The sequence below is a fragment of the Mesorhizobium sp. BH1-1-5 genome, from assembly GCF_020165615.1.
GTDB lineage: Bacteria > Pseudomonadota > Alphaproteobacteria > Rhizobiales > Rhizobiaceae > Mesorhizobium.
This window is the reverse complement of sequence record NZ_JAIUIM010000009.1, coordinates 57,672-114,266: the sequence shown is the minus strand read 5'-3', so window position 1 is coordinate 114,266 and position 56,595 is coordinate 57,672. Positions and strand designations below refer to the sequence as shown.

54 protein-coding genes (2 of these 54 running past the window's edge) are annotated in these 56,595 nt (G+C 64.1%); 26 read left to right on the top strand and 28 right to left on the bottom strand.

Going from position 1 to position 56,595, the window contains the following annotated elements:
• Window positions 1–355, bottom strand: the beginning of a protein-coding gene (locus LB572_RS14240; RefSeq protein ID WP_224668156.1) for a Gfo/Idh/MocA family protein. The gene continues 833 nt to the left of window position 1, outside the view; 355 of the gene's 1,188 nt are visible here — the first part of the coding sequence; the start codon lies at window positions 353–355; the stop codon falls past the left edge of the window.
• Window positions 356–503: 148 nt separating this feature from the next.
• Window positions 504–1,559, bottom strand: a complete 1,056-nt coding sequence (locus LB572_RS14235) for a sugar phosphate isomerase/epimerase family protein (RefSeq protein ID WP_224668155.1) — start codon at window positions 1,557–1,559, stop codon at window positions 504–506.
• A gap of 399 nt (window positions 1,560–1,958) precedes the next feature.
• Between LB572_RS14235 and LB572_RS14230 the strand changes: the two genes are divergently transcribed.
• From LB572_RS14230 to LB572_RS14210, 5 genes are all read left to right on the top strand, one after another.
• Window positions 1,959–2,846 carry a sugar phosphate isomerase/epimerase family protein gene (locus LB572_RS14230; RefSeq protein WP_140644632.1) on the top strand — a complete coding sequence of 296 codons (888 nt, stop codon included), beginning with the start codon at window positions 1,959–1,961 and terminating at the stop codon, window positions 2,844–2,846.
• Window positions 2,847–2,900: 54 nt separating this feature from the next.
• On the top strand, window positions 2,901–4,070 hold the full coding sequence (locus tag LB572_RS14225) for a mandelate racemase/muconate lactonizing enzyme family protein (protein ID WP_224668154.1): 1,170 nt from the start codon (window positions 2,901–2,903) through the stop codon (window positions 4,068–4,070).
• Between the two features lie 2 nt (window positions 4,071–4,072).
• Window positions 4,073–4,789: a FadR/GntR family transcriptional regulator gene (locus LB572_RS14220; protein WP_224668153.1), complete on the top strand. Its 717-nt coding sequence runs from the start codon at window positions 4,073–4,075 to the stop codon at window positions 4,787–4,789.
• Between the two features lie 164 nt (window positions 4,790–4,953).
• Window positions 4,954–5,934: a hydroxyacid dehydrogenase gene (locus LB572_RS14215; RefSeq protein WP_224668152.1), complete on the top strand. Its 981-nt coding sequence runs from the start codon at window positions 4,954–4,956 to the stop codon at window positions 5,932–5,934.
• Window positions 5,935–5,975: 41 nt separating this feature from the next.
• Window positions 5,976–6,365, top strand: a complete 390-nt coding sequence (locus LB572_RS14210; protein ID WP_224668151.1) for a hypothetical protein — start codon at window positions 5,976–5,978, stop codon at window positions 6,363–6,365.
• Window position 6,366: 1 nt separating this feature from the next.
• Here the strand turns inward: LB572_RS14210 and LB572_RS14205 are convergent, their stop codons facing one another.
• Window positions 6,367–7,665, bottom strand: coding sequence for an amidase (locus LB572_RS14205; protein ID WP_224668150.1), 1,299 nt, complete (start codon window positions 7,663–7,665; stop codon window positions 6,367–6,369).
• A gap of 119 nt (window positions 7,666–7,784) precedes the next feature.
• On the opposite strand from LB572_RS14205, the gene LB572_RS14200 reads away from it, so the two are divergent.
• Window positions 7,785–8,132 (top strand): GFA family protein, encoded by a 348-nt coding sequence (locus LB572_RS14200; RefSeq protein ID WP_224668149.1) that lies wholly within the window; start codon window positions 7,785–7,787, stop codon window positions 8,130–8,132.
• Window positions 8,133–8,180: 48 nt separating this feature from the next.
• On the opposite strand, the gene LB572_RS14195 is transcribed toward LB572_RS14200, so the two are convergent.
• Window positions 8,181–9,089 (bottom strand): SDR family oxidoreductase, encoded by a 909-nt coding sequence (locus LB572_RS14195; protein ID WP_224668148.1) that lies wholly within the window; start codon window positions 9,087–9,089, stop codon window positions 8,181–8,183.
• A 94-nt stretch (window positions 9,090–9,183) separates the two neighbouring features.
• Between LB572_RS14195 and LB572_RS14190 the strand changes: the two genes are divergently transcribed.
• A complete protein-coding gene (locus tag LB572_RS14190) occupies window positions 9,184–9,765 on the top strand; it encodes a TetR/AcrR family transcriptional regulator (protein WP_224668147.1) in 582 nt (193 codons plus the stop codon).
• Window positions 9,766–9,802: 37 nt separating this feature from the next.
• Here LB572_RS14190 and LB572_RS14185 read toward each other — a convergent pair whose 3' ends face one another.
• Entirely contained in the window at window positions 9,803–11,020 is a 1,218-nt protein-coding gene (locus LB572_RS14185; RefSeq protein WP_224668146.1) for an MFS transporter, read from the bottom strand.
• A 171-nt stretch (window positions 11,021–11,191) separates the two neighbouring features.
• Here LB572_RS14185 and LB572_RS14180 point away from each other — a divergent pair, with 171 nt between their 5' ends.
• A complete protein-coding gene (locus tag LB572_RS14180) occupies window positions 11,192–12,160 on the top strand; it encodes an AraC family transcriptional regulator (RefSeq protein WP_224668145.1) in 969 nt (322 codons plus the stop codon).
• Between the two features lie 97 nt (window positions 12,161–12,257).
• The gene (locus tag LB572_RS14175; protein WP_224668144.1) at window positions 12,258–12,668 is read left to right on the top strand and encodes a DUF4437 domain-containing protein; all 411 of its coding nucleotides are present in this window, start codon (window positions 12,258–12,260) and stop codon (window positions 12,666–12,668) included.
• Between the two features lie 42 nt (window positions 12,669–12,710).
• On the opposite strand, the gene LB572_RS14170 is transcribed toward LB572_RS14175, so the two are convergent.
• From LB572_RS14170 to LB572_RS14140, 7 genes are all read right to left on the bottom strand, one after another.
• On the bottom strand, window positions 12,711–13,796 hold the full coding sequence (locus tag LB572_RS14170; protein WP_224668143.1) for an ABC transporter ATP-binding protein: 1,086 nt from the start codon (window positions 13,794–13,796) through the stop codon (window positions 12,711–12,713).
• Complete coding sequence (locus LB572_RS14165) at window positions 13,796–14,899, bottom strand: ABC transporter ATP-binding protein (protein WP_224668142.1); 1,104 nt, start codon at window positions 14,897–14,899, stop codon at window positions 13,796–13,798. The genes LB572_RS14170 and LB572_RS14165 overlap by 1 nt, the downstream gene beginning before the upstream one ends.
• Window positions 14,896–15,132 (bottom strand): hypothetical protein, encoded by a 237-nt coding sequence (locus LB572_RS14160; protein WP_140808014.1) that lies wholly within the window; start codon window positions 15,130–15,132, stop codon window positions 14,896–14,898. Before LB572_RS14160 ends, LB572_RS14165 begins: the two co-directional genes overlap by 4 nt.
• Window positions 15,129–16,088: a carbohydrate ABC transporter permease gene (locus LB572_RS14155; RefSeq protein WP_224668141.1), complete on the bottom strand. Its 960-nt coding sequence runs from the start codon at window positions 16,086–16,088 to the stop codon at window positions 15,129–15,131. The genes LB572_RS14160 and LB572_RS14155 overlap by 4 nt, the downstream gene beginning before the upstream one ends.
• Before the next feature lies 1 nt (window position 16,089).
• A complete protein-coding gene (locus LB572_RS14150; RefSeq protein WP_140808018.1) occupies window positions 16,090–16,995 on the bottom strand; it encodes a carbohydrate ABC transporter permease in 906 nt (301 codons plus the stop codon).
• A 70-nt stretch (window positions 16,996–17,065) separates the two neighbouring features.
• Entirely contained in the window at window positions 17,066–18,382 is a 1,317-nt protein-coding gene (locus LB572_RS14145) for an ABC transporter substrate-binding protein (RefSeq protein ID WP_140808020.1), read from the bottom strand.
• A 392-nt stretch (window positions 18,383–18,774) separates the two neighbouring features.
• Entirely contained in the window at window positions 18,775–19,431 is a 657-nt protein-coding gene (locus tag LB572_RS14140; protein ID WP_140808022.1) for a TetR/AcrR family transcriptional regulator, read from the bottom strand.
• A gap of 272 nt (window positions 19,432–19,703) precedes the next feature.
• Here LB572_RS14140 and LB572_RS14135 point away from each other — a divergent pair, with 272 nt between their 5' ends.
• Genes LB572_RS14135 through LB572_RS14125 form a run of 3 tightly spaced genes read left to right on the top strand, consistent with a single transcriptional unit; the run spans window position 19,704 to window position 22,179 of the window.
• Window positions 19,704–20,900 (top strand): Tm-1-like ATP-binding domain-containing protein, encoded by a 1,197-nt coding sequence (locus LB572_RS14135; protein ID WP_224668140.1) that lies wholly within the window; start codon window positions 19,704–19,706, stop codon window positions 20,898–20,900.
• Between the two features lie 12 nt (window positions 20,901–20,912).
• On the top strand, window positions 20,913–21,758 hold the full coding sequence (locus tag LB572_RS14130) for a phosphoenolpyruvate hydrolase family protein (protein WP_224668139.1): 846 nt from the start codon (window positions 20,913–20,915) through the stop codon (window positions 21,756–21,758).
• A 4-nt stretch (window positions 21,759–21,762) separates the two neighbouring features.
• Complete coding sequence (locus tag LB572_RS14125) at window positions 21,763–22,179, top strand: cupin domain-containing protein (RefSeq protein ID WP_224668138.1); 417 nt, start codon at window positions 21,763–21,765, stop codon at window positions 22,177–22,179.
• Between the two features lie 173 nt (window positions 22,180–22,352).
• On the opposite strand, the gene LB572_RS14120 is transcribed toward LB572_RS14125, so the two are convergent.
• Window positions 22,353–23,546: a M24 family metallopeptidase gene (locus LB572_RS14120; protein WP_224668137.1), complete on the bottom strand. Its 1,194-nt coding sequence runs from the start codon at window positions 23,544–23,546 to the stop codon at window positions 22,353–22,355.
• A gap of 333 nt (window positions 23,547–23,879) precedes the next feature.
• Between LB572_RS14120 and LB572_RS14115 the strand changes: the two genes are divergently transcribed.
• The 6 genes from LB572_RS14115 to LB572_RS14090 all read left to right on the top strand — a co-directional run bounded on the left by LB572_RS14115 (window position 23,880) and on the right by LB572_RS14090 (window position 29,712).
• Window positions 23,880–25,490, top strand: coding sequence for an ABC transporter substrate-binding protein (locus LB572_RS14115; protein ID WP_224668136.1), 1,611 nt, complete (start codon window positions 23,880–23,882; stop codon window positions 25,488–25,490).
• A gap of 273 nt (window positions 25,491–25,763) precedes the next feature.
• The gene (locus tag LB572_RS14110; RefSeq protein WP_224668135.1) at window positions 25,764–26,750 is read left to right on the top strand and encodes an ABC transporter permease; all 987 of its coding nucleotides are present in this window, start codon (window positions 25,764–25,766) and stop codon (window positions 26,748–26,750) included.
• Window positions 26,747–27,577, top strand: coding sequence for an ABC transporter permease (locus tag LB572_RS14105; RefSeq protein ID WP_224668134.1), 831 nt, complete (start codon window positions 26,747–26,749; stop codon window positions 27,575–27,577). The genes LB572_RS14110 and LB572_RS14105 overlap by 4 nt, the downstream gene beginning before the upstream one ends.
• Entirely contained in the window at window positions 27,574–28,371 is a 798-nt protein-coding gene (locus LB572_RS14100; RefSeq protein ID WP_224668133.1) for an ABC transporter ATP-binding protein, read from the top strand. The genes LB572_RS14105 and LB572_RS14100 overlap by 4 nt, the downstream gene beginning before the upstream one ends.
• Window positions 28,368–29,144 carry an ABC transporter ATP-binding protein gene (locus LB572_RS14095; RefSeq protein WP_224668132.1) on the top strand — a complete coding sequence of 259 codons (777 nt, stop codon included), beginning with the start codon at window positions 28,368–28,370 and terminating at the stop codon, window positions 29,142–29,144. Before LB572_RS14100 ends, LB572_RS14095 begins: the two co-directional genes overlap by 4 nt.
• Window positions 29,145–29,208: 64 nt before the next feature.
• Window positions 29,209–29,712 carry an L-2-amino-thiazoline-4-carboxylic acid hydrolase gene (locus LB572_RS14090; protein ID WP_224668131.1) on the top strand — a complete coding sequence of 168 codons (504 nt, stop codon included), beginning with the start codon at window positions 29,209–29,211 and terminating at the stop codon, window positions 29,710–29,712.
• A gap of 8 nt (window positions 29,713–29,720) precedes the next feature.
• Here the strand turns inward: LB572_RS14090 and LB572_RS14085 are convergent, their stop codons facing one another.
• The 8 genes from LB572_RS14085 to LB572_RS14050 form a co-directional block, all read right to left on the bottom strand.
• A complete protein-coding gene (locus tag LB572_RS14085) occupies window positions 29,721–30,506 on the bottom strand; it encodes a DeoR/GlpR family DNA-binding transcription regulator (RefSeq protein ID WP_224668130.1) in 786 nt (261 codons plus the stop codon).
• 232 nt (window positions 30,507–30,738) lie between these two features.
• Window positions 30,739–32,037, bottom strand: a complete 1,299-nt coding sequence (locus LB572_RS14080) for an NAD(P)/FAD-dependent oxidoreductase (protein ID WP_224668129.1) — start codon at window positions 32,035–32,037, stop codon at window positions 30,739–30,741.
• Between the two features lie 2 nt (window positions 32,038–32,039).
• Window positions 32,040–33,410, bottom strand: coding sequence for a glutamine synthetase family protein (locus tag LB572_RS14075; protein WP_224668128.1), 1,371 nt, complete (start codon window positions 33,408–33,410; stop codon window positions 32,040–32,042).
• A gap of 440 nt (window positions 33,411–33,850) precedes the next feature.
• The gene (locus tag LB572_RS14070; protein ID WP_224668127.1) at window positions 33,851–34,612 is read right to left on the bottom strand and encodes an SDR family NAD(P)-dependent oxidoreductase; all 762 of its coding nucleotides are present in this window, start codon (window positions 34,610–34,612) and stop codon (window positions 33,851–33,853) included.
• Between the two features lie 11 nt (window positions 34,613–34,623).
• Complete coding sequence (locus tag LB572_RS14065) at window positions 34,624–35,436, bottom strand: ABC transporter permease (RefSeq protein WP_224668126.1); 813 nt, start codon at window positions 35,434–35,436, stop codon at window positions 34,624–34,626.
• Entirely contained in the window at window positions 35,436–36,299 is an 864-nt protein-coding gene (locus tag LB572_RS14060; RefSeq protein WP_224668125.1) for an ABC transporter permease, read from the bottom strand. The genes LB572_RS14065 and LB572_RS14060 overlap by 1 nt, the downstream gene beginning before the upstream one ends.
• A 77-nt stretch (window positions 36,300–36,376) precedes the next feature.
• Entirely contained in the window at window positions 36,377–37,540 is a 1,164-nt protein-coding gene (locus LB572_RS14055) for an ABC transporter substrate-binding protein (protein ID WP_224668124.1), read from the bottom strand.
• Complete coding sequence (locus LB572_RS14050) at window positions 37,521–38,693, bottom strand: ABC transporter ATP-binding protein (RefSeq protein ID WP_181179451.1); 1,173 nt, start codon at window positions 38,691–38,693, stop codon at window positions 37,521–37,523. Before LB572_RS14050 ends, LB572_RS14055 begins: the two co-directional genes overlap by 20 nt.
• Before the next feature lie 82 nt (window positions 38,694–38,775).
• On the opposite strand from LB572_RS14050, the gene LB572_RS14045 reads away from it, so the two are divergent.
• Window positions 38,776–39,588: a helix-turn-helix transcriptional regulator gene (locus LB572_RS14045; protein ID WP_224668123.1), complete on the top strand. Its 813-nt coding sequence runs from the start codon at window positions 38,776–38,778 to the stop codon at window positions 39,586–39,588.
• A gap of 11 nt (window positions 39,589–39,599) precedes the next feature.
• Here LB572_RS14045 and uxuA read toward each other — a convergent pair whose 3' ends face one another.
• Window positions 39,600–40,784: a mannonate dehydratase gene (uxuA, locus tag LB572_RS14040; RefSeq protein ID WP_224668122.1), complete on the bottom strand. Its 1,185-nt coding sequence runs from the start codon at window positions 40,782–40,784 to the stop codon at window positions 39,600–39,602.
• 132 nt (window positions 40,785–40,916) lie between these two features.
• Window positions 40,917–41,585: a phosphatase PAP2 family protein gene (locus tag LB572_RS14035; protein WP_224668121.1), complete on the bottom strand. Its 669-nt coding sequence runs from the start codon at window positions 41,583–41,585 to the stop codon at window positions 40,917–40,919.
• A 264-nt stretch (window positions 41,586–41,849) separates the two neighbouring features.
• Here LB572_RS14035 and LB572_RS14030 point away from each other — a divergent pair, with 264 nt between their 5' ends.
• The 6 genes from LB572_RS14030 (at window position 41,850) to LB572_RS14005 (ending at window position 49,175) form a co-directional block, all read left to right on the top strand.
• On the top strand, window positions 41,850–42,548 hold the full coding sequence (locus LB572_RS14030) for a GntR family transcriptional regulator (protein WP_224668120.1): 699 nt from the start codon (window positions 41,850–41,852) through the stop codon (window positions 42,546–42,548).
• Window positions 42,549–42,781: 233 nt separating this feature from the next.
• A complete protein-coding gene (locus LB572_RS14025; RefSeq protein ID WP_224668119.1) occupies window positions 42,782–44,137 on the top strand; it encodes a glutamine synthetase family protein in 1,356 nt (451 codons plus the stop codon).
• A 495-nt stretch (window positions 44,138–44,632) separates the two neighbouring features.
• Complete coding sequence (locus LB572_RS14020; protein WP_140804607.1) at window positions 44,633–45,400, top strand: SDR family NAD(P)-dependent oxidoreductase; 768 nt, start codon at window positions 44,633–44,635, stop codon at window positions 45,398–45,400.
• 61 nt (window positions 45,401–45,461) lie between these two features.
• A complete protein-coding gene (locus LB572_RS14015; RefSeq protein ID WP_224668118.1) occupies window positions 45,462–46,532 on the top strand; it encodes a sugar ABC transporter substrate-binding protein in 1,071 nt (356 codons plus the stop codon).
• A gap of 70 nt (window positions 46,533–46,602) precedes the next feature.
• Window positions 46,603–48,144, top strand: a complete 1,542-nt coding sequence (locus LB572_RS14010; protein ID WP_140804603.1) for a sugar ABC transporter ATP-binding protein — start codon at window positions 46,603–46,605, stop codon at window positions 48,142–48,144.
• 65 nt (window positions 48,145–48,209) lie between these two features.
• Window positions 48,210–49,175 (top strand): ABC transporter permease, encoded by a 966-nt coding sequence (locus tag LB572_RS14005; RefSeq protein WP_181179449.1) that lies wholly within the window; start codon window positions 48,210–48,212, stop codon window positions 49,173–49,175.
• A gap of 39 nt (window positions 49,176–49,214) precedes the next feature.
• Here LB572_RS14005 and LB572_RS14000 read toward each other — a convergent pair whose 3' ends face one another.
• Window positions 49,215–50,243: a substrate-binding domain-containing protein gene (locus tag LB572_RS14000; RefSeq protein ID WP_224668117.1), complete on the bottom strand. Its 1,029-nt coding sequence runs from the start codon at window positions 50,241–50,243 to the stop codon at window positions 49,215–49,217.
• Between the two features lie 184 nt (window positions 50,244–50,427).
• Between LB572_RS14000 and LB572_RS13995 the strand changes: the two genes are divergently transcribed.
• The gene (locus LB572_RS13995) at window positions 50,428–51,549 is read left to right on the top strand and encodes a mandelate racemase/muconate lactonizing enzyme family protein (RefSeq protein WP_224668116.1); all 1,122 of its coding nucleotides are present in this window, start codon (window positions 50,428–50,430) and stop codon (window positions 51,547–51,549) included.
• Between the two features lie 111 nt (window positions 51,550–51,660).
• On the opposite strand, the gene LB572_RS13990 is transcribed toward LB572_RS13995, so the two are convergent.
• The 4 genes from LB572_RS13990 to LB572_RS13975 form a co-directional block, all read right to left on the bottom strand.
• Window positions 51,661–53,175, bottom strand: coding sequence for an ATP-binding cassette domain-containing protein (locus tag LB572_RS13990; RefSeq protein ID WP_224668115.1), 1,515 nt, complete (start codon window positions 53,173–53,175; stop codon window positions 51,661–51,663).
• Window positions 53,172–54,221: an ABC transporter permease gene (locus LB572_RS13985; protein WP_181179443.1), complete on the bottom strand. Its 1,050-nt coding sequence runs from the start codon at window positions 54,219–54,221 to the stop codon at window positions 53,172–53,174. The genes LB572_RS13990 and LB572_RS13985 overlap by 4 nt, the downstream gene beginning before the upstream one ends.
• 90 nt (window positions 54,222–54,311) lie before the next feature.
• Entirely contained in the window at window positions 54,312–55,430 is a 1,119-nt protein-coding gene (locus LB572_RS13980; RefSeq protein WP_181179440.1) for a sugar ABC transporter substrate-binding protein, read from the bottom strand.
• Between the two features lie 65 nt (window positions 55,431–55,495).
• Window positions 55,496–56,595, bottom strand: the 3' portion of a protein-coding gene (locus tag LB572_RS13975; RefSeq protein WP_140804590.1) for a mandelate racemase/muconate lactonizing enzyme family protein. It continues 40 nt past the right edge of the window; 1,100 of the gene's 1,140 nt are visible here — the last part of the coding sequence; the start codon falls outside the window, past its right edge — the gene reads right to left on this strand; the stop codon is at window positions 55,496–55,498.

Below are 56,595 nucleotides of genomic sequence, written 5' to 3'. Positions count from 1 at the left end.
GCGGCTTGTCGCAGATGACATGGATGCCGGCCTCGAGGAAGGCCCTGGCCGCCGGCACGTGCACATTGTTGGGCGTGACGATCGCCACCGCCTCGATGCCGTCGGGACGCCTGGCTTCGGCCTTCGCCATCTCGGCATAGGAGCCGTAGCTGCGCGCCGGATCGAGCCCGAGTTCCTCGGCCGAGGCCTTTGCCCGTTCCGGATTCGACGAAAGCGCTCCGGCCACCAGCACGAAATCATTGTCCATGCGCGCCGCGATGCGATGCACCGCGCCGATGAAGGCGCCCTGCCCGCCGCCGACCATGCCGTAGCGGATCGGGCCGCCTCTTGCTTCCGTCTTCGATGCGCCGACCATTTATTGTCCTCTCTCTTTGACTCCTCACCCTCCCCTTCGCGGGGAAGGTCGACGCATAGCGTCACGGTGGGATTATAAGAGTTCGCTGCGGCTTGCGATTCAACCCCACCCGACCAGTCGGCGAACCTCCTCAAGGGAAGTTCGCGAGCTAAATCCCCATCATCGCCCGCAGCAGCTTCTTGTCGCTCGTGCCGCCGGCGAAATCATCGAACGCCTTCTCGGTCACCCGGATGATGTGGTGCTGGATGAAGGGCGCGCCTTCGGCCGCCCCGTCCTCGGGATGCTTCAGGCAGCATTCCCACTCCAGCACCGCCCAGGAATCGTAATTGTACTGGGTGAGCTTGGAGAAGATGCCGCTGAAATCGACCTGGCCATCTCCCAGCGAACGGAAGCGGCCCGCCCGGTTCACCCAGCCCTGGTAGCCGGAATAGACGCCTTGCCGCCCGGTTGGGTTGAACTCGGCGTCCTTGACGTGGAACGCCTTGATCCGCTCGTGGTAGATGTCGATAAATTCGAGATAGTCGAGCTGCTGCAGCAGGAAATGCGACGGGTCGTAGTTGATGTTGCAGCGCTTGTGCCCGCCGACCGCGTCGAGGAACATCTCGAAGGTGGCGCCGTCGAACACGTCCTCGCCCGGATGGATTTCGTAGCCGACGTCGACGCCGTTCTCGTCATAGACGTCGAGGATCGGCTTCCAGCGTTTGCCGAGTTCGGCAAAGGCTTCCTCGATCAGGCCCGGCGGCCGCTGCGGCCACGGATAGAGGTAGGGGAAAGCGAGCGCGCCGCTGAAGGTCACCGAGGCCTTGAGCCCGAAATTGCGCGATGCCTTGGCGCCGAACTTCATCTGCTCGACCGCCCATTTCTGACGTGCCTTCGGGTTGTTGTGCACCTCGGCCGGCGCGAAGCCGTCGAACTGCGCGTCATAGGCCGGATGAACGGCGACCAACTGGCCCTGCAGATGCGTCGACAGTTCCGTGATCTCGACGCCGGCATCGGCGCAGATGCCTTTCACCTCGTCGCAATAGGCCTTCGACGACGCCGCTTTCTTGAGGTCGAACAGGCGTCCGTCCCAGGTCGGGATCTGCACGCCCTTGTAGCCCAGGCCGGCCGCCCATTTGGTGATCGAAGCCAGGGAATTGAACGGTGCGGCATCGCCCGCGAACTGCGCCAGAAACAGGCCGGGACCCTTCATCGTCGTCGGCATCGGCATCCTCCCTCATTGTTTTCGCGACCAAGCATAGCGCCGATTGAAGTGAGGGCCAGCCTGTTTGGTCAATACTGTCGGCGTCTATGCGTTGCGCCATTCTGGTATTACCAAATCCCGTAATTCGGTCAAGCGGCCGAAAACCGAGAAGATGGGGCGAACTTCCAAACAAACGAGCGAAATTATCTTATAAAATCAGTCTATTGCTTAACCGAAACGGCTTCCATCCCCCACTTCTTGCCGTGCATGAAAATTTGCTGTAGAGGTCATGGAAGGCCCAATTGGTCGAACCAGTTCCGAGGAAAATGCTGGTAACGCCTTGGGGAGGAATCGTGCGGCCGCCCCTATCGGAGGCGTCGCGGGGTAAATGTGACAGGCGAATTCTGGGAAGGATAGACCATGCATCTTTCGACGCACAATTGGATGCGGGCGGAGCCGCTGGAGGTGACGCTCAAGCGCATCAAGAAATTCGGCTACGAATCGATCGAGATTTCCGGCGAGCCGGAGCAGTACAAGACCAAGGAGACGCGCGCGCTCCTGAAGGAGCACGGCATCCGCTGCTGGGGCTCGGTGACGCTGATGCTGGGCGAGCGCAACCTCGCCGCCAAGGACCAGGGCCAGCGCGAGCGGTCCGTCCAATACGTCAAGGACGTGCTCACCATGGTGAGCGAGCTCGATGGCGAGATCATCACGCTGGTGCCCGCGACCGTCGGCAAGGTCGTGCCGGACGGCACCGAGGCGGAGGAATGGGGCTGGGTGGTCGATGCCACGCGCGAGTGCTTCACGCATGCCAAGAAGGTCGGCGTCAGGATCGCCGTCGAGCCGCTCAACCGTTTCGAGACCTATCTCTTCAACCGCGGCGCCCAGGCGCTGGCGCTTGCCGACGCGGTGAGCCCCGAATGCGGCGTCTGCCTCGACGCCTACCACATCCATATGGAGGAATTTAACGTCTACGACGCGATCCGTCAGGTCGGAAAGCGCCTGTTCGACTTCCATGTCGCCGACAACAACCGCTTCGCCGCCGGCCTCGGCCAGATCGACTGGCCGAAGATCGTGCGCACGCTGAAGGAAGTCGGCTATGACGGCGCGCTGACCAACGAGTTCGTCGCGCCCGTCGACCGCACGCCTGCCGCGCCCTATCCGGAGATGGTCGAGCGCAATCCGGTCGACATCTCACCCGAGCAGCTGAAATTCATCCAGGACCATGGCTCCAGCGTGCTCACGGAGAAATTCTACACCGACCAGATGCGCATCACCGCCGAAACGCTGCTGCCGCTGATCAAGTAGACCTCCGATCGAGGCTTATCCCTCCGCCCGGCGGGCGGAGGCCGAAAGGAAAACATGCGCATCAAAAGCGTCCAGGCCTGGTGGGTCCGTATCCCGATCGAAGTCGCGAAGCAACATCGCAGCGACTTCGGTCAGGTGACGACTTTCGACGCCGCCATCCTGCGCATCGAGACCGACGACGGCCTCGTCGGTTGGGGCGAAGGCAAGAACGCCGCCGGCAGCGCCGGCAGCTATGGCGCGCTCGTCCATATGCTCAACCACGAGATCGGCCCGCAGCTCATCGGCCGCGATCCGGCCGACATCGGCATCATCTGGGAAATGCTCTACAACGGCGTGCGGCACGAGACGGCGGCGCATGCCGGCCATGCCATGCCGCAGCTGGCGCGGCGCGGCATGAGCGTGGCGGCGATCAGCGCCGTCGACATCGCGCTCTGGGATATCCTCGGCAAGTCGCTGGGGCAGCCGGTGTGGCGGTTGCTCGGCGGCCGCAAGGTCGAGCGTATGCAGGCCTACGCCTCGGGCGGCTGGGCCTCAGCCGACGCCATCGGCGAGCAGTTGAAATCCTACATCGCCAAGGGCGGCTTCAAGGCGCTGAAGATGCGCGTCGGCGCCATGGACGGCGCCCCGCATGTTTCGGCCGCGCGCGTGCGCGCCGCAAGGCAGGCGATCGGGCCGGATGTCGAGCTGATGGTCGACGCGCACGGCACCTACACCGTCGCCGAGGCCAAGCGCTTCATCAAGCTCACCGCCGATCTCGACCTTGCCTGGTTCGAGGAACCGGTGATCGCCGACGACAAATCGGGCATGGCCGAAGTGCGCGCCTCGGGCTCGACGCCGATCGCCACCGGCGAAAGCGAGGCGACGCGTTACGCCTTCCGCGACCTGGCGGTGCTGAAATCGGCCGACATCTTCCAGCCGGATCCGGCGTTTTGCGGCGGCATCAGCGAGGCGATGAAGATCGGCACCATCGCCAGCGCCTTCAATCTGCGCTTCGCGCCGCATCTGTGGGCCGGCGCGCCCTGCTTCTTTGCCGGGCTGCATGTGTGTGCCGCCTCGCCCGCCAGCTTCATCATCGAATATTCGCTCGGCGCCAACCCGATGATCCACGACCTTGTCGAGGAGACTGTCGAAGCGAAGGACGGTATGATAGCGATCCCTGAAAAGCCTGGATTGGGATTCACCATCTCCGGGCGATTCCTGGAGGCGCACGCGCAACGTATTTGACGATGAAAGAAAAGAACCTTCTCGCGGAACTTGCCGCCTATCTCTTCGCCAACTCGGACAAGGAGTCCGGCCGCACGCCCTCGGAGCGCGAACTGGCGGAGCATTTCGGCGTCAGCCGCGGCCAGATCCGCGAGGCGCTCGCCATCCTCGAAGCCATGCGCATCGTGGAGCGGCGCGCCAAGTCCGGCATCTATATCGACACCAAGCAGGCAAGCGTGGAAGCGCTGGCGCTTTTCGCCCGCGCCGGCCTGCCGCTCGATCCGGTGCAGATCTACGAGACCGTCGAGCTGCGCAAGATCCACGAGATCAAGGCGGCCGAGCTTGCCTGCTCGCGCGCCACCGAGGAAAACTTCGAGCGCCTGCGCGAGATCCTGAAAGCCTCCGAAGAGCGCATCGCCGCCGGCGAAGGCCTCGCCAAGGAGGACCGCGAGTTCCACCTCGAGATCGTGCGCGCGACCAAGAACAGCGTCTTCCACAACATCTGCAGCGTCTATTACCTGATGGGCGAGCAGCGCCTGCCGATCTATTTCAACGACCCCGAGCGCAGCGTGCGCTCGCATGCCGAGCACATCCAGATCTACGAGTCGCTGCTGCGCCGCGACGGCAATCTCGCCCAGGCCTTGATGAACGCCCATTTGCAGGGTGCCGAGAGTTACTGGAAGGGGATCATCGAAGGTCGCGGGGCGGAGCCGGAAAGCGCGGCGCTCGAGAAAGCTTGAGCAATTCCAGGAAAAGCGTGAAACGGTTTTCCGCCCGGAATTGCGTGAAAATAGAGAGATAGGGCAGTTCGCCGTTTCCATGAAACGGTGAAATGCCGTTGAGCATTTTGCAGCCACGCGCTTTCGCTCGGCGTCGCGGAAATGCGGCCAAAAAAGGAACCTTGATGCGCAAGATCCTGTCGACGCATCCGCTGCACCCACGCGCCACGGCCATGCTGGCCGGCGCCGGCCGGCTTGCGATCGCTTCCGCGCTCGATCCCAGGACGCTGACCACGGAGGCTCGCGACGCCGACATCGTCATCGTGCGCGCGCCGCTGCCGCCGGAGCTGTTTGCGGGTGCTTCCAGCCTGCGCGCCGCGATCCGCCACGGCGCCGGGCTGGACATGATCCCGGTCGAGGCCGCGACCGCCGCCGGCGTGCTGGTCGCGAACGTGCCTGCCGTCAATGCCCGCTCGGTCGCCGAGCATGTGATGTTCACCGCGCTCGCCCTCTCGCGGCGCTTCCGCGTGATGGACCGCGACCTGCGCGCCAAGGGCTGGCTTGCCGGACGCGAGCACGCCAATTCGACCAGCGAGCTGGCCGGCAAGACGATCGGCATCGTCGGCCTCGGCGCCGTCGGCCAGGCCGTCGGCCATATTGCCGCGCACGGCTTCGATCTCAATGTCGTGGCAACGACGCGCAGCCTGCGGCCTGCGCCCGAACGTGTCGGCTTCCTGTCGATCGACGCGCTGATCGAGCAAAGCGACATCATCGTGCTCTGCTGCCCGCTGACGGAGGAAACCCGCGGCCTGATCAGCCGCGAGCGCATCGCCCGCATGAAGCCCAGCGCCCTGCTGATCAATGTCTCGCGCGGCCCGGTGGTGGACGACGAGGCGCTGATCGAAGCCCTGCAAAAGGGCCGCATCGGCGGCGCGGCTTTGGACGTCTTTTCCACCCAGCCGCTGCCGCCCAACCATCCCTATTTCGGCTTCGACAATGTCATCGTCACCCCGCATTTAGCCGGCATCACCGAGGAATCGATGATGCGCATGGGCGTCGGCGCCACCGGCGAGGCCCTGCTGGTGCTCGCCGGCAAGCTGCCGGTCAATCTGCGCAATCCGGAAGTCATCGAGCACTACCGCCGGCGCTTTCCGGCCGGAAGCTAGCGCATCGCTGTTTCGCCCCAATTGTTCGCGACGTTGGTGCTATGTTGAATGTTCGCCTGGCATTCACGGTTGTTGCCGTTTCCGTCATGCCCTCGGTCGCGGCGGCTGAAAGCAGCTACGTCTATTGCGACAACAGGCTACGCTGCTTCAAGGCGCCCTGCCCTTCGAACAGCGCGCTCGACCTTGCCAACGGCAAGATCATCAAGGGTGTGTCGATCGACACCAGTGAATTGCCGCGGGCGGACCGGGAGCGGCCCTACCTTTCCGATATGCTCCACTATGGCTCGGTCGTCGTGCGGGGCAGGATAGAAAGCCGCCCGGAAGCGCTGACAAGCGACGAGTATGTGCAAAAGGTGATTGTTGCCGGAGCCATCGAAAGAGAAACGATGATGAAGGAACGTCAGCATTGCTCGTCACGTGGGCTATACTGAGTTATCCTTCGCCAAGCAGCCGCTCTACAGCCGCGGAAATCTCCAGCAGATGGCGATCATGGCCATTACGCGCCACCAGCATTAAGCCGGCCGGCAGCTTGGTGCCGGGCATCGGCAGCGAGATCGCGCAGAGGTCGAACTGGTTGGCGGCCTGCGTGTTGCGCAAGAGCAGCCCTTCCGTCCTGTCGCGCAGTTCTTCGTCGCCGGCCATGGCGGCAATGGACGGTGCGACCATCGGCACGGTCGGCAAGGCCAGCACATCGACTGTCGCCAGCCGTTCCGCCATGGCCGCCGCAAGCTCGCCGCGACGGCGGATCGTGCGGATATAGGCGGAAGCGGGAACCGCCAGCGCGCGCGACAATGGCCCGGTGACGTGTGGATCGACCGGCACCGACGTGCCGCTCGCCAGCCAGTCGGCATGCACTTCGGCGCCTTCCATGGACGCAATGGTCCCGCGCCTGGTGGCTAGGCGCATCTCGGCGACGAGATCGTCGATCGACAAATCGGTGGCGCGGGCGCCGGCCTGCCCGATCCTGCCGATGCATCCCTCGAAAGCTGCCGCGACCTCGGCTTGCGTGTCGCCGAACAGCACGCCACGCGCAATGCCGATGCGCAGGCCGGCAAGTGGAACCGGCTGAAGCGCTGCCGGCTCTTCTCCCGCCATGATCGCATCGGCGATGGCGCAATCGGCGACGCTGCGGGCAAGCGGGCCGATCGAATCCAGCGTCATCGACAGCGGAAAGGCGCCGGTCAAAGGCACGCGCCCCGACGTCGGCTTGAAACCGACGACGCCGTTCAGCGAGGCCGGGATGCGCACCGAGCCTCCGGTGTCCGACCCGATGGATATTTCGCTCGTGCCCTCGCCGACCGCGACGCCGGCACCGGACGACGACCCGCCGGGGATCAGGCTGGCATCGACGGCATTGCCCGGCGTGCCGTAGTGAAGATTGTCGCCGACCGCGGTGAAGGCGAACTCGGTCATGTTGGTCTTGCCGAGGATGATGGCGCCCGCCTGGCGCAGCCTCCGCACGATCGCCGCGTCCCGCGTCGCCGGCGCCGCGCCGGCACGGATCAGCGACCCGGCCCTCGTCGGCTCGCCGGCGACGTCGAACAGGTCCTTGATCGAAACGATGCGACCGTCGAGCGGCCCGAGGCTGACGCCGGCCTTGCGGCGGGCATCGGACGCGTCTGCGGCTGCCAGCGCGGCCTCCGCATAGAGCTTCGTATAGACCTTCTCGTCGCCTGCGCGATTGGCAAGACGTGACAGGATGATTTCAAGACGGTCGCGGACGGATTGCATTTTTGATGTCGGGCCTTGCAAAGTTGCAGCGTCTTTTAGGCACGGCCTGATGTTGGGCCTGCGCGAGAGATAAACCGGCAGGCGTGCCTTTGCACCCTGCCAGCGATGGGAAGATGCTGATGCTGTACAAAGGCGGCTGCCACTGCGGCAAGGTGGCGTTCGAGGTCAAGGGCGAACTCGGCATGGCCGTGCGCTGCAATTGCTCGATCTGCCGGCGCAAGGGCGCGCTGTTGTGGGCCGTGCCGCATGAGACGCTCAATCTGGTCGCCTGGGGCGACGACCTCGGCCGCTATACCTTCGGCAAGGCTCAAATCGCGCATCGCTTCTGCCGCACCTGCGGCATGCATCCGTTCGCCGAGGACGTCAACGAAAGCGGCGAGCGGAGCGCCTATATCAATGTCAACTGCCTGGAAGATGTTGATCTCACCGCAATCGAAGTCTTCGAGTTCGACGGCCGCTCGGCCTGACGCGCAATTCCGGACGGAAAACCGCTACGCACTTTTCCTGGAATTGCTCTATCGGTAGCCGGTCGCATCGGCTGGCTTGCCGGCATCCTGAACTTCCGGGACGTAGCGCCAGGCGTCGGGACGCGAGCCGTCGAGATCGGTGAAGCCGTAGATCTGCGCCAGTCCGCCGCTGGAAAGCGACTGGCCGTTCCAGCGTGAACGATTGGGATCTGCGGCCAGCGCCACGACCGCGCGGCCGATGAAGCGCGGCGTCTCGGATATGACGAAATGCGGCACATTGGCGGTCGCGTCGCGCCAGTTTTCTTCCCGCACGTCAAACGCCTCCAGCATCATCTCCGAGCGCAGCCAGCCCGGCGTCAGCGAGACGGACGTCGCACCATGCTTTGCGAGGTCCTGGGCGTGCGCCCATGCCATGCGGTTCACAGCCACCTTGGCGAGATCGTAGAAGGGCGAGAGCCGGTAGTGGTCGGCATTGTATTCGGCCGTGCCGTCGGTGACTTCGACAAGCAACCCACCCGGCTGCTCGATCATCAACGGCAACGCGTGGTGCGCCGTAATGAGGTGCGTATCGATGCCGAGCCGAAGCAACCGCAGGCCATTCTCGAGATTATGATCCCAGACCGGCTTGTTCCATTCGAACAGCTTTTCGCCGCCCCACAGATCGTTGACCAGTATGTCGAGCCGGCCCTGTTCGGCACGTATCCGCTCGACCAGTCCGCGCACTTCTTCGGAGACCAGATGGTCGACCCGAACGGCAATGCCCTTGCCGCCTTGCGCGGTAACCAGCTCCGCTGTCTCCTCGATGGTTTCTGGGCGCTGATAATCCGATTGCCGGGTGCGCGTCGTGCGGCCGGTGACATAGACGGTGGCGCCGGCAGCGCCCAGTTCGACCGCAATTCCCCGGCCCGCGCCACGCGTTGCGCCGGCAACAAGCGCGACTTTCCCTTGAAGCGTCATTCAAACCTCCGAACTTGAACTCGGCACAATAAGAGCTGGCGCCCATCGCGCGTCTCATTTATAAATGATTGTTCGTTTATAAATGAGAGTCAAGATGACCAGGCCAAAAACCCAGTCCGACGAGCAGGTGCTGGAAGCCGCCTACCGGCTGATGCATGCCGACGGGCCGGAAGCGCTGACCTTCGAAAAGCTGGCGCGGGCCAGCGGCCTTTCAGGCTCGACGCTGGTGCAGCGCTTCAGGAACAAGACGCTGCTGAAGCAGCGCACCCTGCTCTATGCCTGGGATGGGCTCGACCGAAAAACCGAGCAGGCGGCAGCATCGGTCCCCAGAACCCCGGCCGGCGCCATTGGGCTGCTGGTCGCTCTCTCGAGCGGCTATGGCGACATCGAGTCCTATGCCGAAGGTCTGCTCGTCCTGCGCGAGGATCTTCGCGATCCGATGCTCAGGGCGCGTGGCGCGGCCTGGAAAACGGCGCTCGGCAGGATGCTCGCCGATTGCTTCGCCGGCGTCCCCGGCATGCCGGACGATATCGGCCTGCTGATGGCCGCTCACTGGCAGGGCTCGCTGCTGTGGTGGAGCTTCGATCCCTACGACATGGATCTTGCCGCCTATGTCGAGCATAGCCTGACGCGCTTCGTTTCGGCCGTCACAAAGACATCGGCCCGGCGCTCCTGAGAGCCGCCGGGCCGAAGCTTGAAAGGCGAGCCGGCGCCTACTGCGCAGCCTGCTTCGGCCCCATCAGGAAGGTCACCAGCGCCGCGAGCAAGGTCGCCACGCCGCCATAGGCGAAGGCGGTGGCGACACCGGCGTGATCCACCAGCAGGCCGCCGACGATGGCGCCCAGCGCGATCGCCACCTGGAAGGTCGCGACCATCAACCCGCCGGCGCTCTCGGCCTGGTCGGGCGCGGCGCGCACCAGCCAGGTCTGCAGGCCGACCGGCACGGCGCCGAAGGCAAAGCCCCAGGCAGTCACGGCGACAGCCGCACTTATCGGCGAGGCGCCAAGCACCAGCAGTGCAGCCGCCGACAGGGCGATCAGCAGCGGCGCCAGGCCCACGGCCATCTTCAAATTACGCTCGGCCAGGAACGCGCCGGCGAAATTGCCGAAGAAGCCGCCGATGCCGTAGGCGAGCAGCACCAGCGAGATGGTTTGGATCGGCATGGCCGGGACAGTCTCAAGGAACGGCCGCACATAGGTGAAGCCGGCGAACTGTCCGGACGCGACCAGCAGCACCACCAGCAGCGCGACGCGGATCATCGGCCGCTTCAGCACTTCGACCAGAGTGCGAAAACTCGCCACCGCCGTCGGTGGCAGGCTGGGCAGAGTGGCAAGCTGCACCAGCAGCGCCAGTCCGCCGACGACCGCCGCGATCATGAAGGCGGTGCGCCAGCCCCAGACGTCGCCGACATAGGCGCCGACCGGAGCAGCCGTGACCGTGGCTACCGAGACGCCGGTCAGGATGATCGACATGGCGCGCGGCATCAGCCGCATCGGCACCAGCCGCAGCGCCATCGCCGCCGACATCGACCAGAAGCCGCCGAGCGCCACGCCAAGGACGACGCGGGCGAGAAGCAGCATGGTGAGCGAGGACGCGAAGGCGGCGACGAGGTTGGAGACGATCAAAAGGACTGAGAGGATCCACATGACCAGCCGGCGGTCGAGCCGCTTGGTGATGATCGCCATGGTCGGCGCCGCAATGGCGCCGACGACGGCCGTCGCCGTCACCGCCTGGCCGGCGGCGCCTTCGCTGACGCCGAGGTCTTGCGCCAGCCGCGTCAACAGGCTGGCGGGCAGGAATTCGGCGGTCACCAGGCCGAAAACGCCAAGCGCCAGCGAGACCACCGCGCCCCATGCCGGCTCCGTTCGTTCCTCAGCTTCGCTTGTGTCGAGAATAGCGGCGTCGACGACGCCCGTGGCGGGTTCGGTCATGGTAAAATCTCCGGTCTGTTTGCGGCGCCACATAGGAGATGACCAGACCGGACTCCACCCGTTACGTGCCAGCGGGCGGCTCTGTCGGTTCGATCTGGTTGCGGCGCAACATTTGGCTGCAGTGCAACATAGGGAGTGACTGACTGGAGTTTCCATGCTAGAAACGCCGAAATGAATTACAATTCGTCCAAAACCATTGTGCAGACCTCCGGCGACCCGCTGACCGACATGTTGCGCGGCCTGCGGCTTGACGGCGTCGATTACGGCCGCTGCGTGCTGGGCGAGCCCTGGGCCGTTTCCTTCCCAGCGCAGAAGGCGGCGCGCTTCCATTTCATCGGACAGCAGGGCTGCTGGCTGTTCTCGCCGGCCAAGGAATGGATCGAGCTCTCGGTGGGCGACGCGCTGCTGGTCCCGCGCGGCGACGAGCATGTGCTGGCGAGTGCGCCCGGCGTGCCGCCGGTGCCGATCGGCCGCTACACGATCGAGCCGGTGTGCGAGAACATCTACGACGTCTCGAATGGCTGCGACGGCTGCAAGACCTTGCTGTTTTGCGGCTCGATGCATTTCAACCTCGACGGCTCGCATCCGCTGCTGGAGATGATGCCTGACCTGATGCAGGCGCATAAGCTGATGGCGAACGCGCCCGGCATCCAGCATCTGCTCGACGCTATGGCCGGCGAGGTGACGATGGACCGCGTCGGCTCCGGCGGCATTCTTGCGCGCCTGGCCGACGTGCTCGCCGCCACCATCATCCGCTCCTGGGTGGAGAATGGCTGCGGCGACGCCACCGGATGGATCGCCGCCGTGCGCAACCCGGATGTCGGCAAGGTGCTTGCCGCGATCCACCTGCAGCCGGAGCGCGACTGGACGGTCGAGGCACTGGCCAGGATGATGGGCGCCTCACGCTCCGCCTTTGCGCAACGCTTCGCCACCGTGGTCGGCGAGACGCCGGCTAAATATGTCCTGCGCGTGCGCATGCACCAGGCGCGGCAATGGCTCACCCGCGACGGCATGCGGGTTTCGGTGACGGCGTCGCGGCTAGGCTACGATTCGGAAGCCTCCTTCAGCCGCGCCTTCAAGCGGGTGATGGGCGTGGCGCCGAGTCATTTCCGCCACGCCGGCGCCGACGAACAATCCTGAGCTCGGGTCGCCGGGCTGGAGGAATTGCCAAGTCTTTTGGACGCCCCGCCATTCCCCGCCAGCCGAAGCCGCATAAGCTGGCTGCGGAGGAACCGCCATGCCCAATCATCTTCCGTCGCTTGCGCTTGTCGCGCTCGCCATCCTGCCGGGCCCGGCTTTCGCGCTCGAAGACAGCTACCTGCCCGCCGACAAGATCCCTTATGCCGTCGAAGCGCCGGGCCAGCCGCAGCGCCTCGGTCCGCTATGGGGCGAACGGGCGAAAGGACCGGCCGGCACGCTGCTGAAGGTCCCCGGCAACTGGCGCGCGCCCGTCCATGCCCACACCGCCGATTATCGCGCGATTGTCATCAAGGGCCTCTGGGCGCACTGGCAGATGCAGGGCGGCGAAGCCACCAAGGTCGAGTTGCCGCCCGGCTCCTACTGGACCCAGAAGGCCAACGAGATGCATGACGATGCCTGCCTGTCGGACACCGAATGCGTGATCCTGCTGATCAACGACACGCCTTAAGAGACCTATCTGCCGAAATAAGGCAGCAGCCAGGCCGGGCCGCTACCCCGCGTGCCGCAGGCTGACGCCGCTGCCCTTGTCGAACAGCACCACTTTGTCCGGGTTCCAGGCAAAGCGCACCGGCTGCTCGATCGCGACGGCGGTCCTCGCGGGCACGGTGGCCCGCAGCATCGTGTCGCCGACCCTGAGCGTGACAATTTTCTCGACGCCGTGGTTCTCGACATCGTGGACTTGCGCCTCGACCGGCGCGCCGCTTTCCAGATAGACGTCCTCGGGACGGATGCCGAAGACGAGCGGGCGACCGTCGGTCGCTCCGCCCGTCCTGGTCCCCCCTGAGAGCGGCAGCTCGAAATTCATCGGCGCCATTACCGCACGGTCGTTGACCAGCCTGCCGTCGATGAGGTTCATCGGCGGCGAGCCGACGAAGCTCGCGACATAGGTGTCGCGCGGATTGTTGTAGATCTCATGCGGGGTGCCCATCTGGACGATGCGGCCGTGGTTGAGCACCCCCACCTTGTCGCCCATCGACATCGCCTCGATCTGGTCATGCGTGACGAACAGGAATGTGGCGCCGAGCTGCATCTGCAGGTTCTTCAGCTCCGTGCGCAGCGCCTCGCGCAGCTTGGCGTCGAGCGCCGACAGCGGCTCGTCCATCAGAAACACCCGCGGCTTGCGCACGATGGCGCGGCCGATCGAGACGCGCTGCATCTCGCCGCCGGAAAGCCGGTCGGTCTTGCGGTCGAGCAGATGCTCGATCCTGAGCGTGCGCGCGGCGCGCGCGACGCGATCCTTGATCTCTGCCTCCGGCAGCCGGCGGATCTTCGGCTTCAGCGGAAATTCGAGATTCTGCCGCACCGTGTAGCGCGGATAAAGCGAATATTGCTGCAGCACCAGCGCCACGTCGCGCTCGGCCGCCCCCCAGTCGGCGACGTCGACGCCGTCGATGAACACCTGGCCCTCTGTCGGCTTTTCGAGACCGGCGACCATCCTCAGCGTCGTCGTCTTGCCGGCGCCCGTCTCGCCGAGCAGCACGAAGAATTCGCCGTCGGCGATGTCGAGATTGAGATTGGACAGCGCGGTGTGGTTGCCGAATGTCTTCGAGATGTTCTTCAGCTGGATATGGGCCATTACAATCTCACTCCGAGCGACTTGCCGCTCGCCGCGTCGAAGAAATGCGTCTGCGAAGGATCGATCCGCGCATAGACCTTTTCGCCCGGACCGCCGATGAAGCCGCTCTTCGTGCGGGCGCGCAGCATCTTGGAGCCGACCTTGAGGTCGACAATGTCGAAGGAGCCGAGCGGCTCGACGATCTGCGTTTCGACCGGCAGGAAACCGTCCGTCGCCTCGCGGCGCACCAGCACCCCTTCCGGCCTGATGCCCAGCGTCAGCTGGCCGCCGGCATGGCCGTTGAGCTTGGAAAGCAGCGCGCGTGGAAACTCGAAGCCGGCGGCCGCGCCGCCGACGGAGACAGAAGCGGCGGACGCATTCTCGGCCACGATTGCCTCCGCCACATTCATCACCGGACTGCCGACGAATTGCGCGACGAACAGATTGGCCGGATGCGAATAGACCTCATCCGGGGTGCCGACCTGCTGCAGCACGCCTTCATGCATGATGACGATGCGGTCGGCGAGGCTCATTGCCTCGATCTGGTCGTGCGTCACATAGATGCTGGTCGAGCCCTGCTTGATATGCAGCCGCTTGATCTCGGCGCGCATTTCCTCGCGCAGCTTGGCGTCGAGCGCGCCGATCGGCTCGTCCATCAGCATCGCCTTCGGGCGCCGCACCAGCGCGCGGCCGATGGCCACGCGCTGCATGTCGCCGCCCGACAGCGCCGAGGGCCTCTTGTTGATGAGATCGGTGATCTGCAGCGTCTTGGCGACCGAGCGCACCTCCGTGTCGATCTCGCTCCTGCTCTTGCGCGTCGCGCGCAGCGGGAAGGCGATGTTCTCGTAGACGTTCATATGCGGGTAGAGCGAGAAGGACTGGAACACCATGGCGATGTCGCGGTCGGCGGCCTTGAGGTGCTGCACCGGCTTGCCGTCGATCAATATGTCGCCCTGGTCGATGGTCTCCAGCCCGGCGATGGCGCGCAGCGTCGTCGTCTTGCCGCAGCCCGACTGCCCGAGCAGCACGATGAACTCGTTGTCGTCGATCTTGAGGTTCAGGTCCTTGATGACCTGGACGGCGCCAAAGAATTTCTGGACGCCGCGAAGCTCGATCTGGGTCAATGCTGTGCCCCCGCATTGCGCGCCTGCTGATCGGCTCCGTGACCGGTGCCGACCTGCTCCTCGCGTGGGATCTTGGAGGTGACGTTGAAGCCGATCAGTCCGATCAGGATGATCGTCACGCCATAGGTGTGGAGCAACATGTTCCACGGCTGGCAGAGCGCGACGATGCCCAGCACCATCAGGATCTGCGAGCCCGGTTCGAGATACTTCTCGTTGATCGCGCGGAAGCTCATTTGCGGATCGCTCCGAAGGACATGCCGCGCAACAGGTGGTTGCGGAGCAGGAAGGTGAAGATCGCGACCGGCAGCAGGAACAGGAACGTGCCCGCGGCGATCACCGTCCAGTCGGGCAGGCCGGAGCCCACCTGGCTCGGAATGAAGGGCGGCGCCGTCTGCGCGCGGCGGTTGGTCATGATCAGCGCGAAGGCGTATTCGTTCCACGCCGTGATGAAGCAGAACACGGCCGTGGCGGCGATGCCGGTCGCGGCCTCGGGCAGCACGATCTTGAAGAAGGCTTCCATGCGCGTGTAGCCGTCGACGAGCGCCGCCTCCTCATACTCCTTCGGGATCTCGTCGATGAAGCCCTTCATCAGCCAGACCGAGAAGGACAGGTTGAAGGCGGTGTAGAGAATGATCAGGCCGAGATGGGAATCGTTCAGTCCCACGGCCCGGTACATCAGGAACATCGGGATCGCGACCACCACCGGCGGCAGCATGCGCGTCGACAGGATGAAGAAGAGCAGGTCCGCCTCCCCCTTGACCCTGAAGCGCGAGAAGCCGTAGGCGGTGAACGTGCCCATGCCGACGGCCAGCACGGTCGAGGTGATCGCCACGATCAGCGAGTTCATGAACCGGCTCGGATAGCCCGACCACTGCACCTCACCCTTGCCGTCGCGCACGATCTTTTCGCCGCCATCGAAGACGACTCGCTCCCACCAAGGGGCGGCGGCATACTCTTCCGGCGTCGGCGGATTGCGCATCTGGGACCGCTTGGTGAACAGCTTCACGAAGGGCGAGATCTCCGGCTGGAAGACGACCGTCGGCGGGATGGTGGTGGCGAGGTTGCGCGGCTTGAATGCCGTCGAGGCGATCCAGTAGATCGGCGCCAGGAAAATGATCGTCACCAGCAGAACGGCGACGATCGCGATGCGGTTGAAGGTAATTTCGGAAGAGGTGCGGACGGCGGCCATCTCAGCGCTCCTTCACCTTGTTGAGGTACTTGACGTATATGTTGGTGATCGCCAGCACCATGATCAGCACGATGTAGGCCATGGCGCAGGAGCGCCCCGTCTGCCATTCCTGGAAAGCCATCTTGTAGAGCCGGATCGAGATCAGTTCGGCCGTCGGCTGGCTGGTCAGGATGTAGGCCAGGTCGAAGGTCTTGAACGCTTCCATGGTGCGGAAGATGACGGCGATCATCAGGATCGGCGCGACCAGCGGCAGCGTGATGCGGAAGAAGGTGTAGAACGGCCCAGCGCGGTCGATCGCGGCGGCCTCGTAGAGATGTTTCGGCACCGCCGAGAGGCCGGCCAGCGACAGCAGCATCACGAACGGCGACCACATCCAGATATCGGTCAAAGCGACCGCATAGAGCGCCATCCTCGGGTCTGCCAACCACTCGAAATTGCCGAGCCCGAGCGCATAGTTGATGACGCCCCATGACGGGTCATAAAGCAGTTTCCAGAACAAGCCGACGACGGCCATCGACAGCATCATCGGCAGCAGCAGCAGCGTGGTGATAAAGCCCTTGAGCGGAATATCCCGGTTGAGCAGCATCGCCACGCCGAAGCCGACAAACAGCTGTCCTGCGACCGAGATGATGACGTATTTCGCGGTGATGGCGAAATTCGACCACACATAAGGGTCGTTGAGCAGGTCGCGATAATTCTGCAGCCCGACGAAATTGGCCGGCGCATTGGTCGAGGCGCGGAAATCGGTGAAGGAGTAACCCAGCGAATAGATCAGCGGAAAGATGTTGAAGACGATCAGGAACAGGATCGTCGGGATGATGAAGAGATTGCGGATCGAAATGTCGCTGAGGCCGCGCGCCGCGGCCCGTGAGGACCTGTCGAGCGTGGTGATCATCGTGGTCGCCAAAACCCTGCTCCGGATGCTTGAAAAAACAAACGGAGGAGGCCTCTCAGGCCTCCTCCGCGAGGCATGTCGATTACTTCACGCGGCCGTATTTCTTGAAGGTCGCGTTCCAGTCGGCGGCAAGCGCGTCCAGCGTTTCCTTGGCGGTGCCCGAGCCGCCGATCATGTAGGGATAGATGCGCTGGTTGAGCTGCTGCAGCAGTTCGGCATATTCCGGCACCGCCCAGAAATCCTTCACCTTGAACATGGTCTCGTAGAAGGCCTTGTTGTATGGCGTGGCGCTCTGGAACTCAGGCGATTTCAGCACCGCGGCGCTGCAGGTATAGCCGCCAAGCGCCGCCCACTTCTTCTGGGTCTCGTCCTTGATGAACCATTCAAGGAACTTCATCGCCTCGTCCTGCTTCTGCGAGTAGGAGATAACCGAGATGCCCTGCCCGCCGAGTGCGGCGAACTGATCGCCGTTGGGGCCGGGAGGATTGGCGAAGAAGCCGGTGTTCTTGGCGTTGGGGTTGGATGCCTCGTTGATCAGCGAGGGGAAGAACGCGAAGAAATTCATGCTCATCGCAGCCAGGTTTTCGGTGATCGCCTGGTTGTCCTCGACGAAGAACGACTTGGCCCAGCCCGGAGGCGTGAACTTGTATAGTTCCTTATAAGCATCGAGAGCGGCGACCGCCTTGTCCGAGTTTATGTGGCCGTCAACCTGGTAGGTCGAATAGTCGCCGAGCTCGCCACCATAGGAGAACAGTGCGTTCTCGAAGCCCATCGCCATCGCGTCATAGGAATTGTCGGTGTAGATGGCGATGCCGTATTTCTTCTGGTCCGGACGGTAGAAGAATTCCGCGATGTCGCGCAGCGCCTTGAAATCCTTCGGCACGTCGAGTTCGTAGCCATACTTGGCCTTGAACGCTTCCTTTTCCTTCGGGTCCTCGAACCAGTCCTTACGGTATGACCAGCCGACCGCATCGCCTTCGAGCGGGATAGCCCAGTACTTTCCGCTGTTGCCGGGATATTCGGAGTAATATTTCACCGTCGCCGGCGCCATGACGTTGCCGAGATCATGCTTTTTGAAGAAGTCGGTGAGGTCGACATAGTGGCCGCCGGTCGAGCCGGCGCCGAGCCACTGCGAGTCGCCGACCACGAGGTCATAGGCGTCGCCATGGGCGTTGAACTCGGTGAAAGCCTTGGTTTGGAAGTCTGACCACGGCGTGGTTTCAACCGTGATCTTGACGCCGGTTTCCTTCTCGTACTCGTTGCCGAGTTCCTGCAGGTAGTTGGCCGGATCCCATTCCGCCCAGAAGATGGTGAGCGACTTTTCCTGCGCGTGGACGGATGTCCCGCAGGCAAGCGCCAGGCCGACACCAGCAAGCACGCTGGTCACTATCTTGCGCATAGTTTTCCTCCCTTGTGCGCATTCTATTGTCGTATGCGAGCCAGCAGCGAAAGCCGGCCCTGGTAGTTCCTCCTGTGATGGCGCCTCTCCGGTTCCAGGCCTCCTCGCCCTGCCGGAAATGGATCGCAGCCGTCACTTTTGATCCGCTTTATCGGTACTGATCTGGTATTACCAATTCTGGCTTGGCGTCAAGCGCTTTCTTGAAGCCTCGATATCAGCCAGATAGGCCGAGCATTACGATATCCGTCTGTTTTCTCTGGTTTTTCCTACTATTTGATACATGAAGCCCTTGTCAGGAGCGTGTAGCCGCAGTTAACATCCAAAACTGGCTCCGCAATCTGGTCGAACCAGATTTACACAGTGGCCGCCTTGGACGCGGCCGGCATTCCGGCTCAGCTAGCTTCCGATTCCGCCATCGCGGCACGTACCAGCGCGCCCGCCGCCCATTGCGCCACCGACACCATCTCGGCGCTGTCCAGCCCCCAGATATCCTTCAGCACCGTGACCACCTCGACGCCGAACATCAGCGACAGCGCCTGCGCCAGGCGCCTCAACTGGCGCGGCTTCAAGCGCCCCTTGAGCGGCGCGATCGCATCCTTCAGCAAATCGACGCGATGACCGCGCTTGAAGGCCGGTTCCGATCCGAGCGTGCCCGCCTGACGCCGCGCCCATTGATCGAGCGACAGTTTCAGCGCCGCCTTGAACGTCGCTTCGAAGGCTTCGATACGCGGCATCGCGGTAGCGAACAGATCCGCCACGCGCCGCTCGGCATCGTCGGATGCCGACGTCCAGGTGAGGATCGGACCAAGTCCCTCATCGACCACAGCCTGCACCAGCGCCGCCTGGCTCGGGAAATAACGGTAGGCGGTGGCGCGCGACACCTCCGCCGCCTCCGCGACCTCGCTGACCGAAGGGGTCATGCCGGACTGCATCAGCCTTGTCGCCGTTTCGAGCATCAGCCGCCTGGTCCGGGCGCGCGGCCCCTTCTCGACGGCCGGCGCCTGGGCGGCATCATCCTTGGAGGCAGCTTGTTGACGTGAGACATCCATGTCAATACGATACGCGCGTCTCAAAAATTTGCAATGGCGCAACGCCGGGCGATATAGGGGCCCCCGCCAGCGACGAGGTTTTGCCGAGGAGCTTAAGGGCGGGGCAAAAAATTTGGGGCCCCGCCAGCGACGAGGCTTTCGCCGAGGAGCTTAAGGGCGGGGCAAAAAATTTGGGGCCCCGCCAGCGACGAGGCTTTCGCCGAGGGGCTTAAGGGTTGGGGTAAAAAAGGCGGGCGGCGACGCCGGACGTGCCGGATGACGGGGAACCAAGGATGGGGCGCATCTATGTGGTCGGCACTGCCGACACCAAAGGTGAGGAACTCGCCTTCCTGGCCGATGCTATCGCTAAGGCCGGTGGCGCGGTGGCTCGGGTCGATATCGGCACGCGCGGCGCGACTGTCCCGGTCGATGTCCCCGCGAGCGAGGTCGCCGCGCATCATGCCAAGGGAGCCGGCGCGGTTCTCGGCATCGACGATCGCGGCGCCGCCGTTGCCGGCATGGGCGCTGCGTTCGCCAGTTTCATCCGCTCCCGCAACGATGTCGCCGGCGTGATCGGCATCGGCGGCGGTGGTGGCACCTCGATCGTCACCGCCGGCATGCGCGCGCTCCCGCTCGGCCTGCCGAAGCTCATGGTCTCGACGCTGGCCTCCGGCGATACCGCGCCTTACGTCGACGTTTCCGACATCATCATGATGCCGTCGGTCACCGACATGGCCGGGCTTAACCGGCTCTCACGTGTCGTGCTGCACAACGCCGCCCAGGCAATCGCCGGCATGGCGGCGAAGCCGGCCCCTGCCGCCGCTGGCAAGCCGGCGCTGGGGCTGACCATGTTCGGCGTCACCACGCCTTGCCTGACCGCGATCGTCGACCAATTGCGCGCCGGCTATGACTGCATGGTCTTCCACGCCACCGGCACCGGCGGCCGCTCGATGGAGAAGCTCGCCGATTCAGGCCTGCTGGCCGGCGTGCTCGACATCACCACCACCGAGGTCTGCGACTTGCTGTTCGGCGGCGTGCTGCCAGCGACCGAGGATCGCTTCGGCGCGATTGCCCGCACGAAGCTGCCCTATGTCGGCTCGGTCGGCGCCCTCGACATGGTGAATTTCTGGGCGCCAGCCACGATCCCCGAGCGCTATCGCGAACGATTGTTCTACGAGCACAATCCCAATGTCACGCTGATGCGCACCACGGCCGAGGAATGCCGCCGGATCGGCGAATGGATCGGCGGTCGCCTCGCCCGATGCGACGGCCCGGTCCGCTTCCTGATCCCGGAAAAGGGCGTATCGGCGCTCGATATCGAGGGTGGCGCCTTCTTCGATCCTGACGCCGATGCGGCACTGTTCGACGCCATCGAGCGTACGATCCAGCCGACCAGGGACCGCACCGTCACGCGCCTGCCGCTGCACATCAACGACCCCGCTTTCGCCAAGGCCGCCGCCGAAGCGTTCCTCGACATCGCCCACAAGTGAGATCCGACAAGCATGACCGCCATTCCGCGCAAAACGATATTGGAAAAATTCCGCAAGATGATCGCCGACGGCGTGCCGATCGTCGGCGGCGGCGCCGGCACCGGCCTGTCGGCCAAGGCCGAGGAAGCCGGCGGCATCGATCTGATCATCATCTATAATTCCGGCCGCTACCGCATGGCCGGGCGCGGCTCGGCTGCCGGCCTGCTCGCCTATGGCAACGCCAACGAGATCGTCAAGGAGATGGCCTATGAGGTGCTGCCGGTGGTGAAGAAGACGCCGGTGCTGGCCGGCGTCAACGGCACCGACCCCTTCGTCATCATGCCCCTGCTTTTGGCCGAGTTGAAGATGATGGGCTTTTCCGGCGTGCAGAATTTTCCGACCGTCGGACTGTTTGACGGCACCATGCGCCAGAGCTTCGAGGAAACCGGCATGGGTTTTGGACTCGAGGTCGACATGATCGCCGAGGCGCATAAGCTCGACCTTCTCACCACGCCCTACGTCTTCAATCCCGACGAAGCGCGCGCCATGACCAGGGCCGGCGCCGACATCGTCGTCGCCCATATGGGCGTGACGACCGGCGGCTCGATCGGCGCCACCTCGGCGAAAACGCTCGACGCCTGCGTCAAGGAGATCGAAGCCATTGCCGATGCCGCGCGCTCGGTGCGCAAGGACGTCATCCTGCTTTGCCACGGCGGGCCGATCTCGATGCCTGATGACGCGCGTTACATCCTGGAGCGTTGCTCAGGGCTGCACGGCTTCTACGGCGCAAGCTCGATGGAACGGCTGCCGGCCGAAGCGGCAATCGCCAGGCAGACGGCGGAATTCAAGGCGGTCGCGATCACAAAAAGGAAGGGATAAGACAATGGCCGACAGGGGGAACGTGTTCGTCTATCCGAAGGATGTCAGCGCCTTTGGCTTCGACTGGGGCAAGCTGTCGCTGACCGTCGCGCCAGAAGTGAACGGCGCCGAGCGCTTTTCCGGCGGCGTCGTCGACCTGCCGCCCGGCAAGGGCCACACCCGCCACAATCATCCTGGCGCCGAAGAGATCATCTTCGTCATCTCCGGCAATGGCGAGCAGATGGTCGAGGACGAGAAAGGCAATCCGGTGGTGGCGAAAGTCGGTCCCGGCTGCACCATCTACGTGCCGGAAAGCCGCTTCCACTCGACGCTCAACACCGGCGACCAGCCGATGCAGCTTTTCGTCGTCTATTCGCCCGCCGGACCGGAACTGGCGCTGCGGGAGCTACCGGACTTCAGGCTGCTGCCGGCAGGCAAATAATCGTCAGCGTCGCAGCCCCTCATCCGGCCGCTTCGCGGCCACCTTCTCCCCGCCGGGGAGAAGAGGTGGCCCTGGCGCCGCCCGCTCCTCTCCCCTTGGGGAGAGGTCGGATTGCCCCGAATTGCGCTTGCAATTCGGTTTGGCAATCCGGGTGAAGGGGAGCGCCGCCGAGGCTAAGCCGCCGTCCCGCCCCGGTTCCACCCTCTCCCGCGATCGCCGAACATCACATAGCCGGCGTCGGTGACGGCCACCGTGTCCTCCAGCTTGATGAAGCCGCGCGTCGGGTGAAGCATGGTCGTCTCGACCGAAAGCACCATGTTCTTTTCCAGCGGCTTTGCCGCATAGGTGCCCTCATAGGCGACCGGATGATTGGTCATCAGGAACGGCGCCTCATGGGTGATCAGCCCCATGCCGTGGGCGAAGAAATCGGTATAGGCCGCCACCTTCGACGCTTTCAGCACGCTCTCCGCATGCGCGATCATGTCGCCGCCCAGTATTCCTGCCTTGACCTTGGAAAAGGCCGCCTGCTGCACGGTCTCGACTTCGGCCAGCAGATCCTCCAGCTCGGCGTCCGGTTCGCCGAGCACGCCCATGCGGCAGAGATCGCCGATATAGCCGTGATAGTTGCCGCCGGAATCGATCGACATCACCTCGCCCTTCTTCCACGCCTGGCTGGACGCCGCGCGGTTGTGGCTGGAGCCCAGCGTCAGCAGGCAATATTCGAAATGCGCGCCGCGATTGGTCTCCTCGCGCCTGAGCTGCTCGATGATGTCGGTCTTGCTCTTGCCCTCGCGCGCCCAACGAATAGTCGCCAGCATGGAATCGGTGATCAGCTCGGAGGCGATGCGCAGCTGTTCCAGCTCCGCCTCGGTCTTGATGGCGCGCATGCGCTCCAGCATGTCGGTCGCGTCGATCAGCTTGGCATCCGGCAGCGCCTTGCGGACCAGCGCATAGGCATCCGACGGCAGAAAGCCCGGCTCGATGCCGATGCGCGCCGCCGACTTGCCGATTTGGCGCAGATGCTCCACCGCGAGATTGGCGGCGTCGAGCGTGCCCCAGCAGGCCGCATGCAGCGTCGGCGTCCAGAAGGGATGGTTCTGGTGCTCGCCGCCTTCCATCTTGTTGCCGATATAGGCCGCGTGCTCCGGTCCGCCCTTCTCGTAAAGGACGATCGGCAGATAGCGGCTGTGGCCGATCGCATCCATCGCCGCGAAGAAGATGAACTTGTAGCCGCCGAGCAGATATTGTGTGTTGTGCTTGGACGTGGCGAAGAGCACGTCGATGCCGGCCTCTTCCATCAGCCGGTCCACCCGCGCCTGGTCGAACGGGACACTGCTGACCTCGGTTTTGCCCGGAGCGATGTTCATCTGCCTCTCCCTGTTTTTCATCGGCCGCAGGAGCGCCGAACGTCATGATGTATGGCTGTCGGTCAAATCTGCATCATTTTGGCCACTCTGGTCCAGCCAGAATTGATCACTTTCACGCTAAAGGCGGTTTCTATCCGAATCCTGATCCTGCTTCTCTATAAACTGGTCTTACCAGATAGGAGCAGAAAGCCTCTTTCGGCCGGCTGGTCCAGCGGACGGAAATTTCAAAGCCAAGCCATGATGCGCCAAATCCGTCTCTGGCGAAACCTTCGCCGAGAGCCATAATCACGCAATTGCCGCGCCTGTCACCGTGCGAAGAGGGGAGTTTGAGCGATGTCCGAATTGACGATTTCACGCCGCGGCCTGCTGGCCGGCTCGGCGCTGCTTCTGGCCTCGACCGCATTGCCGACCATCGGCTTCGCGCAGACGCCGAAGAAGGGCGGCCGGCTGATCCTTGCCGCCGATTCCGAGCCGCGCAACCTCAACCCGGCGATCGTCGCCTCCAACGGAGTCTTCTTCATCTCGAGCAAGATCGTCGAGACGCTGGCCGAGGCTTCCTTCGACGGCAAGGACGGGCTCGAACCGCGGCTCGCGCTTTCCTGGGAGGGTGCCGCCGACGGCCTGTCGGTGGCCTTCAAATTGCGTGACGGCGTCAAATGGCATGACGGCAAGCCCTTCACCTCGGCCGACGTCGCCTTCTCCGCGCTGCAGATCTGGAAGCCGTTGCAGAATCTCGGCCGCACCGTGTTCAAGGACCTCGAAGCGGTCGACACGCCGGATGCGCTGACGGCGGTCTTCAAGTTCGCCAAGCCGACGCCGTTCCAGCTGATCCGCAACGCGCTGCCGGCGCTGTCGAGCGTCGTGCCGAAGCACCTTTATGAGGTGGGCAAAATCGAGGACAATCCCGCCAACAACGCGCCGGTCGGCACCGGTCCGTTCAAATTCGCCGAATACAAGGCCGGCCAATATTACCGGCTGACCAGGAACGACGCCTATTGGGGCAAGGACGAGCCCTATCTCGACGAGATCGTCTACCAGGTGCTCCCCGATCGCACCTCCGCCGCGGCGGCGCTCGAAGCTGAGGAGATCCAGCTTGCCGCCTTCTCCGCCGTGCCGCTCGCCGATCTCGATCGGATTTCCAAAGTGCCCGGACTGAAGGTCATCACTAAGGGCTATGAGGGGCTGACCTATCAACTCGTCGTCGAGATCAACCACCGCCGCAAGGAGCTCGCCGATCTGAAAGTGCGGCAGGCGATCGCGCATGCCATCAACAAGGATTTCGTCGTCAAGACGATCTTCCTCGGCTACGCCGCCACCGCCACCGGCCCGGTGCCGAAGAACGATCCGCAATTCTACACCGCCGACGTGCCGACCTATCCATTCGACGTCGCCAAGGCCAATGCGCTTCTCGACGAAGCCGGCTACAAGCGTGCCGACGACGGCAAGCGCTTTGCGCTGAAACTCTTGCCGGCGCCTTATTTCAACGAGACGAAGCAGTTCGGCGACTATCTGCGCCAGGCGCTCGCCGCCGTCGGCATCGACGCCACGATCGTCAACAACGATTCCGCCGCGCACATCAAGGCGGTCTACACCGACCACGCCTTCGACCTTGCCGTCGGTCCGCCGGTGTTCCGTGGCGACCCGGCGATCTCGACCACCATCCTGGTGCAAAGCGGCATTCCCGACGGCGTGCCCTTCTCCAACCAGGGCGGCTACAAGAACGCCGACCTCGACGCGCTGATCGTCAAGGCATCGGAGACGCTCGACACATCGGCCCGCACGGAGCTCTACAAGGAGTTCCAGAAGAAGGTGGCGGCCGATTTGCCGCTGATCAACGTCGCCGAATGGAGCTTCATCTCCGTCGCTCGCGATACGGTCGGCAACATCGCCAACAACCCGCGTTGGGCGGTGTCGAACTGGGCGGACACCTATTTGGAATCGTGACACACTCGCGCGGATGAGAGTTCGCGAGATAATGGTTACTTGGCCAGAGGCCGAGTTCCTTCACACCCCCCTCTGTCCTGCCGGACATCTCCCCCGCAAGGGGGGAGATCAGCCGTTTGTCCGTCCCGCCAGTTCTGCAACGTCGAAAATTGGCGAAGCCATAGATGACAAACAATCTCCCCCCTTGCGGGGGAGATGTCCGGCAGGACAGAGAGGGGGGCCTGGGCTCGGCATTTCCTATTGCCAGCATACCGTCACCGCGCCGAGGCGCGCATGACCCGCGCCTTCACCCTCATCCGCCGCCGTCTCGTCGGCAGCATCTTCGTTCTCCTGATCGTCGTCATCGGCAGCTTCTTGCTCCTTGAAGCCGCACCCGGCGACGCGGTCGACGCCTACATTGTCTCGACCGGCGGCGACGCAGGCATGATCGAATTGCTGCGCCACCGCTGGGGCCTCGACCAGTCGGAACTCACCCGCCTCGCCAACTATCTCTGGGCCTTGCTGCATCTCGACCTCGGCCAGTCCGTCACCTTCTCGCGGCCGATCCGCGACGTCATACTCGAACGCCTGCCGACTACGCTCGTCCTGATGGGCAGCGCCACAGCGCTTTCCTTCGGCCTCGGCTCGGCGCTCGGCATCTATGCCGGCGCCAGACCCGGCAGCTTTCGCGATCGCTTCCTGTCGATCGGCTCGCTGGCGCTCTATGCCGTGCCCGGCTTCTGGCTCGGTCTCGTGCTGATCGTCGTCTTTGCCGTCGATTTGCGCTGGCTGCCGATCGGCGGCATCGAGACCATCGCGTCGGCCAAGACCGGGTTTTCCCGCGCCTCCGATATCGCCACCCATCTCGTGCTGCCGGTCTCGGCGCTGGGCTTCATTTATCTGGCGCTCTATCTGCGCATGATGCGCGCCGGCATGGCCGAAGCCTGGCGGCAGGATTTTGTGCTTGCAGCCCGCGCCAGAGGCCTGTCGCGCCGCCGCATCGTGCTTGCCCATGTCGCCCGCAACGCGCTTCTGCCATTGGTCACCATGCTCGGCCTGCAATCGGCGCAGATGCTGGGCGGCAGCGTCGTGATCGAAAGCGTCTTCGCCGTGCCCGGTCTCGGCCGGCTGGCGCAGGAAGCCGTCGCCGGGCGCGACACGCCGCTGCTCCTCGGCATCATCCTGGTCAGCGCCGTTCTGGTCGTCGTCATCAACCTTCTGGTCGATCTCGCCTACGCTTTCCTCGATCCGCGCGTCGGCGCCGGCGAGGCCCGCGCATGAGCCGCCTGGGTCGTTTCTTTGGCACACCGGAAGCCATCGCCGGAGCAGCAATCCTCGCCTTGCTCATTGTCATGGCGCTGGCGGCGCCGCTGCTGTTTCCCGGCGACCCGCAGGCGATCGCCGGCCCGGCGCTGCTGCCGCCGTTCCAGGATTGGTCGCTGCCGCTCGGCACCGACCGGCTCGGCCGCGATGTGCTGGCCGAGCTTTTTCACGGCGCCCGCACCTCGCTGGCGGTGGGACTGGCGGCGGCTGCCGCGGCGCTCCTTATCGGCTCGGTCGTCGGCACTTTAGCTGGCTTCGCCGGCGGACTGATCGACGAGGTGCTGATGCGCATCACCGATGCGTTCCAGACCGTGCCGAGCTTTCTTCTCGCCTTGGCCTTCGTCAGCATCGTCGGTCCCTCGCTCGGCGTCGTCGTCGCCGCGATCGCGCTAGGCGCCTGGACCGGGCCGGCGCGGGTGGCGCGCGCGGAAGTGCTTTCGATCCGCGAACGCGACTATGTCGCCGGCGCCCGCGTCATCGGCATGCATCCGCTTGAGATCGCCTTTCACGAGGTGTTGCCCAATGCCCTGCCGCCGGTGTTGGCGCTGTCGTCCGTGATCGTGGCGGCCGCGATCCTGACCGAAGCAGCGCTGTCCTTCCTCGGCCTCGGCGACCCCAACCGCGTCACCTGGGGCGGCATGATCGCCGAGGGACGCACAGTGCTGCGCACCGCGCCATTTCTGTCGGTCGTGCCCGGCATCGCGCTGGTGCTGACCGTGCTCGGCGTCTACCTCGCAGGCGAAGGCGTGGTGGAAAGCACCGCGGTGCGCAGGAGCCTGTCGTGACAGCCCTGCTCTCGATCCGCGATCTCTCGGTGCGGTATCGGCGTGACGGCGTCGAGGCGACGGCGCTGAAGGGCGTGAGCCTGGATGTGGAAGCTGGCGAGCGCCTGGCGATCATTGGCGAGAGCGGTTCGGGAAAGAGCACGCTGGCGCTGGCGATTGCGGGGCTGCTGGCGGGGGGGGCCAAGACTGGCGGGCGCATCGAATGGTTCCTGCCAGCAAGCCACCCTCGCCTCGGCCGCGACATCGGCTTCGTCTTCCAGGACCCCTCTTCCAGCCTCGACCCCGTGATGCCGGTCGGCAAGCAGATCGCCGAGGTCGCCCGCACCCATCTCGAACTGACCTGGCCTGAAGCCTACGCCAAGGCCAAAACCCTCCTCGAACGCGTCCGCCTGCCCGATCCGGACTCGGCCCTCCGCGCCTACCCGCACCAGCTCTCCGGCGGCCAGAAGCAGCGCGTCGCCATCGCCGCGGCAATCGCTGCCGCGCCAAAACTCCTGATCGCCGATGAAGCGACCAGCGCGCTCGACACCATCGTCCAGGCGGAGATCGTCGCCCTGATCCGGCACCTCGTCGCCGAGGACGGCATGACGCTGCTCTTCATCAGCCACGACATCGCGCTTGCCGCCACGCTTGCCGATCGCATCGCGGTGCTGCGCCACGGCGAACTGGTTGAGCTCGGCGAGACTGGCCAGATCCTCGACGCGCCGCGCCATGCCTACACCCGCGCCCTGCTCGACGCTCATCTCGGCCTCGATGCCAAGCCGTTGCTTGACCGGCAGGGCACCCCGGCATGAGCGTGCTTGCCGTCTCCAATCTCGCCAAGCGCTACCATCGAGGCGGCAAGCCTTTCGCGGCAGTCGACGACGTGTCTTTCGAGATTGGGCCGGCAGAGACCCTGGCGCTCGCCGGACCGTCCGGCAGCGGCAAATCGACGATCGCAAGGCTGGTGCTGCGGCTGATCGAGCCCGATGCCGGCCGCATCGACTTCGAAGACAGCGACTTCCTCGCTCTATCGGGCGCCGCGCTGCGCGCGCGCCGCGCTCGCATCCAGATGGTGTTCCAGGATCCGCTCGCGGCCTTCAATCCGCGCGCCACCGTAGCGCGCGTGCTGGACGATCCCTTGCGCATCCACGGCATCGCCTCGCGCGCCGAGCGCCCGCGCCGGATCGCGGCGCTGCTGGAGCGCGTCGGCCTCGATGCCGGCCTCGCCGCGCACGCCATCCACGAGATTTCCGGCGGCCAGCGCCAGCGTGTGGCGATCGCCCGCGCCATCGCCACACGGCCGTCGCTGATCGTGCTCGACGAAGCCGTGTCGGCGCTCGATGTGTCGGTGCGTGGGCAGATCCTGGAATTACTGCTCGACCTGCAGCGGCGGGAACGGATTGCCTATCTCTTCATTTCCCATGACCTCGGCGTCGTCCGCGCCGTGGCGCACCGCGTCATCATCCTCGATGCCGGCCGGATCGCCGAGAGCGGCGATGCCCGCGCCGTCGTCGCCAACCCGCAATCGGCGATCGGCAAGGCGCTTGTAGCGGCAACGCCGAAGCTCATCAGAAACCGACCATGATCCCGCAAGGTGGCAACCGGTTTGCGGACAAGATCATAGTCAAGCAATAAAATCAGGACGTCTCATGACCGACCCCGCAGCCCGAACCGAAAAACTGTCACGCGAGCTCGACTCCGCCTTCCGCAACCGCGCCGACCTCTACCGCCTGTTCCTCGACGAGTTGACCGCTGAGCTTGGCGCCGAGAAGGCCGAAGCGGTGATGGTCCGCACGATCGAAAAGCGCGGCCGGGAAGTGGCGGCTGCGGCCTTCGCTGGCTTCGGCCCCAATGACGCGTCGGCGATCGGCGAGGCCTTTCTCGCCGTCAGTCCGGATGGCGGGCGCATGTATCCCACCGATGTCGAACGCGGAGCCGGTCACATCGCCTTCAAGGTGAAGCGCTGCCCGCTGAAGGACGCCTGGGTCGAGGCCGGCGTCGGCGAGGAAAAACTCGCCACGCTCTGCCGCATCGCCGGCGCCTTCGACCGTGGCCTGTTCGAGGCGACCGGCGTGCGCTTCGCCAATGTCACATGGACGCCGGGCCATGGATCCGGCTGCTGCCACATCGCGCTCACCAACCGGGATGCTTAGCCGATTATCTATTCAGCAAAGACGTGCAGTTCGCCGCCCGCTTCGTCGATCGCCATGCGCAACTCCGCTGCCGGCTCGCTGTCGGTGACGACGTCGGAAATCTCGCTGAGCGCGCAGACGCGCTCCAGGCCGCTGCGGCCGAACTTGTCGTTGGTGACGACCAGCATGGTCGACAGCGACCGCCCCATCATCGCTCGCTTCACCGCCGCAGCGCCCGAGATCATGTCGCTCGGCCCCTCGGCGTTCAGCGCCGAGGCGCCGATGATGGCGACATCGGCATTGTAACGGCGTACGAATTCGACCGTGTCCTCGCCGAGCACGGCGGCCTCTCGGCTGTCATAGGTGCCGGGACAAAGGATGACGCGGAAGCTGGGGTTGGCGCCGGCCACCGAGGCGACGCCGACGGAGTTGGTGATGATCGTCAGGTCCCGGCCGAGCTGCGACAGGCTGCGCGCGACCTCGTAGGTGGTCGATCCGCCATCGATCATCACGATGCGGCCTCGTTCGATCAGTCCGGCGGCGCCGCGTCCGACGCGGGCCCGCTCCTCGACCATGGTGAGGCCGCGTTCGGCGATCACCGGTTCCGACGTCACCAGCGAAATGGTGGCGCCGCCATAGGTGCGGTTGATCAGCCCCGCCTCGCCGAGCTCGATCAGATCGCGGCGGATGGTCTCGCCGGCGACCCCGATGCGCCGCGCGAGCTTTGAGATGCGGATCGATGCCGAGCGCCGCACCTCCGACAGGATCAGCTCATGTCGTTCCTTCTTCGTCAGCCGGCCCGGCTCGATGTTCATCGGTCTTCCTTCTCGGGGTCCCGACGTAGACATTAGCCACGCCAAAGACCGGAAAGCCAGCCTGGGGTCTATTGAGATTCAGATCAGGCCGAGCCGGAGTCGAAGACGGGCGCGAAGCGACCAACTGGGTGGGTTCTGAGAACCGGAGCGGAGCGTACTTTTCGTACGGGAGCACCGGAAGCGCAGGAAGCCGCCATTTGCAGGCCGGCCTCACCCGAATATCGATAGACCTTCAGTGCCGGAGCCGATCGCGCATGGCGTACCACAGCATGCCTAGCACATAGAGCGGACCGCGCAGCGCCGTCCCGCCCGGGAACGGCAGCGGCGTCAAGGTCGAGAAGAGATCGAGCCGCGAGGCATCGCCCGTGATCGCTTCCGCCAAGAGCTTGCCCGACAGCGTCGACAGGATGACGCCCTTGCCGGAATAGCCATGCGCGAAATAGACCTCGCCATAGTGCCCGACATGCGGCAGGCGCGACGTCGTTACCGACACAAGTCCGCCCCAGGCATGATCGATGCGGCAGCCCTTGAGCTGCGGAAAGGTCTTCTCCATATGCGGCCGCACGAAGCCGGCTATGTCGGCCGGCGGCGACGGCGTGTAGCGCTCGCCGCCACCAAACAGCAGACGGCCGTCCGCCGACTTGCGGTAGTAGTTCACCACGAACAGCGTGTCGGACACCGCGACATTGGCCGGGATGACATTGCGCTCGCCCAAAGGCTCAGTGGCGACGATATAGTTGCCGACCGGCATGATGCGGCTGTTGACGCGCGGCTCCAACCCCTGGAGCAGCGCATCTCCGGCCAGCACCACATGCCTGGCGCGAACTGACCCCTTGTCGGTGAACACGCGGATGGAAGGTTCGCGCTCCAGCCGGGCGGCAACCGAGTTCTCGTGGATGACGACGCCGGCGGCGGTAGCGGCGCGGGCGAGCCCCAGCGTGTAGTTGAGCGGATGCATATGGCCGCCGAGCCTCTCGAACACCGCGCCCTGATAGGGCGTGTCCACCATCTGCCGCGCCTCGGCCGCCGACAGGATCTCGACATCGGTAAACTTCATCACCTTGGCGAGGCACTCGGCTTCTTCCTCGAAGTCGCGCATGTCGGAACTGTTGACGGCGCCGACCAGGTGGCCGGTCTGGCGCAGGTCGCATTCGATGCCGTGACGCTCGATGATGTCGAGCACCAGCCCGCGCGCCTCGAAGGCGAGGTCGAACAGCGCCTTCGCCCGTTCCGGCCCGAAGCTTTTCACCAGTCCCCTGGCGCCTTTGCGCAGGCCGGGAATCATCTGGCCGCCATTGCGCCCCGAGGCGCCCCAGCCGATCTTTCCGCCTTCGAGCAGCACCACTTTAAGACCACGCTCGGCCGCGTGCAGCGCCGCCGAAAGGCCCGTGCAGCCGCCGCCCACCACCACCAGATCGGCCTCGACATCGCCGGCAAGTGCCGGATGGTCGGGCGCCGGATTGGCGGTGGCGACATAATAGGACTTGTCGATATCGAGACCGGAATTGAAACCTGTCGAACGCGACGCCATGATCACACCTTGAGCAGCAGATGGTCGCGTTCCCAGGACGTCACGACGCTCTGGAACAGGTCGAGCTCGACGCTCTTCACGCGCAGATAGGTCTGGAAGAAATCCTCGCCGAGCAGCGCCCGCATGGGTTCGCAGGCGGCGAAGCGGTCGAGCGCCTCCTCCATGGTTTTCGGCAGCGTGCTCTTGCTCTTATAGGCATTGCCGGATGCTTCGGCGGATCGTGCGAGCTGCTCCTCGATGCCGAGATAGCCGGCGATCAAGGAGCCGGCCATGGCAAGATAGGGATTGGCGTCCGCCCCGGGCAGCCGGTTCTCGATGCGACGCGCGGCACGCCCGCCCAGCGGCACGCGCAAGCCGCAGGAGCGGTTGTCATGCGACCATTCGATATTGGCCGGCGCGCTGTGGTTCGGCCGGATGCGCCGGTACGAATTCACGTTGGGCGCAAACAGCGGCATGATTTCGGGGATGTATTTCTGCAGGCCGCCGATGAAGTGCGCGAACATCTCGCTGTCCTCACCGTCTTTGCCGGCAAACAAGGGCTCGCCGCTCTCGTCGACGATCGACATGTGCAGGTGCATCGAGCTGCCGGCCTGCGCGGCGATAGGCTTGGCCATGAAGGTGGCGTGCATGCCGTTGGCCTGCGCCGCCTGTCTGGCTAGGCGCTTGAACAGCAGCACCTTGTCGGCGAGCGCCAGCGGATCGCCATGCAGAAGATTGATCTCGAGCTGCGCCGTGCCGGATTCATGGATCAGCGTGTCGAGCGGCAGGCCGGTGATGGCAGCATGCTCATAGAGCCGCCGCGTCACCGCTTCGAACTCCTCCATCGCCTGCATGTCGTAAGGATGCTGCACGTTTTCGGGCCGGCCGTTGCGCCCCACCGGCGCCGTGATCGGACGATCCGGATCGGGATTTGGCGCCGTCAGATAGAATTCGAGCTCCGGCGCCATCACCGCGCGCCAGCCGCGCTTATGATAAAGGTCGAGCACCGCCCTCAGCACATGGCGGGGTGAAGCCATCCACGGCCGGTCGTACATATGAAACGTGTCGGCAAAGACATAAGCCTTGCCGGCGTTGCCGGGCGCCACGCACAGCGTGGACGTGTCCGGCACCATGCGCATGTCCGGATCGGCATAGGCAAAGCCCTCGTCGATGGAGCCGGAATAGCGGCCGTCGACAGCGACCAGGAAGGCGCTGCTCGGCAGGTAGAGTGCCCGGTCCTCAAGCGACTTGAGGAATTTGGCGACCGGCAGCGTCTTGCCGCGCAACACGCCGTTGACGTCGGGCACGAAGCACTCGACTTCGTTGATCGCGTGCGTCTTCAACCAGCTTTGCGTGTCCGCGCCGGCGAATGAGGTGTTCAGATTATCAGGCATTGGTCATGTCCGTACGAAGGAGAAATCGCTTCGGCGGGCATGTCCGTTCCGGTTAGGGCGTTATCTAAGCTGCGTTATCCGAGGACGGACGCCCGCCTGATGGCCGGCCGAAAGGCCGGGTTCAGGGCACCCTGCACCCCTTCGGTCCAGCCGTCACGAACGACATGCGAGCCGACCTTGGTGTCCTCCGCGCGCTGCAGGTTCTCATGGCGGCAGCAGCGCATGATCAGCGATACCCCGCGCGCGCAAACGAAATACCGTCGGCAACCGAATGCCTGGCGCGGTATTGCTGTTTTGCAGCTTGCATGACGGGTCTCACTAGAGCAATTCCAGGAAAAGTGTGAGCGGTTTTCCGTCCGGAATTGCGTAAAAACAAAATAGCGAAGCCCATGGTTTGACCGATCATCGCCGCCGACGCAAGTCCGCTTTGCTGGACCACATCAGCCGACGCTCTCGCCACCGTCCACGACCAGAGCCTGGCCGGTCATGAAGGACGAACGGTCGGAGACGAGAAACAGGATCGCTTCGGCGATCTCCTGTGCGCTCGCCCAGCGCCCCATCGGGATCTTGGTGCGGACATAGGTTTCGATCGCATCGCGCCCGCCCATCTGGGCGATGAACGGCTCATTGAACGGCGTGTCGACCCAGCCCGGGCAGAGCGCGTTGATGCGCACATTGTGCCTGGCGTAATCGAGCGACATCTGCCTGGTCATCGCCACCACGGCGTGCTTGGACGTGGCATAGGCGATCATCTCGCGATCGTAGAACACGCCGGAATTGGACGCCGTGTTGAGGATGACGCCGCCGCCTTGCGCGATCATCGCCGGCATGGCGGTCTTCGCCGCCAGGAACTGGGCCCGCACATTGATGCGCCACGAGGCGTCCATGCCGTCGGTGCCTACCTCCGTCAGCGTGCCGCCGACCTGGATGCCGGCATGGCTATGCAGGATATCGATGCGGCCATGCCTGCCGAGCGTTCCCTCGATCAAGTCCTCGACGGCCGTATCATCGCCGACATCGGTGGCGATCGCCTCGGCGCGGCCGCCGGCTTCGCGGATGTCGGATGCGGTGGCGTCGCCCGCCGCCGCATCACGGTCGGCGATGACCACGAGCGCCCCTTCCCGCGCCATGATCATCGCGCCGGCACGGCCGATGCCCGACCCGGCGCCCGTCACCACGGCGATACGGTCTTTCAAAATCATGGATCTGTCTTTCAAGGCGATGGCTTTCGCCGGCCGAGCTGCCATTGGGCGAGCAGGACGAGCAGGACCGACGCGGCGAGCACGATCGTCGCGATGGCGTTGATCTCCGGCGTCACGCCGCGCCGGATCGAGGCGAAGACATAGATCGGCAGCGTCGTCTGCGCGCCGGCGACGAAGAAGGCGATGATGAAATCGTCGAAGGAGAAGGTGAAGGCGAGCAGGAAGCCCGCGATCACCGCCGGCATGATCTGCGGCAGCACGATCGAGCGGAACGTCGTCAGCGGCGTGGCGTAGAGATCGCTCGAGGCCTCGACGAGGTTGCGGTCGAGGCTCGCGAGCCGCGTGCCGACGATCATCGTCACCAGCGCCATGGAAAAGAGGCCGTGCGCGGCGATGATCGAGCCGTAGCCGAGCGATAGCCGTGGCGGCTGGTCGGTCGGCCACACGGAAGCGAGGAACGGATTGACGACGGCGAAAAGCTGCACCAGCGCGACCAGCGTCGAGATGCCGATGACGACGCCCGGAACGACGATAGCCGCACCCAGCAATGCGTCGAAGAGAGCCCTTGTCCGCGCGCCGACTCGTTGCAGCCCGAGCGCCGCGGCCGTGCCGCAGAAGGCCGCGAGCAGCGCGCTGGTGGTGGCGATGAACAGGCTGTTCTTCAGCGCCTCGACCAGGAAGGGGTTGGACAGCGCCTTGCCATACCATTGCACCGAGAAGCCGGTGAACTCGCTGGCATGGTGGCCGGCGTTGAAGGAGAACAGCACGACCAGCGCGATCGGCAGATAGAGGAAGGCAAAGACGGCGACGACGAAGGCACGCATCAGATCAGGTCCACCCGGCGTGCGCCCGAAAGCCGGGTCGAGATGCGGTTGGCGACGATCAGCACCACGACCGAGACCAGCACCAGCGTGATGGCGATGGCCGATCCGAACGGCCAGTTGCGCGATTGCAGGAAGAGATCGACCAGCGCGTTGCCGATGAAGAACACCTTGCCGCCGCCGAGCAGCGTCGGGATCAGATATTCGCCGAGCAGCAGGATCATCACCAGCGAGAAGCCGGTCATCACGCCGGGCAGCGACAGCCTGAGCGTCACGCCGAGGAAGGTCGACAGGGGCGTGGCGCCGAGATCGGCGGAGGCTTCCAGCAGCCGGCGGTCGAGCCTTTCCAGGCTGACATAGATCGGCAGGATCATCAGCGGCAGGTAGCCATAGACGATGCCGAGCAGCACCGCGCCCGGCGTGTTGATCAGTCTCAAATCCTCGATGCCGACATAGGCGAGCAAGGCCGGGATGCCGCGCCCGCCGAGGATGTACATCCAGGCATAGGTGCGCATCAGAAGACTGGTCCAGAACGGGATGACGATCATCGCGAGCAGGATCAGCCGCCAGCGTTGCGGCGCGCGCAGAGCCAGGTAGTAGGCGACGGGATAGGCGACCAGCAGGCAGGCCAGCGCTCCGACGGGCGCCAGCACCATCGTGTTCCAGAACGCGGTCGCCCGCGCCGGCAAGTTGGCATATTGCGCGAAAGTCAGCGCCGCCTGGTACCCGCCCTCCGGCGCCCGCTCGCCGACGCTGAAGATGGCGATGGCGACGAAAGGCAGCACCAGGAACACGACCAGCCACAGCGCCGCCGGGGCGAGCAGCAGCGCCGTCACGAGGTTTTTGCGAAAGAGACTGCGGCGCATCGGAAAAGCCGGTTGGGAGCCGGCGGACTTTCGCCCGCCGGTCGCATTGTCCTGATCGGGTTTGTGACCGGTCTCGCTCAAGCCGACTTGAAGCGAGCCATCAGCTCGGCGCGGCCTGGATCGGTGAGCGTCGCGGCGGCGCCGAACTCGAGCGGCTTCAACAGGTCGGCGGCCGGATAGAGGATCGGGTTGTCAAGCACTTCCTTCGGCAGCAGCGCGTTGACGCGCGCATCGGTCGAGGGCGCGCCATTGGCCAGATGCTCCTTCACCGCCACTTTCGGGTTCATCAGATAGTTGAGCAGCGCATAGCCGGCCGGCTTGTTCGGCGCGTCCTTCGGGATGGCGTAGAAATCGGTCCAGATCTCGCCACCTTCCTTGCCGAGCACATAGGCGATCTCGGGAATGTCGCGATGGAGTTGCGCCCCGTCATTGGTCCAGCACATCGTCATCCAGGCATCGCCGGCGCGCATGCCCGGCTGGTAGTCGCTCGACACCGCGAACAGATGCGGTTTGACCTTGATCAGCAATTCCTCGGCCTTGGCGAGTTCGTCCTGCTTCAGCGAGTTGAAGGAATAGCCGTAATATTTCAGCGCGTTGCCGATGGTGGTGAGCTGGTAGTCATGCACCATGGTGCGGCCGTCGCCTTCGGCCATGGCCGTATCCCAGAATTCCTTCCAACTCGACATCGGCTTGGCGAGCTTCTTGGTGTTGACGGCAAAACCGGTCGTGCCCCAGTTCTTCGGCACGGCGTAGATCGTGCCGTCGATCGTGCCTTCCGCGGTGAAGCGCGCGTCTTCCGACTTGCCGTCGAAATTGCCGAGCTTGGCCATGTCGAGCGCTTCGATGATGCCGAGCTTCTTGTAGGTCGAGATCGTGTAGTTGGTCGGCACGAACAGGCTCCAGCCCGAGCCGCCGGCCTGCAGCTTGGCCAGCATCTCCTCATTCGACCCGAAGACGTTGACCTCGACGGCGACGCCGGTATCGGCCTTGAAGTTCTCGAAGGTCTGCGGATCGTGGTAGTTCGGCCAGGTGGCGATCGACATGCGGTCGCCGAGATTCTCGGCGGCGAAGGCCGGCGTCGGCATGATGCCGAGCTCGCGCGCCATGACCGCGGTCGCGACGCCGAGTCCGGTGAGGCCGAGGAAGTCGCGCCGGCCGATCGAGCCGCGCTTCAGGCGCATCAATTGGTCGACGAATTTATCGGGGGTTATCGGCAGTCCGTCACGATAGGATTTCGGCATTTTGGTCTTCCCTCTGGTTGGTCCCGTTGTTCTTGGCGTGCGGAAACGCCAGTGGCGCTCCGGCGGCAAAGCCGATGGCGACGGGTTCGCCCGGCCTGAAGAGGTTGCCCTGACCGATCACGTGGTCGGCCTTGGCGAGCAGCGATCCGATGCCCGGGACCTCGATCGCGTACTCCGCGGTCGAACCCAGGAAGATGCGGTTGCGGACGATGCCTTTCAGGCTGCCGCTTCCGGGCGCTGAGAGGCTGAGCGATTCCGGCCGCAAGCTGACGGATACGGCTTCGCCGCGGCTGAGCGGCACCCGCTTGCGCGCCGAAATCACAGTGCCATCGGCGAGCGCGACATCGACGAGATCACCTGAGAGCCCGGCCACCTTGCCGCTGACGAGATTGGTCTTGCCGACGAAATCGGCGACGAAGAGGTCCGCCGGCTCGTCATAGATCTCGCTCGGCTGTCCGAGCTGGACGACGCGGCCGCCATTCATGACGCAGACGAAGTCGCTCATCGACAGCGCCTCCTCCTGGTCATGCGTGACCAGCACGAAGGTGATGCCGATCTCGCGCTGCAGGTTCTGCAACTCGATCTGCATATCGGTGCGCAGCTTCTTGTCGAGCGCCGCCAGCGGCTCGTCGAGAAGAAGCACCGCCGGCTTGTTGACCAGGGCCCGGGCGAGCGCGACGCGCTGCTGCTGGCCGCCGGAAAGCTCATGGATCTTGCGGCGGCCATAGCCGGCGAGCTGCACCATGGAAAGCGCCTCGCCCGCCCTCTGGCTGATCTCGCGCGACGACAGCCGCGGCCTCGCCTGGCGCAGCCCGTAGGAGATGTTGTCCTCGACATCGAGATGCGGGAACAGCGCATATTGCTGGAAGACCATGTTGACCGGCCGCCGGTAGGGCGGCGTGCCGGCCATGTCGCGGCCGCGGATCAGCACCTGGCCTTCGCTTGGCTGCTCGAAGCCGCCGATCATGCGCAGGCACGTCGTCTTGCCGCAGCCGGAGGGGCCGAGCAGCGCGACGAAGGCCGAGGGCGGAATGGCAAGGTCGATGCCGCTGACCGCGGTGACCGCGCCGTAGCGCTTGGTGACCGCGCGAAATTCGATATCGGGCACTGCAGTCAAGCCACGGGCTCCTGCGACAGCATGAGGCAATCTCATGACGCTAGCAGAGCCAACAGCGTCTAGTATATACCTCGCAGGTGGTATATTTAGCCGATTTTATCGTTTAGAGGGGTATGGATTGGTCGCCTCCCGCAGTGACGACTACAATGCCTTGGCCGCCGTGATCGCCGCGTCGCACGAGCCTGGCGGCGACCATTTCGGCAAGGCGATCGTCGCCTGGCTGCGCGGACATATCCGCTTCGACCACTGCGTGATGTTCGGCTATCGGGGTGCTGCGAGGCCGCCGCTCCTGTTCGAGACCTTCTCGCCGGCGGAGAGCCACATCTTCGTCGCGCTCTACCAGGAGGGGCCTTATCTGCTCGACCCGTTCCACCATGCCGCCGTCGAGCGCAAGGAAGGTTTCTGGCGCATGCGCGAGCTTGCCCCGGACCGCTTCTATGCCAGCGAATACTACCGCTCCTATTACAGCCAGACCAAACTTGCCGAGGAAGTCGGCTTCTTCGTGCCGCTGGCCGGCAAGGACGCGATGGTGCTGTCGCTGATGCGGCTGCGCGCCACCGGACCGTTCGGCACCGCCGACGCCCGGCTGCTGCGCGACATGGCGCCGGCGGTGGTCGGCCTCTGCAAGCAGCGCTGGCCGGCTTTGCCTGCCGACCAAGCCGCCGTCCGGCCATCGGACGAAACCGTCACGATGCCCAACGAGCTCGACCGCGCCCACATCTGGAAAAGCCTGTCGCTGACCTCGCGCGAAAAGCAGGTGGTCGACCTGGTGCTTCAGGGCCATTCCACGGAATCGATCGCCAGGGCGCTCAGGATCGTGCCGGGGACGGTGAAGGTCCACCGCCGCAACATCTACCGCAAGCTGAAGATCAAGTCGCAGGCCGGCCTCTTCGCACGCTTCGTCGAGATCATCGACGCGCGTGGCGGCTGATCGGCTGCCGCTTACGCCAGCTCGAACCGCTCCACGGCGCGCATGATGCCGCGCAGCTCGGCAAGACCCTTGAGCCGCCCGATCAGCGAATAGCCGGGGTTGATCTTTGTCTTGCCGATATCGTCGGCGAGCAGATGACCATGGTCCGGGCGCATCGGAATGCGCCAGTCGGACCGGCCTTCCTTGCGCCGGCGCGCCTCTTCCTTCATCAGCGCCAGGATGACCTCGGCCATGTCGGTCGATCCTTCCAGATGCTCGGCCTCGTAGAAGGAGCCGTCCTTCTCGCGCGTCACATTGCGCAGATGCGCGAAATGGATTCTCGGCCCGAACTCGTCGATCATCGCGACCAGGTCGTTGTCGGCGCGCACGCCGTAGGAGCCGGTGCAGAAGGTCAGCCCGTTCGACGGGCTGTCGACCGTCCCCAGGATGAAGCGCGCGTCATCGGCGGTCGAGACCACGCGCGGCAACCCATAGAGCGAGAACGGCGGATCGTCGGGATGGATGCACATGCGCGCGCCGACTTCCTCGGCCGCCGGGATGATCTCCTTCAGGAACCAGGCGAGGTTGGCGCGCAGTTCGGCCGAACCGATCGCCGCATAGTCGGCGAGCGCGTCGCGCATCGTCTCGCGATTATAGGTGCGCTCCGTGGCCGGCAGGCCGGCGATCAGGTTGCGCTCGATCCTGTCGATGTCTTCGCCACTCAAGGTCTTCAGCCGCGCTTCCGCTTCCTGCAACCGGGCCGGGCTGTAGCTCGCCTCGGCATTCGGCCGCTTCAGCACGAAGACGTCATAGGCGGCGAAGTCGAGGGCGTCGAAGCGCAGCGCGTAGCCGGTGGTCGGCAGTCGGTACATCAGGTCGGTGCGCGTCCAGTCGACGACCGGCATGAAATTGTAGCAGATCGTCGAGGTGCCGGCCTTGGCCAGCGCCCGGATCGTGTCCCTGTACCAGCCGGCATAGCGCTCCCGTTCCGGCGTGCCGGTCTTGATCGAGTTGTGGACGGGGATGCTTTCCACCACCGACCAGCTCAGGCCAGCCGCTTCGATGATGCGCTTGCGCTCGAGGACGGCGTCGAGCGGCCAGGCGCTGCCGTCATAGATGCCGTGCAGCGCCGTCACGATGCCTGAAGCACCGGCCTGCTTGATGTGGTCGAGCGTGACGGGATCGTTCGGGCCATACCAGCGCCAGCATTGTTCCATGACTGCCTCTCAAAAGCATGTTTCCGAAAGGCTCGCCGGGCGAATCTGAGGATCGCGAGGCGCGCTAGCGGGTTACGGTCGACCATATTGTCGGATGACGATGGCCGTCAAATCAGGCGACAGGGGTCAGGCTCAAGCCGCGGTTTCGTCGGCCGGCATTCCCGTCTTTTGCGTCTTTGCGGATCTCCGAGAAACGCGCGTCGACGGATCCCAGCAACACAAAAGAAATGCCAGCGCCAGGCCCGATACCACGTCCGCCAAATGATGCTGATGCACGAGCAGCGTAGCGCTCACGATCAGGCACCACCACAGCCACAAAAGCACTCTTGCGCCGGACCGGCGCACGGCCTGGCTATAGCTGTAGATGCTCAGCGAGGCATAGACCACATGCAGCGACGGCACCAGATTGTGCGTCCCGTCGAGCAGGAAAATCCCCGCGAACATTCTTTGGTAGAGCATTCCGTCGGGCATCACCCGAACGAAACCAAGCTGCGCCGGCATGATCAGGAAGGTCGCGCACCCAAGCAAAGTCGCAACGAGAACGCGCTTTCCCAAAACCGCCATTTCAGATGCGTTCAAAAGGAAGGGCGGCAGCAGAAACAGGACACTCATCGAATGATATGGCAAGATGAATTGCGGCATCAGCGGTATTCGAAGCTCGAAATCAAAATAGATTTTCCAAGCCCCACCCCTCCATTCGGCGACCGCGTCCGCAAGAGGAAAAAGCAAGGCAAAAACGATCAGATTTATGCCGGCCCAGTATCCATATGCCCGCAGCGCGTTTTTCTTGCCGCCTTCCATTCTGCCTTACCGTTTCGGCATCTCTTCTGCGAGCGCCAAGCCGACGGACGATAGCGGCCGGGCCGGGCCGCAACAAGTGTTGGCACAGCGACGTCGGCCCCGATGGTTCCGGCGTGCGATTCCGGCTTGGACAAGCGCCGGCGCCAGGCTTGCAGCGGCGCGCGTTAACCGTCTATCGTGCGCCTCCAATCCCGCCGGGACGTATCGCTGCGGCGCATGGAGTGGCGAAACAGATTTCAGGACGAGTGAAGCAACGCATCGCCAATGGCCGACAAATCGCAATTCGGACTGACCGCTGTCGATAGCGTTCCGCTGCATGAGAAAGTCTATCTGGAGCTCGTGCGCGCCTTGATGTCGGGGCAGCTCCAGCCCGGCCAGAAGCTGACCTCGCGCAAGCTCGCCAAGGAGCTCGGCACCAGCGACATGCCGGTGCGCAGCGCCTTCATGCGGCTGCAGGCGCTGAGGGCGCTGAGCCCGATGCCGAACGGCAGCGTCGAGGTGCCGCTGATTTCGGCCGACCGCTTCCAGCAACTGACCGCCGTGCGCACGATCCTCGAAGGCACGGCCACCGAGCTCGCGACAAAGCTCATCAACGGCAACAATCTGCGCGCGATCCGGCGCCACTGCGCCGAGCTTACCGAAGCCGCCCGCGGCGGCGGGATCGATAACTATCTGCGCAAGAACTATGACTTCAAATTCTCGATCTACCGCCATTGCGGCAACGAGCAGATGCTCTTCCTGATCGAGACGGTCTGGATGCAGGTCGGCCCCTTCCTGCGAAACCTGCACATCGGCTTCGAGGATGACCTGGCCGGCATTCTCGGCATCGACTATCACGAGGAGGTCGTGGCGGCGATCGAGGCCGGCGACGGCGAAAGGGCGCGCGCCGCGATCGTGCGTGATATCGCCGAGGGCGCGACCCACATCCTCGGCCAGGCCAAGTTTCCGGAACTGCGCCACTGACAGGCCGGAACAGCAGGCTTCGAATTCGGCTTGGCTTTCGGCAATCGGGTCGCTATGTTGCGATCGCAGATCGCACAATATGGACCCGAAATGCCGCCCGATATCCCAGCTAGTGACTTGAAAAAATGAAGGAAAACCACCCGGCGTCAGCCGCGTTGACCTTCACGAACTCACAAGCTGAAAATTGGATATCGTAGCCGATAGGCTACAGCACCTAGAAAAGGGGCTGGAAATTGAGCGATGCGATTGCGGACGTTTTGAAGTGGCTGGACAGCAGGAAGGACATCCAGAGCCTGCGGGCGGCGGTGTGCGACCTGAACGGCATCATGCGCGGCAAGCGCATTCCGGTCGAGCAGGCGCGCAAGGCGCTCGAGGGCAAGCTGCGCATGCCCTATTCGGCCATCGGGCTCGACATATGGGGCGAGGACATCGAAGGCAACGCCCAGGTGTTTTCGACCGGTGACGCCGACGGACTCTGCCATTGGACGGGACGCGGCATACTGCCCGTCAACTGGACGGCGCACCCGACGGCCCTCTTGCCGGTCTGGCTGGCGGACGACAGCGGCGCCCCCTATCTCGGCGATCCGCGCCGCGCGCTGGCCCGTATCCTCGACCGCTATGCCGCGCTTGGCCTGACGCCCGTCACCGCGACCGAGCTCGAATTCTACCTCGTCGACCCGACGTCGCAGCGCCCTGTCGGACCGGTCTCGCCGGTAACCGGGCGGCGTCTCGATTCCGACGCAGCGCTTTCGATCGACGAGGTCGACGATTTCGAAGCCTTCATCCACGATATCTACGAAGCCTGCCGCATGCAGGACATTCCCGTCGACACCGCGATCGCCGAGAACGGCGTCGGCCAGTTCGAGATCAATCTTAACCATGTGCCCGACGCCCTGCGCGCCGCGGACGACGCGGTGCTGTTCAAGCGCACCGTCAAGGGCATTGCCCGCAAGCACGGCTTCGCCGCCTGCTTCATGGCCAAGCCCTATGGCGAGCGCGCCGGCAACGGTTTCCATGTCCATTTCAGCGTCCTCGACAGAGACGGCCGCAACATCTTCGACGACGGCTCGGATCAGGGCTCCGACGCCATGCGCCATGCGGTTGGCGGCCTGCTTGCCGCGATGGCCGAGAGCACGCTGGTGTTCGCGCCGCACTTCAATTCCTACCGCCGGCTGCGGCCGCGATCCTACGCGCCGACCGCCGTCGCCTGGGGTTATGAAAACCGCATGGTGGCGATACGCATTCCGGGCGGCCCGTCGGCCGCGCGGCGCATCGAGCATCGCGTCTCCGGCGCCGACGCCAATCCCTATCTGGTCCTGGCGGCGATTCTCGGCGCGGCGTTGATCGGCATCGAGCGCCGGCTTTCGCCCGGCGAGCCGACCGGCGGCGAGGGCCAGGGCCTGGCGCTCGCCAAGCTGCCGCCCGACTGGGCGTCCGCAATCGCCGCCTTCGAGGCCGGCCCGCGCGTCGCCGAGATCTTCCCGGACGTGCTGCGCGACGCCTTCATCGCCTGCAAGCGCCAGGAGCTGAACACTTTCGCGCTGAACGTCAGCGACTTCGAGATCGAGACCTATCTCGAGAGCGTCTAGAGCAATTCCAGGAAAAATGTGAGCGGTTAGGCTCGGCGCCTTCGCCGTAGCCTTCCGTCGGCAATTGCTCCAACACAAGGAAATAGAGCGGTTCGCCGTTTCCGTGAAACGGTGAAACGCTCTAAGCGCATCGCGCCTCCGCAACTTTTTTCAGTGGGCGACGGGCCGCAAGCAACGCTGCTGATACTCTCTCAGCCTGGGCGTCGCCGAACGTGCGGCCGGATCCGCAACCCCATCCGTGATCTGGAGGCCGGGCTTATCGCGCCCGTCGAAACGTGTCTGCCTTGACGATGCAAGCTCTTGGACGAAGGCATCGATCCTGTCTGAAATCGGAAACGATACAGGCCACAGTCAATAACCAAATTTTAAAAAAATCCTTATCCAACAATTAGATAATAAGATATTTCGGCAAAACTCTTGAATCATTGACACAGATTATGGAAACGATATCATGTTTCCAACAGCGTCTTGGCTTCAGATCGCGGGGAACGAGCCATGAGAGGCCTCAAGGACAAGATCGCGGCCGTCACCGGCGCCGCCTCCGGAATTGGGCAAGCCGCGGCGAAACGTCTGGCGGAAGAAGGCTGCAAGGTCGCGGTTTTGGACTGGAATGGCGACGGCGCTCAAGCGACGGCGGATCAGATCAGAAAGGCCGATGGCGAGGCACTTGCGCTGAAGGTCGACGTCAGCTCCGAAGACCAAGTCGAAGCGGCTTTCCGGACGATCGTCGAGAAATTCGGCCGGCTCGACATCCTCGTGTCCAATGCCGGCATTTTTTCCGGCGCGCGCGACAACAAGGTCGACGCCCTGCCCAAGGCAGTCTGGGACGAGATCGTCGGCGTCAACCTGACCGGCATGTATCTGTCCTGCAAACACGGTGTGGCCGCGATCAAGGCGACAGCCGGCAAGGGCGCCGTCGTGCTGACCGGTTCGCCGACCGGCATGTCCGGCTGTACGCCGGCAAATATCGCTTACGGATCGAGCAAGGGTGGCGTGCACGGGCTCTCCCGCGTCATGGCGGTCGATCATGCGCCCGAAGGCATCCGCGTCAATGTCGTGGTCCCGGGCTTCACGCTCACCCCGATCGTGCGCGAACTCGTCGCGGACCCCAAGGTCTATGAATGGCAGGTGCAGAACATTCCGCTGAAGCGCGGCGCCGAGCCCGAGGAAATAGCCGGAGCCGTGGCGTTCCTGGCCTCCGACGACGCGTCCTACATGACCGGGTCGTTCATGTTCGTCGACGGGGGACTGACCGCGATCTGACCGCGAGCCGGCCAGAAATACTCAAAATAAATACTCAAACAAGACAACAGGGGGAATTCGCATGACATTCAGGAGAACCACCTCGACCGCGATGCTCGCCGCCGTGGCGTTGGCCTTCGCAGGATCAGGCGCCTTTGCGGATGACATCACCATAGGCTTCGTGGCGCACGCCCAGGGCGATCCGTTCGTGCAGCAGATCCAGGACGGCGCACAGGCCGCCGCCAGCGATCTCGGCGTCAAGCTGGTGACCGCGCAGCAGGCAGGCGGCGCGCCGGAAGGCCAGCTCAAGCTTGTGCAGAATTTCGTCAATTCCGGCGCCCAGGGCATCGCAACCTCGGTGCCTGGCGAATCCATGGCCAAGAGCTTGAACGACATCGTCTCCGGCGGCGTGCCCTTGGTGCAGTTCAACCTGCTGTCTAAGGCCGTCGAGGCACCCTATGTCGGCGAAAAATCGGTCGAGAGCGGACGCGTCCTCGGCCGCATGGTGCTCGAAAAGCTTGGCGGGGAGAGCGCCAAGGGCACAGTCGTTCTCGGCAATTGCTTTCCCGGCTTCCCCGTGCTCGAGAACCGCGCCAAGGGCGTCGAGGAATCGCTTGCCAAGGCTTCAGGCATCAAAGTGCTCGGCCCGTTCGACGTGAAGGTGTCGGCCGTCGACAACTACAATCACTGGGAGCAGCTCTACAGCGCCAATCCGGACGCCATCGCCCTGATAGGCCTGTGCGCGCCCGACGTGACCAGCCTTGGCAAGCTGAACGCCGCCCATGGCGACAAATTCGTGGCCGGCGGCTACGACATGACGGAGCTGAACCTGAAAGCGATCAAGGAAGGCCACGCCTATGTGACCATCGGGCAGAGCGCCTTCGTGCAGGGCTACCTGCCGGTCGCCCTGCTGGTCAACGCCATCAAGGGCGGCAAGAAGCTCGCGCCGGGGTTCTATAACGCCGGCTCGCAGATCATGACCGCGGACAAGGTCGACATGGGGAATGGCCTGAAGCCTATCTCCTTCGACGAGGCCCAGAAACTTGCCGCCGACCCGAAGGCGACGGCCGAATACTACAAGCCCTGGACCGAGACCCTCACGGCGCAAATGCTCTCGAGCGAGCCGAAGCCGATTTCGGCAGAGTCCGAGTAGCCGCAGCGATTTCCCACTGATGGTCGGGGGCGGCCGAAAGCTGCCCCTCACCGTCCAGGGATAAGATGTCATGGCCAAGCCGTTGCTCTCAGTGCGCAATCTCGCCAAGCGTTATGGCGGCGTGGTGGCGCTCGAGAACATGAACCTGTCGGCGCAGCCCGGCACCATTCACGCCGTGGTGGGCGAGAACGGCGCCGGCAAATCGACGCTGATGAAGATTCTTGCCGGTGTGGTGCGGCCGGATGGCGGCACCATCGAGATCGACGGGCAAGCGGTGACCATCGCCAGCCCGAACGAGGCGCGCCTGCGCGGCATAGGCATGGTGTACCAGGAACTCAGCCTGTTCCCGGATCGCTCGGTCCTGGCCAATCTTTTCGTCAACCGCGAGCCCGTCCGCCATGGGCTGGTCTCGCTGTCGTCGATGGAGCGGCAGTGCGAGCGCCTGCTCGATCAGCTCGGGCTCCATGTCGATGTCCGCGCGCCGGTCAGCCGCCTGAGCATAGGCGAGCGGCAGCTTGTCGAATTGTGCCGGGTGCTGCTGGAAAAGCCGCGCCTGCTGATCCTCGACGAACCGAATTCAGCCCTCAACCAGCAAGAGACCGAAAGGTTGTTTGCGGTGCTGCATGGGCTTCGCCGCCAGGGCATCACGATGCTCTACGTCTCGCACCGGCTGGAAGAGGTCTTCTCGATTTCCGATCGCATCACCATCACGCGGAACGGCCGCGACGTGGCCACCAAGGAACGCGCGGCGCTGACCATCCCGGAAGTCATCGAAGGCATGATCGGCCGGCAGCGCGAGGCGCTCTTTCCGCCGCCCCTGCCCGCAAAGGTGGACGCCTCGCCTAGGGAACTCGTGGTTTCCGGCCTTGCCGGCGGCCGGCTGCGGCAAATCGATTTCAAGGCGCATTCGGGTGAAGTGGTCGGGTTCGCCGGGCTGGAGGGATCGGGCGTCACGGATATCCTGAACATCCTTTTCGGGCTGCGCCGGGCCCGCCGCGGCACAGCCCGCTTCCCGGATGGCCGCGGCCTGCCGAAGAGCACGACGGAGGCGTCCCGGCGCAAGGTTTGCCTCGTGCCGGCCGATCGGCGGCACAATGGCCTGATGCTCGACAAATCGATCCTGTTCAACATCTCAAACATCGTCGTCGGCGCCAGGAATGACGGCCCGCTGTGGTTCTCGCCGAAAGGAGCGCTGCAACGAGCAACCCGGCAGATCGAAGCGCTGCGCATCAAGGGGCTGCCCCACGCCTTGGCCAATTCCCTTTCCGGCGGCAATCAGCAGAAAGTGGTGATCGGCAAATGGCTGGAGATCGGCCCGCAGGTGTTCCTGCTGGATGATCCCACGCGCGGCGTCGATGTCGGCGCCAAGCGCGAGATCTACGGGCTCATCCGCAAGATCGCGGCCGACGGAGGGATCGTGCTGTTCTCTTCGACCGAGTTGCCGGAACTGATCGGTCTTTGCGACCGCATTCTCGTGATCTACCAGGGCCGGCTGGCCGGCGAGGTTGCCGGCGACGGCATGGACAGCCGCGCCATCCTGCATTTGCTCAACACCGGGGAACGATCCGGGCGCTCGCCGGGCCCGGACGCATACGAAGCGACCGTCGCATGACCGATACCAATCAAGCCGAAAAAACCTCAACGCCTCTGCCGAGGTCGTCGCGGCAAGGTTTCCGCATGCCCGACGAGATCGGCGTGATCGTCGCCTTGCTCGTCATGATGGCGGTCATCGGCATCGCGAGGCCGCGTTTCCTCAACCCGATCAATCTTCTTTCCCTGCTGGGCAACACCACGTTCCTGGGCATGCTGGCGCTGGGCATGGTGTTCCTGCTGGCCATCCGCGAGATCGATCTGTCGGTCGGCTGGATGTTCAACTTCTCCGCCGTCGTCGTCGCCCTGCTGATGGTGGCGGGTCTCGATCCATGGCTCGCCGCGATTGCGGGCGTGGCTTTTGGCGGCTGCCTGGGGCTGGTCAACGGACTGATCGCCGTGACCCTGCGTTTGCCGGCGATCATCGTGACGCTCGGCACCTATTCGATGTTTCAAGGGCTTTCGCTCGTGGTCAATCGCGGACGCGCGATCGTTCCGTCCGATGACGGCAGCAGTTTTTTCTGGGTGATTTCCTACAAATTGTTCGGTGTCTTGCCAGTGTCGGCGCTCGTCTTCCTGCTCCTGGCGGTTGCGATGCATATCCTTCTCCACCGCACCCGGTTCGGCTATCGGGTGCAGGCCGTCGGCAGCAATCCGGAAGCGGCGGCCCATGCCGGCATCCCCACCGCGCTGGTCAGATTGCAGACCCTGGTACTGATGGGCGCGATCTGCGGCTTGTCCGGCACCATGTATGTCGGCTTCCGCGGCGCCATCGATCCGAATGAGGGCAGCGATTTCGTTCTCGTCGTCATTGCCGCCGTCATCATCGGCGGCACGCCGCTTTCCGGCGGGCACGGCACCATCATCGGCGCGGTCATTGGCATGACGATCATCCAGGTCATTTCCAGCGGGCTGATCTTCTTCGGCATCGACGCGACCTGGAGCACCTTCTTCACCGGCGCCGTGACCGTGCTGGCGGTGTCGCTGGACAGGCTGATCAAATACCAGCGATCCCGCCGGGCCGAGAAGCTGCGCGAGACGTCGCACGGCTGATGCCCTGCCAGATGATTCCGCTTGGCGAAAAAATCCAGTCTAGCGGCGCACCGGCAGGCAGGAGCCTCCCATGATCAGGTGCGTGGGAAAGGAGATGCGCTGCGCCGGCCGCGCGTTGCTGCCATCGAGCCGCTCGAGCAGCAACTGCGCCGCGGTTCGCCCGATTTCCTCCACAGGTCGGTCGATCAGCGTGATCGGACCCGGATAGAGCATCGCGATATCCGATCGATCGCAGGCGATCAGCGATATGTCCTGCGGCACCGAAACGCCCTGCTGCTGCATGGCGCGCAGCACGCCGGCAAGGATCCTGTTCCCGGCCGCGATGATCGCGGTCGGCCGCTCCGGCATCTGCAGCAACGTGGTGGCCTCGCGGAAACCGTAATCCGCCGACAGGCTCTGCGAGCGGATCAGATCGCGCGGCACCGGCAGGCCGGCACGCTCGAACGCTTCCACGAAGCCGCGGACACGCTCGCGCCCCGGACGGATGTCGCTGCCGGCCGTGATGATCGCTATGCGCCTATGCCCCAGCTCGATCAGGTAATTGGTGGCCTGGCGCAGGCCGGGCGCGTGCTCGGTCAGCACCGCATCGATCTCGAGCGGAATGTCGCGATCGAGCAGAACGGCTGGAATGCGAAGTTCCCTCAGCCGCTTGATGGTACGAGCGTCCTGCTCGTTGTTGATGGTCATGATCATCCCGTCGGCGCGACCGTGCTGCAGCATGTCGAGCGCCGCCGCCTCTTCGCTGGCCTGGCCGTGGGTGCTCATCAGATAGAGCGAATAGCCCTTCTGGCGAAGCTCCGCGTCGATCGCCTTGAAGCAGCTGGCATGCCAGGGATTAGCGATGTCGTCGATGACGAAACCGACCGTCATCGTGCTGCGGCGGCGCATGTTCTGCGCGCGAACATCCGGCTGGAAGTCGAGCGACCGTATCGCCGCCCGCACCTTGCTGAGCGTTTCGGGCTTCACCGTCTCAGGAACGTTGAGGCTACGTGAAACGGTTCCGACCGACACGCCCGAAACGCGAGCTACATCCCGGATCGTCGCTTTCTTGTCCACGACTTTCGTCACACCGAATCCCCTCGTGGCCGCATCCCATATTTCGGGCCAAGTCACCGAAATTATTGAGAAAGGGAATTCTAGCGCAATTTGCATTGGGTCAGCAAGGGATATGCGGCCAGTTATCCCTTGACCGGCAAGGTCTGCGTACTCTAACTTAGAAACGTTTCAATTTTATGCGGAACTGGGTCCTCTCATGGTCGTGCCCCTGAAAATCGAGCGCATCGAATGTATCCCGCTGTGCATGCCGCTGCCGCGCACCTTCCGCGGCAGCTACTACCACATGACGCACCGCTGCACGATCATCACCCGTATCTACACGTCAGAGGGCATAGTCGGCGAGGTCTACAACGGCGACGAGTTCGAAACGCAGGCCGAGGTCGTCAAGATCATCCTCGACGAAATCCAGCCACGGCTGATCGGCAAGGACGCGTTCAATATCGAGGGTTGCTGGGAGGAAGCCCGCGCGCCGAGCTATAATATTCTGCGCGACCGCAAACTCGCCATGTGCGCCCAGGCCTGCGTCGACTCTGCCATCTGGGACGCGGTCGGCAAGGCGTTGAACGTGCCGCTCTACAAGCTGTGGGGCGGTTATCGTGATCGTCTTCCGGTCATCTGCATCGCCGGATATTACGAGGAAAACAAGACCTTAGCGGATTTCGGCCGCGAAATGGAGGATATCCGAGCGGCGGGCTACGCAGGCTGCAAGTTCAAGGTCGGCGGTCGCACCCCAAAGGAGGATGCCGAGCGCGTCCGCACAGCGCGCAGCGCTGTGGGCGACGATTTCGTTCTATGCATCGATGCCAACCAGGGCTGGACCTTGCGGGAGGCGGTGGAATTTTCGCGACATGCCCGCGATCTCGGCATCCGCTGGTTCGAGGAGCCCGTGCGCTGGTACAATGACCGCCTCGACCTCGCGGCCGCCCGCAGCCAGATGGGGATTCCCGTGGCCGCCGGCCAGAGCGAGATCAGCCGTGCCGGCTGCCGCGACCTGATGATGTCCGGTTCGATCGATGTCTGCAACTTCGACGCCAGCTGGGGCGGAGGCCCCACGGAATGGCGGCGCGTGGCAGCGCTGGCTCAGGCCTTTGCCTGCGAAATGGGCCACCACGAAGAGCCGCAGATCGCCGCCCACCTGCTTTCGGGCATCCCGAACGGCACATTTTTGGAAACGTTTCACCCTGACCGCGACCCCATGTTCTACGCGTTGGTCGCCAATCGCTCGAAGTTCGACAACGGCTACTACGACGTCCCACAAGGGCCGGGTTTCGGGCTGGAGCTGGATGAGGCAACGATCAGGAAGTACAAGGTCGACTGAGTACGTCCGGCGGCGTTGCGCGCCGCGCAGGGACCGGAAAGACGCGGTGACCCTGAAATCGGCTCGCCGGGGTCAGAACGTTTCATGGCCGGTTGGCCGTTCCGCCGGCCGCTACCCCGCCTTCGGCATCCGTTCGCGGCTTTCGGATTCCAAGCGGGTGATATCGGTCGCAAGCTGCTCGACGTGATCGTAGTCGCCCACCGCAAGCCCTGGCGAAACCTTGCCATTGGCGACGACATGCACGCGATCGGCCGCTTCGTAGACTTCCAGTGTTTCGGTGCAAAGCATGATCACCACATTGCCTCGCTCGGCATAGTCCCTGAGCAGCCGATAGATTTCCGCCTTGGAGTGAATATCGACTCCTCGGGTCGGCTCCTCCAGCAGCAGCAGCTTCGGATCGCAATGCAGCGCCTGGGCGATCGCCACCTTCTGCTGGTTGCCACCCGACAGCGAGCGGATGGGCTGCGTCGTCGTCCGTGTCTTGACGAGGAAGTGCTTGACCGCGACCTCCGCCATCTCCTTCATCCGGCGTGTCCTGAGCGTCAGGCCGAAACCGGCAATCTGGGGTGAGCCGAGCCGCGCGAGCAGATTCTCGCCGACCGAGAAATTGCTGTAGAGGCTGAGCTGGCGGGTCGCGGGAACATAGGCGGACATCGCATCGATCGCATGTTCGCCGCCCTCGCCCGCAATGGTGATCGCGCCCGTGCAGTGCTCCAGGCCTGCGAAAGAGCGGATCAGCTCGCGCGAGCCGGATCCCTCGACGCCGACAAGCGCGATGATCTCGCCAGCGCTTCCATCGAGCGAGACATCCCGGAATGCTCTGTCATGCGTCCAGTTCTTTACGGAGAACACCGGTTGGGCTGCGGTCTGCGCCGCAGACTTCGCGGCCTTGCCATGGACGGCGCCGCTGTCCACCACCATCTGCCGGGCGATGCCCTCCTCCGTCAGCGCCTCGCCTTGCAGTATAGCGCGCACGCTGCCGTCGCGGACGATGGCGACGCGGCTGCAATGGGCAACCAGATCCTCAAGACGATGCGTGACCAGCAGCACGATGCGGCCATCCGCGGCAATCTTGTGCATTTCGCGGAAAAGCTCGTTGGATTCGTCGGCCGTCAGCGCCGAGTTCGGCTCGTCGAACAGGAAGACGCGCGATGCGCGCGCCACCGCGCGGGCGATCTCGGTGCGCTGTTGCGTGGCCAGCGAGCAATCCGAGAGCAGCCTGTCGCGAAGATGGCCGATCCCCAGCGCCTCCATGACCCTGGCATCGGCCTGGCCAAGTCCTGGCCGCAACCGGCTCGCGCCTTCGCGGCCGACGAGCATGTTTTCGGCCACCGTCAGATTGGGAAAAAGCTGCGGCTCCTGATGCACGACCGCCACGGCCTGCCAGTCGGTGAAGGGCGACCACGGCGCGCCGTCGAAAGTCAATTCGCCGCCATCGGGTCTCTCCTCGCCGGCAATCACGCGGATCAACGTGCTCTTTCCCGCGCCGTTCGGGCCGGCGATGCCGAGCACCTCACCGGCGTACAGTTCGAGATCGACGCCGCTCAGGGCGATCGTGCTGCCATAGCGCTTGGTGACGCCACGAATGCTGATGCCTTGCCGAGCCTCCCCGTCAGGCCGGCTCATGACGCCCTGCTCTTGCGCAGCTTGGTGAGGAACAGGTCGAGCGCCACCGCGCCGATGGTGACGGCGCCGAGGAAGATCTGCTGCACATGCGGACCGGGCGACAGCAGCGCCAAGCCGATCTGCAACTCGGCGAGCAGCAGCGCGCCGCCCAGCGTGCCGACGATCGTTCCCTTGCCGCCCGAAAGGCTGGCGCCGCCGATGATCACCGCCGCGAAGACCGGAAATGTCTGCGACAGGCCGATATCCGGCTGGCTGGTCTGGATGAAGGAAAAGTCGAGGATGCCGGCGATCGCCGCCAGCACCGAACAGAGGATGAAGGCGAGGACCTTGTATTTCCGTACCGGCAGCCGTGCCAGCCGCCCGGCCTCCGGATTTCCACCGATCGCCATCAGCCGGAAGCCGAAAAGCGAGCGATGCAGCAGAAAACCGATGACGGCGGCGATGCCGAGCATCCAGAAGATTTCGACCGAGAGGCTGTACTTGCCGACGTTCTGGGTCAGTCCGATGAAGAAATTCAGTTCGCCCGGATCGACGTTGCCGTCCGGCGGCGGGTAGTTCGGGTTGAAAGTGCCGGTGTTGGAGACCCACAGCGACAGGCCGTAAAGCAGGTTGTAGCTGCCGAGCGTGACGATGAAGGACGGAATCTTCATGCTCGTCACCAGCAGGCCATTGAACAGGCCAACGCAAATGGCGACAAGGATCGCGATCGGGATCGCCGCATAGACCGACACGCCCATCAGAATCCAGACCACCGCGAGCGTATTGGCCGCAAGGCCGTACATCGCGCCGAAGGAAAGGTCGATCTCGCCCACGACGATCACCAGCGTCAGTCCCATGGCCATGATCGCCACCGAGCTCATCGCCCGGAGCACCGAGACAGCAAGGTTCGGATTGGCGAAATTGGGATTGATGGCCACGAACACCATCGCCACCACGATGACCGCAAGAAACAGGCCGCCGACGCGCAGCGCCGCATCGATCGTCGCCTTGGCGGCCGAGGACCCCCGCTTCGACTCGGCATGTTGGCCGACCTCGCTCGAACTCATGCTTATCTCAACTCCATGTTTCAGACCCATATCGTGCGGGGCCGGAATCGATCGGGCCGCCGGGGCGGCCCGATCGCCATCAATGCGACATCACTTCTGCGACATGGTCCGGTCGAGTTCCTCGCGGGCCTGCTTGACGTCGGCCTTCATCACGGCCTTCAAGGTCTGGGTATTCGGCAGGATCTCGCCGTTCTTGAGGAACTGGGCACAGGCCGGTCCGCCAAAGGCCGCCTGGTCGGGCCAGCGCTGATCGAACTGCACCACCTGGATACCCTTCTCGATCGCGTCGAGCTGACCCTTGGAAGAGTTCCAGCCCACCGTGAAGACCTTGCCGGCAAGGCCGAGGCTTTCGATGGCCCGATCGGCGTGCTCGGCGCCGATGTCCACGTTCTCGATAAACTGAACGTCCGGATTGGCGGTCAGGAACGAACGGTAGACATCGAAGGCCTTGCCCGGCTCATAGCTGGTGTTGAGACCGTTCGCGGCGGAGGTCACGAACTTTGCGTCCGGGATCGCGGCCTTGATGGTGTCCTCGAAGCCTTTCATGCGGCCCTGGGCCCAGAACTGGGTGGGATCTCCCCCGGAGACGGCGAAGACCTTGATGTCGCTCTTGCCGTTGTCCTTGATCCACTGCAGCACGGTTTCGGCGGCATATTTGCCTTCCTTGGCCGGGATCTGGGTGAAGTTGGTGAACTCGTGACCGCGTGACGGCACGCCCGACGTGAAGACCGGGATGCCCTGGTCCATCAGCTTGTTGGTGATCGCAGTCATCGCGTCCGAGCTGACCGGCTCGATACCGATGCAATCGATTTCGCCAGCGGCGAGCTTGGCCTCGATCTGGCTGACCTGCTGATTGGGATCGTTCTGGACCGGCGCGATCGAGGCGCAATCCATCGGATAGATGGCATTACCCATCTTGCAGCCCATTTCGAAGCCGGCCTTGAACTGCGGCGAGAACAGAGGGATGCCCGAGGCCTGGTAGGAGAAAACGTAGTTGATCTTTTCGCCCTTTTTGACCTTTTCGGCGATCCGGTCGGCGAGCTTGAACGTGCCCCAGTCGCGCTTGACCTCGAAGGGCGCGCCCTCGACCTTCTCGCCCTTGTCCGGGATCTGCGTGTCCTTGAAATCCTGTGCGAGCGCTGTCCCGGTGATTGAAAGCGCGGTACAGCCCATGGCCGCCAGCATCACCCCACGATATGTTCTACGCATATTAGTCCTCCCATGACGCGTTGACTTGACTGCTTTCATTGTGGCGGCTCCCATGCCGCCGTTCGTCAGACCAATCCCAGCACCTTCTCGCTGCGAAAGCCCTCGACGACCTCCTCGATCACCTCGATGCCCAGGCCCGGCCCGGTCGGCGGATACATCCAGCCGTCCTTGTGCTCGAAAGACTTCTTGACGAGGTCGTGCTGCATCGGATTGCGCAGCGGTTTCAGCTCGAAAAGCTTGCAGGCGGGCGAATTGAACGAGATCGCCAGGCTGGCGGCCGTCACGATCGCCGACGACCAGGCATGCGCGTTGGCCTGCCGCCGGTAGAACTCGCAGCGCTCCGTCACCTTCTTGAAGCCGGTGATGCCCTCGGCGCGCCCCGGATCGACGCCGATGACGTCGACGGTGCCGGTCGCCAGCACGCGCTCGAACTGCTCGAGCGTCCATTCGCGCTCGCCATAGGCGATGCGGGTCGTGGTCTTGGAGCGCAGGTTGGCATAGCCTTCCGGGTCCCAGGCGCCGAGCGGCTCCTCGATCCAGGCGAGATCGTACTCCTCCATCGCCTTGGCGCGGCGCACGGCGTCGGTGACGTCCCATTTGATGGCGATGCCGTTGTCGATCATCAGCATCTTGTCGCCCAGCACCTCGCGCATCGCCTTCACATAGGCGACGTCGCGATCATGATCGTAGCCGAGACGGGCATTGCCGCGCTTGCCGAAGCCGGTCTTCAGGCCCTGCAGGCCGGTCGAGACCCATTCTCGCGTTTCCTCGGCCATTTCGGCGATATCTTCGTAATGTGCATGGCAGGAGGCTATGGCCGGCAGTCGCTCGTGCACCGACCCGCCCAGCAGATCGAGCACGCTTCTGTTGAGCGCCTTGCCCTTCAGGTCCCAAAGCGCGATGTCGATGGCAGCGGTGGCATAGGAGGCGATGCCGCCGTGATAGCCGTACCACCAGGCCTGCTGCTTGTTCTGTCGCCAAAGCACCTCGGTCTGCACCGGGTCCTTGCCGATCAGATTCGGCGCCATGCCCTCGATGATCGCCTTGGTGGCGAAATTGGCCTCGGGGAATTGGGTGATCGATTCCCCCCAACCCACCTGGCCGTCATCGGCGGTGACCTTGGCCAGGCAAAGATGCCGCAGCGCGTTGAAATCGTTCGGCTCGG

Bases quoted from the DNA above. Each gene is read 5' to 3' on its own strand.
- LB572_RS14015 (WP_224668118.1), top strand. From the start codon at position 45,462: ATGACATTCAGGAGAACCACCTCGACCGCGATGCTCGCCGCCGTGGCG.
- LB572_RS13980 (WP_181179440.1), bottom strand. From the start codon at position 55,430: ATGCGTAGAACATATCGTGGGGTGATGCTGGCGGCCATGGGCTGTACC.
- LB572_RS14130 (WP_224668139.1), top strand. From the start codon at position 20,913: ATGACCGCCATTCCGCGCAAAACGATATTGGAAAAATTCCGCAAGATG.
- LB572_RS14070 (WP_224668127.1), bottom strand. From the start codon at position 34,612: ATGATTTTGAAAGACCGTATCGCCGTGGTGACGGGCGCCGGGTCGGGC.
- LB572_RS14155 (WP_224668141.1), bottom strand. From the start codon at position 16,088: ATGGCCGCCGTCCGCACCTCTTCCGAAATTACCTTCAACCGCATCGCG.
- LB572_RS14230 (WP_140644632.1), top strand. From the start codon at position 1,959: ATGCATCTTTCGACGCACAATTGGATGCGGGCGGAGCCGCTGGAGGTG.
- LB572_RS14055 (WP_224668124.1), bottom strand. From the start codon at position 37,540: ATGCCGAAATCCTATCGTGACGGACTGCCGATAACCCCCGATAAATTC.
- LB572_RS14215 (WP_224668152.1), top strand. From the start codon at position 4,954: ATGCGCAAGATCCTGTCGACGCATCCGCTGCACCCACGCGCCACGGCC.
- LB572_RS14060 (WP_224668125.1), bottom strand. From the start codon at position 36,299: ATGCGCCGCAGTCTCTTTCGCAAAAACCTCGTGACGGCGCTGCTGCTC.
- LB572_RS14110 (WP_224668135.1), top strand. From the start codon at position 25,764: ATGACCCGCGCCTTCACCCTCATCCGCCGCCGTCTCGTCGGCAGCATC.
- LB572_RS14125 (WP_224668138.1), top strand. From the start codon at position 21,763: ATGGCCGACAGGGGGAACGTGTTCGTCTATCCGAAGGATGTCAGCGCC.
- LB572_RS14120 (WP_224668137.1), bottom strand. From the start codon at position 23,546: ATGAACATCGCTCCGGGCAAAACCGAGGTCAGCAGTGTCCCGTTCGAC.
- LB572_RS14065 (WP_224668126.1), bottom strand. From the start codon at position 35,436: ATGCGTGCCTTCGTCGTCGCCGTCTTTGCCTTCCTCTATCTGCCGATC.
- LB572_RS14145 (WP_140808020.1), bottom strand. From the start codon at position 18,382: ATGCGCAAGATAGTGACCAGCGTGCTTGCTGGTGTCGGCCTGGCGCTT.
- LB572_RS14050 (WP_181179451.1), bottom strand. From the start codon at position 38,693: ATGAGATTGCCTCATGCTGTCGCAGGAGCCCGTGGCTTGACTGCAGTG.
- LB572_RS14080 (WP_224668129.1), bottom strand. From the start codon at position 32,037: ATGGCGTCGCGTTCGACAGGTTTCAATTCCGGTCTCGATATCGACAAG.
- LB572_RS14030 (WP_224668120.1), top strand. From the start codon at position 41,850: ATGGCCGACAAATCGCAATTCGGACTGACCGCTGTCGATAGCGTTCCG.
- LB572_RS14075 (WP_224668128.1), bottom strand. From the start codon at position 33,410: ATGCCTGATAATCTGAACACCTCATTCGCCGGCGCGGACACGCAAAGC.
- LB572_RS14205 (WP_224668150.1), bottom strand. From the start codon at position 7,665: ATGCAATCCGTCCGCGACCGTCTTGAAATCATCCTGTCACGTCTTGCC.
- LB572_RS14095 (WP_224668132.1), top strand. From the start codon at position 28,368: ATGAGCGTGCTTGCCGTCTCCAATCTCGCCAAGCGCTACCATCGAGGC.
- LB572_RS14140 (WP_140808022.1), bottom strand. From the start codon at position 19,431: ATGGATGTCTCACGTCAACAAGCTGCCTCCAAGGATGATGCCGCCCAG.
- LB572_RS14090 (WP_224668131.1), top strand. From the start codon at position 29,209: ATGACCGACCCCGCAGCCCGAACCGAAAAACTGTCACGCGAGCTCGAC.
- LB572_RS14190 (WP_224668147.1), top strand. From the start codon at position 9,184: ATGACCAGGCCAAAAACCCAGTCCGACGAGCAGGTGCTGGAAGCCGCC.
- LB572_RS14005 (WP_181179449.1), top strand. From the start codon at position 48,210: ATGCCCGACGAGATCGGCGTGATCGTCGCCTTGCTCGTCATGATGGCG.
- LB572_RS14035 (WP_224668121.1), bottom strand. From the start codon at position 41,585: ATGGAAGGCGGCAAGAAAAACGCGCTGCGGGCATATGGATACTGGGCC.
- LB572_RS13985 (WP_181179443.1), bottom strand. From the start codon at position 54,221: ATGAGTTCGAGCGAGGTCGGCCAACATGCCGAGTCGAAGCGGGGGTCC.
- LB572_RS14180 (WP_224668145.1), top strand. From the start codon at position 11,192: ATGAATTACAATTCGTCCAAAACCATTGTGCAGACCTCCGGCGACCCG.
- LB572_RS14105 (WP_224668134.1), top strand. From the start codon at position 26,747: ATGAGCCGCCTGGGTCGTTTCTTTGGCACACCGGAAGCCATCGCCGGA.
- LB572_RS14200 (WP_224668149.1), top strand. From the start codon at position 7,785: ATGCTGTACAAAGGCGGCTGCCACTGCGGCAAGGTGGCGTTCGAGGTC.
- LB572_RS14020 (WP_140804607.1), top strand. From the start codon at position 44,633: ATGAGAGGCCTCAAGGACAAGATCGCGGCCGTCACCGGCGCCGCCTCC.
- LB572_RS14085 (WP_224668130.1), bottom strand. From the start codon at position 30,506: ATGAACATCGAGCCGGGCCGGCTGACGAAGAAGGAACGACATGAGCTG.
- LB572_RS14115 (WP_224668136.1), top strand. From the start codon at position 23,880: ATGTCCGAATTGACGATTTCACGCCGCGGCCTGCTGGCCGGCTCGGCG.
- LB572_RS14010 (WP_140804603.1), top strand. From the start codon at position 46,603: ATGGCCAAGCCGTTGCTCTCAGTGCGCAATCTCGCCAAGCGTTATGGC.
- LB572_RS14220 (WP_224668153.1), top strand. From the start codon at position 4,073: ATGAAAGAAAAGAACCTTCTCGCGGAACTTGCCGCCTATCTCTTCGCC.
- LB572_RS13995 (WP_224668116.1), top strand. From the start codon at position 50,428: ATGGTCGTGCCCCTGAAAATCGAGCGCATCGAATGTATCCCGCTGTGC.
- LB572_RS14210 (WP_224668151.1), top strand. From the start codon at position 5,976: ATGTTGAATGTTCGCCTGGCATTCACGGTTGTTGCCGTTTCCGTCATG.
- LB572_RS14175 (WP_224668144.1), top strand. From the start codon at position 12,258: ATGCCCAATCATCTTCCGTCGCTTGCGCTTGTCGCGCTCGCCATCCTG.
- LB572_RS14225 (WP_224668154.1), top strand. From the start codon at position 2,901: ATGCGCATCAAAAGCGTCCAGGCCTGGTGGGTCCGTATCCCGATCGAA.
- LB572_RS14195 (WP_224668148.1), bottom strand. From the start codon at position 9,089: ATGACGCTTCAAGGGAAAGTCGCGCTTGTTGCCGGCGCAACGCGTGGC.
- uxuA (WP_224668122.1), bottom strand. From the start codon at position 40,784: ATGGAACAATGCTGGCGCTGGTATGGCCCGAACGATCCCGTCACGCTC.
- LB572_RS14170 (WP_224668143.1), bottom strand. From the start codon at position 13,796: ATGGCCCATATCCAGCTGAAGAACATCTCGAAGACATTCGGCAACCAC.
- LB572_RS14235 (WP_224668155.1), bottom strand. From the start codon at position 1,559: ATGCCGACGACGATGAAGGGTCCCGGCCTGTTTCTGGCGCAGTTCGCG.
- LB572_RS13990 (WP_224668115.1), bottom strand. From the start codon at position 53,175: ATGAGCCGGCCTGACGGGGAGGCTCGGCAAGGCATCAGCATTCGTGGC.
- LB572_RS14160 (WP_140808014.1), bottom strand. From the start codon at position 15,132: ATGAGCTTCCGCGCGATCAACGAGAAGTATCTCGAACCGGGCTCGCAG.
- LB572_RS14185 (WP_224668146.1), bottom strand. From the start codon at position 11,020: ATGACCGAACCCGCCACGGGCGTCGTCGACGCCGCTATTCTCGACACA.
- LB572_RS14135 (WP_224668140.1), top strand. From the start codon at position 19,704: ATGGGGCGCATCTATGTGGTCGGCACTGCCGACACCAAAGGTGAGGAA.